Source organism: Streptomyces sp. TRM68367, from assembly GCF_014495685.1.
Classification (GTDB): Bacteria; Actinomycetota; Actinomycetes; order Streptomycetales; family Streptomycetaceae; genus Streptomyces.
Genome location: NZ_JACTVI010000044.1, coordinates 20,507 through 66,661, shown reverse-complemented (window position 1 = coordinate 66,661; position 46,155 = coordinate 20,507). Strand labels below are relative to the sequence as shown.

The window sequence follows — 46,155 nt, the reverse complement described above, 5'->3', positions numbered from 1 at the left end:
CCCCGCCATCCACCAGGCCAACAGCAAGATCAACGCGCCCGCCGACACGCCCCAGGCGGCATAGAGGTTGACTCAGGAAACTCACGCAGCCCGCTACCGACAACACGAGCCACGAGCACGCGACCGACTTCCCCCAGGACCGGCCCCGCGCCGTCGCGCTCCTCATCGCCTCGGGAACCGTCACTTACAAGACGATCGCCCGTGTCTTCGGCATCCGCCCAGAGCAGGCGTACGGCCTCGCCCAAGCAGGCGCCGCCCGTCTCCTCGCCGACGAGCACCAGGACCAGGAGCTCACCGACGAGATACGCGCCGCCCTCGCCAACCTGCCGCCCCTCGACGAGCAGCCCGCCCCCGCCCCACGTCGACGCCACCACGGCCCCCGACCCGGCCGACGCCGACTACTGCGCACCCCTACAAAAGGCTGGCGGAACAGTGACACGAACCACGCCCGGCCGTTTGGTATCGCTACACATCAGCGCAGGCCAGGACGGCCGCGCCCGTATACATCCCGCCACGGATGCGGCCCCTCCCTGCGAACGCCCTGGAGGCCCCTGAGATGCCGTCCAAGCCCTTGACAACCCGCGTCGCTCCGATCGTCCATGACCGGCTGGTGGCGATGGCCGAACGGCGGGGGGCGTCCCTCGCGGCGACGGCCGCCGCGCTGCTGAGCGCCGCCGTCGCGGACGGAGACGAGGGCAGTGCACCGCAGCCGGACGGCTCTCTCGTCGCCGCCGTTCACGCGTTGCTGAGCGACGTGACCGCGCCGAAAGCCGTGATGCACCGGGAGGTGGCCGTCCGCCTGGCGCGCAGCGTGGAGCGCGGCGAGCGGGGAGCGATCGCGGCTGCCGAGCTGCTGATGACCACAGCGGACAAGGCGCTCTCGGCGCAGCGCGAGGCGGACAACCCCGGCGGCGATGTGCTCGGCCTCGATGGCGACCTGAACGGGCTCCTCGGCCGTCTCGGCTTCTAGGCACCGGCCGTACTGCACGCCAGAGACGCGAGCACCGTACAACCGGTCCCCGTAAGGAACGTGTCCCCCATGAGCGCCCCGGACGGAAGGGTGCGGACGCTATCCGCACCCTTCCCAGACCCACCGCCTCGACGTGTCCCCACGGCGGACACCAGGGGCCAATGTCCTCTGCCACCGAACCTTGGTCTTTGCCATCGGAAGGTTGAGCGGCACGAATTGCTGGGCGTCGCAAACGGCGGGGCGCCGTCCGACTACCGTGGCTCCGCATGACCCATACCGAGATCGAGATCACCGCGGACTTGGTCCGGGATCTGCTGCGCGACCAGCACCCCGACCTGGCCGATCGTTCCTTGAGGCTCGGCGCGCGTGGCTGGGACAACCAACTGTGGCGGCTCGGCGACCACCTCGCTGTCCGGGTGCCTTGGGCGACACAGTCCGCGGACGTGCTGCTGCGCAAGGAGCACGCCTGGCTGCCCGCCCTCGCCCCGCACCTGCCCCTGCCAGTCCCGGTCCCGCAGCGCCTCGGCGAGCCCACCGAGCGGTTTCCGCGGCCCTGGATCGTCACCACCTGGGTGCCAGGCACGCCCGCCGACCACGCTCCCGCCACACGCGCTGCGGAGGCCGCCGACGCCTTGGCCGCCTTCCTGACGGCTCTTCACCGACCTGCCCCCGACGGGGCGCCCGCTGGTCGTGGCAGCGGGGGGCCGCTGGCCGACCGTGCCGAGCAGTTCGCCGAGCATCTCGCCTCGGCCATCGAGCTGGGGCTGCTCCCCGATCCGGATGCCGTCCGAGCGATCTGGGAGGACGCCGTTGCCGCGCCCGAGTGGGCGGGCCCGGCACTGTGGCTTCACGGCGACCTGCATCCGGCCAACGTCCTCACCGCGGACGGCACCTTCTGCGGCGTGATCGACTTCGGCGACCTCTGCGCCGGCGATCCGGCCTGCGACCTCGCCGCCCCTTGGCTGCTGCTGCCGGACGGCGCCGCCGACCGCTTCTATGACGCCTACCGATTGGCCGCGGACGCCGCGACCCTGCGCCGCGCCCGCGGCTGGGCGGTGCTGCGCGCCCTCAGCGGCATCTGCATCGGAGAGGCTGGAGTCCGCGGCCGTCCCGGCGGCAAGCCCACCTGGGGCCCACCCGCCCACACCGCGCTCCGGCGCCTTATCGCAGCGGCACACCACTGATCAATCGACGTTACCCACGCTTACGGGCCTTCGTGCAGGCCGGCGTCGGCCTGGCCGAAGGTGAAGCGGGTGAAGCGGACCTGCAGGCCCGCGCGCTGGGGGGAGCAGCAGAACGGCCCCGCGGTCGTAGTCGCGTCCGGGGGAAGATGCGCGAGGCGGACCATCCGCCAGGGGCCGTCGCCGCTGCGGGCGCGGATGGTCAGCGCATCGCCGGAACGGCTGGCGCGCACGGTGACCGGCTTGTCGGCCCAGTCGGGGACGGGGGCCAGCGACCAGTCCGAGGCGTCGTGGGTGACCACGGCCCCCAGATGCGGGGTGCCGTCCGTGGCCTCGACGCCCGCCTTCACCCAGGTGCGCTCATCGACGCGGACCATCACGCCGGCCTGGTCGTACAGGGCGGTGAAGTCGGCTTCGAAGGTGACTTCGACCGCGGTGCCCACCTGAAAGTCGGCAAGCAGAGCGTGACCGTTGTCGCGTATGAACCCGTAGCTGGTGCGACGCCAGAAATCGCTGCCGCCCGCGGTGGTCACCACCAGCTCATTGCCGTCGCGTTCCACCGCCGGCGGTCGGTTGAGCCACACGGCCTCGTCCCACGGTGCTATCCCACTGGAGCCCACTGCTCTGCCTTTCTCGCAACCAGCGCGCGGCGTACCCGCATCGCGTGCCCTCACGCCGACACCCTGCCGCCCGTGGCCTGTTCCGGCCATGGAGTTTCACCCTTTGTTACCGGCCATTGAGCGGCCACTCCAACTCGGCGGCCTCCTGCTCCAGCCCGGCAGCTTGCGCCGGCCAGCCGGTCCGCCTGATCGACGCTGCTGACCTGCCGTCAGGGCCCTCGTGGCTGCCCGTCCCGAGCGACGGTGCCGGTGGTCGTAGAGCTCCGCCACCAGCACTAATGACCGGCGGTACGTGTGGTGAGGTCCTCTGCCGTGATGGGGCGGACCACCCGGCAAGGGGTTCCGACCGCGACGGTCATCGGGGGAATGCTGCGGCTGACGACGCTGCCGGCGCCGATGACCGACCCGTATCCGATGCGAACGCCGGGCAGGACCACCGCGTTGCTGCCGATCCACACCTTGTCCTCGATCACGATCGGTTCCGAGAACCGCCCGAAGTCAGCGCGTCGCGAGGGATGCACCGGGTGTCCCGTCGTGGTCAGTGTCACGCTGGGCGCGATCATGACGCCGTTGCCTATGCGGATGTCCACGTCGTCGACGAACGTGAGGTTCACGTTCCCGAAGAAGTCGTCGCCGATGTGGACGTTGCTGCCGAACCCGGCGTGGAACGGCGGCAGCAGCACCGTGCGTTCACCGACTGAGCCGAAGATCGCGACGAGCAGCGATCGACGCTTCTCCGTTTCGCTCGGTGGTGTGTGGTTGTACTCGAAGATCTGCTCTGTGCGGCGCCGAGGGGCCTGGAAGGCCGCTTCCGACTCGGTGTAGACGAGCCCCTTGGCGATCCGGGCCAGGACTTCTTCCTCGTGAGCATGCGTCACAGCGGAACGATCCCTTCGTTCAGGATGATCAGTTAGAGCATTGCGGGGCGCCGCCACTCCTGTTCGAGGACATGGTGGTCGAGGAAGTTCAGCACCGTCTCGTACAGGATGCGAATGTGGTTCGGCGCCCCGATGGCGTGGCCCTCGTCCGGGAAGTGCAGGAAGCTGACGGGTGTCCCGAGCCGCTGGAGATCGCTGTGCAGGCTCAGTGCCTGGCCCATCGGGACGCGGTGGTCCTTGCCGCCGTGCACGATCAGCATCGGCGTGGTCACCTTCGCCGCGTGGAAGTGGGGTGAGTTGGTTTCGTACCGTTCGCGCTGCGTCCGCGGGTCGCCGAAGACCTTCCGGAAGTACGCGTGCATGTCCGTGTCGATCTGGAACGCTTCCAGGTTCCACATCCCGGCATGGGTGACGATCGCCTTGAAGCGGTCGGTAAGGGGCGCGGCCCGGTTGGCCAGGTAGCCTCCGTAGGACCAGCCGGCGAGGCCGGTCCTGGTCGCGTCGAGGTCGTCGCGTGCCAGTGCCGCGTCCGTCAGCGCGATGAGATCACGGTAGGGCTGACCGCCGTACTGGCCCCGGCCGCGCTCCTGCATGCGCTGCCCGTAGCCGGTGGACAGCGCCGGATCCGGTAGCAGCACCGCGTAGCCGCGGGCCGCGAACGGCCAGGGGTTCCACAACCACGTCCAGGCGCTCCAGGACATCTGCGGGCCACCGTGCGCGGCGATCATCAGCGGCGCCGGGCGCTCGGCCGAGACACCCTCGGGCAGCGCGAGCCAGGCGCGCAACGGGAAACCGTCGTCCGCCTCGACGTGCACCTCGGTCAGCGTGCCGGGAAGCGAGTCGAGGTCGCCGGGGGCCCGGAGGAAGGCGGGTTGTTGATCGGATGTGACGGCGTCCAGCCGGACCACTCGAGGCGGGCTGTCGATCGTGCTGCGCAGTGCGTACAGGGTGGTCCCGTCGGGCGACACGCAGAGCGAGGCGTAGGCGGCGGAGGCGGTCAGGCGGGTGATCGTGCCGTCCGCGTCGCGGCGGAAGATCGGGCAGTGGCCCCGCTCGTCACCGGTGAACCACAGCGTGGCGTCCCCACGGATCGGCGAGAGGACCGCCCGTCCCGGCCACGGCCAGTTGTCGAACCCAGGCAGGAGGTCGGTCTCTTCACCCGAGGCCAGGTCGAACGAGACAAGCGTGACTCGCCACTCCGTGTCATAGGTCTCCTCTCGCTGACGCTGGCAGACCAACGCTGAGCCATCGGCCGTGAACGCCAGGCGGTAGTACTGCTGACCAGGGCGCGAGAACGTGTGGCACTCGACGCCAGTGGCCGCGTCGGCGACCACCACGACATTCGTGTCGGGAGTGCGGCCCGTCGCGGCGCGCGTGTAGGCCACCATCGATCCGTCCGGAGAGAGCGCCATATCTCCTGTGCCCGGCAGACCTTGGCTGCCGGCGTTCACCGGAGCCCCGTCGGAGTGCAGGACGAAGGTGTGGGGTCCGTCGGGGCCGAGGCCTGCGCCAAAGGCATACGTCGTCGTCTCGTACAGAACTGCGTTGACCATGGCGCTCTCGCGCTCACGGCGAAGTTCGGCGTATGCCTCGGCATTTACCGCGCCAGGCAGCAGATCAGCGGTGTAGGCGACCGTGCGGGCGTCCTTGGCGACGGCGAAGGCGGATATGTCTCCTGGGTGGTGGGCGATCTGCCGGGCCTCGCCCAGGTCCGGCAGTGCCCACAGCCCCACACCCCGGCTCTCGCTCTTCTCAGCGGCGGAATCCGTGTTCTCGCGGCCGGAGAGGAACAGCAGTGTGCCGTCGGCAGCGAAAGCGGGAGCGAAGTCACCTGGCACGGACCGGCCCACGGGGCGGCTCTCGCGCTCACCCGAGGGGTCCACCTCCCACAACCCCGAAACGAACCTGGTTCCCTCGTCGTCGATGATCTGCACGGACGCGATCAAGCGCGTTCCATCGGGCGCCAGGACCAGACCGGTCAGGCGGGGGTGTGTGGCAAACAGGTCGTGGAATGAGGCGGCATCATCCAAGGCGTGGATCACGACGATCATCCTGCCCGCCGCACCCGAACTGCGACAGGGGGCGCCCAATTGACCGAGTTGCGGCTCGGTGCGATGGCAGGGAAACGGCGATGGTGCTCGTTCAAGTGCTACCGCTGTCCCGCGGCTGGCATGAGCAGCCGAACACGCGCAATTCACCCGGAACCGATCGGCCTTCCGTCTCAGCGAACCTAGCGGCGCTGCTGAGGGGGCTGGGTGGCTGACCAGCGGGGTGGATCATGTAGGGCCGTGAGTCGAGTTGTCGCACGTGGATGTGGTGCACGGGCGTCGTCGGCATCCGCTGCGGGAGACTGTGCGACCCCGACGGGCTACTTGTCCGTTCGAACTGACTGCAACGCGCCTCTTACGGCAGGGAGCGGGTGAGCCACACCAGTTCGCCGCTGTCTTCGGTCGAGACGTGGTCGCGCTGGAACCCAAGCTTTTCGAGGACACGAAACGACGGCGCATTCCAGGGACGCACCGTCGACCAGAGCCGTTTCCGCCCGGTCGCGATCGCCGCGTCGAGCACCGCGGACGCCGCCTCCGTGGCATAGCCCTGTCCGTGCGCGTGCCGGAACAGCTCGTAGGCAATCTCTGGCTCGTCAACGGAAGCCCGACCGACAGTGAGCCCGCAATACCCGATGAAGTCACCCACATCGCGGCGGAGGACGGGCAGCAGAGCGATCCCTGTCAGTGCCGACGCAGCGCGCTGATCCTCGATCATCTGCCGGTTGTCCTCGATCGACGGCATGCCACCACCACGTTCGGCGACGAGCAGGCGATGGGCGTCGACGTCTGACTCGGTCCACGGCCGCAACGTCAGTCGAGAGGTTTCCAGTTGGAGCGACATCGGCGAATACGGCATGGCGACACCCTATCGACGCCGCTCCTCAGCCGGGGCAACTGAGATCACGTGAGGGCGGCTCCTCGCCGATGGTGGCCGAGCACTCCTCAAGCGGCCTGGACAGCCAAGGGTGTAACCGCATAAGAGATGCGGTTGTGAGCCTTTGACCTGCCACTTTATTGAGCGTTGGCACCGTGATGGCACATGTGGGTGGCCGCAGGGTGAGCCCCCTTCGCAGGTGCGAGGCGGCGCAATCTCGGCTCCTCGTGCGGTCAGGTTTCCTCGTCATCGGATAGCGGCTGCGCGGACCTTGCCCGGGGGCCGAGGCGTACCCAGAATCCGGCGGGTGCGCGGACCGCGTTGCAATGCGGATTCGTGCACTACCAGTGATCCGTCTCACGCTGCTCGGCGAGCGTGTCCCGTCTCGCTGGAGCTGAGGCACGGCGGCCGTCTGACCTGGTGTGTCTCAGGCTGAGTGAGATGCCGAGTGTCCGTCTGTCTCGCCCAACTGACTTCTGACTGGCGTCTCGTCGAGCACCTGCGTCCGGACCCAGGCTTGCTGGAAGGACTGAGCCGCACGGCCATCGATACCTGGAAAATCCTTCGTCCGTGCCGCCGTCCGGATGATGAGGTGGCACGGTGATGAACCACGATGAGGCCGCGACCGTCCGACCGTTGACGCTGGCTTGGGTGGGTCGGCACCTAGTAGTGCTTCGTTAGGTTCTGCCCTGTCTGTGGCGGCTTCGTTGGGTGGGTAGAGGTCGTCCGCAGGTGGTGCATGCACCGGCCCAGCACCTCAGCAGGTCCTGGAGGAGATCGAGGACCTGGTAGAGGGTCAGGCCGGTGTGCGGGCTTTTGGGTCGAGCCGCCGGAGGGTGAGGAATGCCTGGGCGGCGTGCACGGCCCGGCTTGGGGTCTGCGGTTCGCCGAGGCGTACGAGGAGGCCGGCGGTGTGCTGGCTGCGAGCGTGAGCGAGCGGCTGTACTGGCGGGTGCGGGACGCGCTGGCCGCCTCGGAAGAAGTGCAGTCGGTGTCGCAGCCGTGGCGTGAGGCCGGGAGGACAGAGCTGACGATGCGAGCTGTGGAGGAGCGGCTGGATGCCTATGTAACCGCCCTGATGGACGCGCCGGGCTGACACGCGAGAAACAGCGGCAGTTGCCCGAGATTGAGCGAGACGTACGGCCCGATGCCTCACATCGACCGAGATTGCCTCGGCTTCAGCGAGACAGGACAGAGCGCTCCGCAGAAGCGGCAACTCGGCGTCACCGGGGACACGTCAAGCGCTTCACCATCAGCGGGCGCCGGTCTCCCGTCATCGTGCGCGGTGCCTCTCCCAGCGCTGGGCGGCGCTCAGCATGTCCAGCGTCCACGGTTCCGCGGCGTCGGCGGTGATCTCCTCCCACACGCTGACGGTGGCCGACGCGAAGGCGTCCAGCCCTCGCGCCGGCGCCGTGGTCCATGCCGGGAAGCGGGCGGCCCACTGCTCGGCCTGAGCGGGGGTGTGGCCGGAGTTGATGAGCCAGACCACCCACAGCGCGGGGTCGATCCATCCGGCACCCCGGGAGGCCCATGCCCAGTCGACGACCACCGCGCGGCCGGTGATCAGGACGTTGGTGGGGAACCAGTCGGTGTGACAGAGCGCGTCGCCGGCGAAGAGCTCCGGGGCCTCGGTGTGGGCCTTCATGCGGTCCGGCATGGTGCGCAGGACGGTGTCCGGCGCCTGAATGGTGGAGAGGCGACCGATCACGTCTGCCACGAGCGTCAGGTCGGGTGAGCCGGGCGTGTAGTCGGCGTGGCGGCCGTGGACGTCCTCGAAGGCGAGGAGGTCCCAGCCGCCTGTCTGGAGGCGCCAGAGCAGGGCCGGGGCGATGCCCCGCACGTGCGCGTTGACGTCCGCCTCGCGCTGCTGTGTCCACACCCGGCGATGCCCCTCCCGCAGGCCCTTGAGGAAGATCGTCGTTTCTGCGGTGTGGATGCGGGCGGCGATCTCGCTGTTGAGGCCGGCGCTCAGGCTCTCCGTCTTGACCACGGGGCCGGTCTGGTTCTCGATCAGGGCCAGGACGTCGGCGGGGAGCTCGGTCAGACGCACGGTGGGCATGAGGAACACCCTTCCACAGGGAGGGCGGGGCCCCTGACGCGTGATGCGCCAAGGGCCCCGGATCGGATGGGTTCAGTTGTAGGGGTTGTCGTCGCCGCAGCCCGGGATGGTCCCGGCGGCGGCGGTGTATGCGTCCACGTCGTCGATGACGACGATGTCCTCAGCGTCCTCGGTCCGGGTGGGGCCGAGATCGATCATGACGGCGCTCATGTTGCCTCCTTCGTTCCGTGCTGGCAGTAGGTGTGCAGTGGTGCCTTCGCAGCCTGGAAGACCTTCGCCATCGGCCTGCACACCCGGCAGGAGCCGGACAATGCGCAACCGGTGCAGCCTCCGGTGCGAAGCATGAGGGAATCGGCGATAGCGCCGAGTCGGGCGAGTCCTTCCACGCCTTCGGCGATGAGGTCGATGTTCGGTTCGCGGCCGACCTTGCAGATCGAGGCCCGGCCGAACGGGTCGGCGTGGAAGAACGTGTGACCGGCGGGGCAGCCGGTGAACGGCGCCCTGCTGGTGAGGTGTTCGGGCGACTGCGACGGCAGCGGCTCCGCAGTTCCGTGGATCGTCGGCGACATGTTCGCGTACTCGCTGAACGGCAGCCCGAGCCGCCGCGCCCACGCGCGCATCGCGTCGACCTCATGGGCGTTCTGGCGCGTGATGATCAGACTCAGGGTGAGGTTCAACCCCGCGTTGACGGCCCGCTCCAGGCCGGCGGAGAACCGGTCGAAAGCACCCCGGTTACGGGTCACTGTGTCGTAGGTGTCGGCGGTCGCGCCGTACACGCTGAGCGACATCTTCGACGGCGGCAGTCTGGCAAACAGCTCCAGGACGTGATCCTTGTGCAGCCGCGATCCGTTCGACAGCACCTCCAGCTGCATCCCGAGCTCATGCGCGTACTCGTACGCCTCCGGGAAGTCCGGGTCGATCAGCGGTTCGCCGCCCGTCATCTGGAGCCAGATCACCCCGGCCTCGGCCATGACGTCCAGCAGCCGCCGTTTACCGGCCATGTCCAGGCCCTCGAACCGCTTTTCGCCGAGGTAGCACATCACGCAGTCGTAGTCACAGCCGAGGTTGAGCTCCCACGTGGAGCGGCTGAACTCGTACGGGCCCCCAGCTCGGATCAGGACCGTACCGGCAGCCGTGCGGCCCGCGAGGTCGATGTCCCACGCACGGCTGACCGCATCGACCAGCCAATCGGGCATCACCTCACCGTCCGACACAGCGGCGCGTAGCCGATCGAACTTCTGCCTCGGGATCCTCAATGCCTTCGGGCTGCCAGGCCTCAGGATGAGGTGATGGTCCTGGAACGGAGTCGCGGTCAGAAGGTGCACAGTTCCTCCTGCGTCGATGCGTTTCCTGATCGTGCACGGAACAGGGGCCCCGGCCGGGGCCGGTGGAGCAACAGGGCTGCCCCGGCCGGGCGATCGTGGGGCCGCCCGCCAGGGGAGGGCGGGCGGCCGTGGGCACCTCTCGGAGAGGCGCCCGGTGTCCCGTGCGCGGCCGTCTTGCCGAGGCCACCCGCGCGCGGGAGTCGTGGCCATCCCTGACGGGCGGCCGGGAGTGGGAGAGGCCCGGCCCGGGACAGAACTGCGTCCGGCGGCAGGGGCAACGGCGGAGCGCCCCGGCGCCGGGGCTCAAAGGTCGCCCTCCGGGTACAGGAGGAGTGCGGCTATGAAGGCGGTGACGGTGGCGATGTAGAGCACCTGGGCGAGAATCTGCCGCCACCCCAACCGGCGCCCTCGCCGGCGCCTGCCCCGGCTCGGCGGCCGGGCAGCTTCCTTCAGTGCCTCGTCCAACCCGTCGAGGAGCATCACGGGGCGGCTTTCAGCTCTGCCCACACGCGTTTGCCCCAGGGCCGCAAGTGCGGTCCGAGCACGTCATAGCCCCACCGGTCCGCGGCGTCGTCGACCAGGAGCAGACCGCGGCCGGTGGCATCGTCCGGGCCGGGAGTGCGGAGTTGGGGCGTGCGCTGGGGTGCGCGGTCGACGACAGCGAGATACACCTTGTCGTCGGCCGGGCGCTCCACGATGACCCGGAGCGAGGGGCCCCACGCGTGGAGCACGGCATTGGTGACGAGTTCCGACATCACCAACTCGGCTGCTGCGGCGAGGCGGTCCATGCCCCATGTGGCTACGGCGGCGCGTGCCAGGCTGCGGGCCGTCTGGACGGTCTCCTCCGCGCGGGGAAGCGTCTCGGTGTAGCCGGGGGGTCCTGTCGGTCTGGGTCGCGCTGTGGTCGCCATGGTCATCGTCAACGCCTTGGTCGGGGCGGAGGGGGGAAGCCCCGCCCGCGTGCCTCGGGGAAGAAACCTGCGGGCGGGACGGCCGACGGGGGACGTTCACGGGTGCACCCCTCGTGGCTGGCAGTCAGTCAACGACGCGCGGGACGACCGGGGAGACTCCAGAAGGTGACTCCAACACGGAGTCACCGCACAGTCGTTGGACATAGCATCAAGTCACCGCTACTCGGGGGAGTCGTAGATGGGCCATCAGTCACCGGATCCGCGGTTGATCATTTCCGGCCTGCTCGGGGATGAGCGTCTCCTGTGCGCGCTGGCCGAGCGGGACATGGGCACCGTGTTCCGCATGCTCAATAGCCGGGGTGTGAGTACGCGGCGGCTCGCCGCGGCAGTCGACATCACACAGGGGCGGCTCTACGACTACATGAATGGCAAGAGCCGGGTAGAGAAGCTGGCCCTGTTCGAGCAGATTGCCGACGCCTTCCACATCCCGGGCCACTTACTTGGGCTGGCCCGCCGGTCATGGGAACCTGCCGCCGCCGCGCCGGAGCACCAGCGAACGGGCCATCCGCCGCCGGACAGTGACCATCTCGCGGCGATGGACCACTTCCGCAGCGCGGACCGGCAGACCGGCGGCGGCCGTCTGTACGGGGCCGTGGTCCGGCATCTATCGGACCGGGTGGCGCCCCGGCTCGTCGACACCGCGAGCGGGCCGCAGGTCTTCGCGGCGGCGGCGGCCTTGACGGAGATGGCCGGCTGGATGGCCCACGACTCCGGACAGGATGACCTTGCCGGGCTGCACTTCGCGCGCGCTCTACCCCTGGCCCGCACCTCCGGTGACCTCCCACTGGCCGCCCATGTCGCCGCGAGCAGCAGCCATCTCGCGCTTCAGACCGGTGACCCGGCGGCGGCCGTGGAATGGGCGCGCACCGGGCTTGATCTCGCGGCGCAGGGGCCGCGGATTCCGGCGCTGACCGCGCGGTTGCGCACGATGCAGGCCCGCGCCCTGGCCGCCGCCGAGCAGCACACGCCGGCCGCCCGTGCGCTCGAAGCGGCACAGCGGGACCTGGAGGGTGGCGCGGATGCTGAGCACGCGTGGCTGAGCCCCTTCGACGCCGCCGCCCTGGCGAGCGAGTCCGCGCTGATCCTTCGTGACCTGGAACGGCTCGACGAGGCCCTACACCATGCCGAACAGGCCGTCGCCCTACGGGAGACCGGGCGTGCGCGGTCACTGGCGCTGAGCCGGATCAGCCTTGTGGACATCCAGGTGCGCCGCAGGGAGCTGGACGCCGCGGTGCACGCCGCTCACGCGCTGTTGAGCACGAGCCCGACCCTGGGGTCTGTCCGCGTCATGCGGCAGCTCGACGAGTTGCGCCGACTGCTGGAGCAGCACAAGGCGTACCGGCCGGTGCGTGAGTACCTGGTGCGCTTCGACGACGCACGCAGGGCCAGACTGCTTCTCCTGGCCGACCTGATCCCGCCATCACCGGGAGGCACCCCCGCATGAGGCCCACCGCACCCGACCCCGGCGACACAGACGCCTGGAACGCCTACCTGGCCGAAGGCAACGCCAAGCAGGCCCGTAAGCGCGTTGCGGCTGATGTCCTGTTGCGTGATCCGGCCGGGCGCGTACTCCTCGTGAATCCCACCTACAAACCGGACTGGGACCTGCCCGGGGGCATGGCGGAGGCGAACGAGCCGCCCGAGGAGACGGTAGGCCGCGAGCTTCTCGAAGAGCTGGGGCTGAAGATCACGGTGAGTGGGCTGCTGGTGGTGGACTGGGTGGCACCGCACGGTCCATGGGATGACCAGATCGCATTCATTTTCGACGGCGGCACGCTGCCCCAGGACCAGGCCGACCGGCTACACCCACGGGACGAAGAGCTTGCCGAGGTGGCGTTCGTCGAGCCGGAAGAGGCCGGCGCCCGGCTCGGCGAACGTGTCCGACGCCGATTCACCGCCGCTATGACCGCCCTTACGGCGGGACGCCCCCTCTACCTCCACGACGGCGTACCAACACCCTGAATGGACCGCAGGCCGGCGCGTAAGGTGCCCGGGTGATCGAGATACCAGAGGCGTTCGCGCAAAGCACCATTGAGCGCGAAGGAGAGCCCGGAGCGGCGTGGCTCGGTGAACTGGCCCTGATCGTGGAAGAGCTGCTGGGGCGCTGGGATTGCGTGCCGGACGGGAAGGTCATGCACGGGGGCGTCGGGGCCATCATCCCCGTGCGGCAGCGGGCCGAGCGTACTGCTGTGCTGAAGGTGTCATTTCCGCACCCCGGCAACGTCCACGAGCCGGACGCTTTCGCGGCGTGGGGCGGGCGTGGAGCTGTTCTGCTGCACGAGCGCGACGATGAGCGGTTCGCGATGCTGCTTGAGCGGGTCCAGACGTCACCCCTGGCCGAAGTCGAAGACGGCGACGAGGTTGTGACGGTCTCAGGGCGAATCAGTCGTCGGCTGGCCATCCCCGCGCCGCCGGGCCTGCCCCGCCTGAGGGAGCAGGCTGATGTCTGGGAGGAGCAGCTACTCAAGGACGCTGAGGAGCTGACGCATGCACTGTCGCGCTACGTCGTGGACGCCGCCGTGGCGACCGTCCGCGAGCTGGGCCGCGTCCAGCCGGACACCCTCATCCACGGTGATCTCCACGCCAGGAACATCCTGCGGGCCGACCGTGAGCCATGGCTGGCCGTCGACCCGAAGGGATATGCAGGAGATCCCGCTTACGACGGCGGCACGCTGCTCAAGTCGCGCGCGCTGACGCTCCTCGAGGCGGACGACCTGCACAAGGCTGTCCACCGCACTCTGGACGTCTTCGCCGAGGCCGCGGAAGTCGATCGCGAACGCGCCCAGCGTTGGGCCCAGTTCCATGCCGTCCAGGCTGCGTTCTGGGGCCGCCGCCACGGATTCCGCATCGCCCGTAGCGGACCACAGTTGGACTGGCTCACCGAATTCGCTGACCGCTTGGCGGAGTTGCTCACCGGACATCCGTAGGTCGTGATCTTGCTGGTCGGGGTGGGTGCTAAGTGGTCGGCTCCGGAAGTCCTTCGGGGGTTGACCCCTGGGCCTGGACGGCGTGTTCGCGGTCGGGCATCGAAGACGGTGCGGATGGAGCTCGACCACGGCGAGACAGACCAGATCCGAGCCGCTGAGCAGTGGCGGTCTGCCGGAGCATCGTGTTCGCCCGACCTTGTTATCGATCTTCACGTACAGTGCGGCCAAAGGGTGTTCGGATCCGTGTTCACAAACGGGTCCTGGATGCCCTCCCGCGCCAGGGGGACGAACCGCAGGGCTACGCGTCGCGTGTGCGCGCCCTTTGGACGGGCCCAGGTGTTTCAGAGAGGTTGGTGCCCTGGTGGAGGTAGCCGGCGAGAGCTTCGACGCGTCGCGTGGTGCGCGTTTGGCGGCCTACAGTGCCGTCTCCACATCGCTGGCGCTGTGCAGTGATCGCGAACTGCGCGACCTTGTGGATACGGCTACGCCGATGGGTTCTGGCATCGGCGGGACCTCAGCGTTGCTGGAGGTCGACGGAACCCCAGTCTTCGTTAAGCGGCTACCGCTGACCGATCTGGAAAGGCAGCCGGAGAACGTCCAATCCACGGCGAACCTCTTCGGGCTACCGACCTTCTGCCATCCCGGCCTCGGGGTTCCCGGAAGCCCGGGATGGGGGGCCTGGCGGGAGTTGGCCGTGCACACCATGACGACGAACTGGGTGCTCGCACAGGACCATGAGGGCTTTCCATTGATGTACCACTGGCGGGTGCTGCCGCACCCCGGGCAGGTGCTGCCCGAGCAACTGGCCGACGTGGAGAAAGCTGTCTCCTACTGGGGAGGCGGACCGCAGGTGCGCCACCGGATCGAGGCGCTGCGGGACTCCTCGGCGAGCGTCGCACTGTTCCTTGAGTACATCCCGCAGAACCTGCACGACTGGCTGGACGTTCAGGTCAAAGCCGACGATGAGACGGCCGAGCAGGCATGCACCATGGTGGAAAAGGAACTTGAGGCCGGAACCTCTTTCATGAACGCCCGCGGGCTCCTGCATCTCGATGGCCACTTCCAGAACATCCTCACCGACGGCCAGCGCCTGTTCTTCACGGACTACGGCCTCGCGATCTCCTCCCGGTTCGACCTGTCGAAGGAGGAGGCCGACTTCTTCGCCGAACACCAGACCTATGACCACTGCTACACCGTCACCCACCTGGTGCAGTGGCTCACCACCGCCCTGTACGGGTATGAGCGGGACGAGCGCAGCGCGTTCGTGCACGTCTGCGCCCGAGGGGAACCTCCGACGGGAATTCCGTCGCAGGTCGCGGCGATCCTCATCCGCCACGCCCCGATCGCCGCAGTGATGACGGACTACTACCGCGAGTTCCGTTTTGAGAGCAGGCAGACCCCGTATCCTCTGGAGGCGATCCGCCGGATCGGCGGGCCGGACAGCTTGTTCATCATCTGATGGACCTGGGCGGCCAACAGTCAGGCTGGATGCGGGAGGCTCCGGGTGCCCTGATCCGCTTCTGCTGAACGGCCTGCTGCCTTGCCCGTAGCCACCGCGCGCCCGATCGTCCTGACCGCCGCCGAACGGCACCGGCTGAAGAAAGCGGCCTACGGCCACAGCACCCCGCACCGTGACCGCCTGCGGGCGCAGATCGTGCTGCAGGTTGCTCGGGGGCTGGGCAACGCAGCGATCGCCCGCGCAACGGGAGTGCACCTGGACACCGTGAGCACCTGGCGGGTCCGCTTCGCCGACGGCGGCCTGGCTGCCCTGGCCGACCGCAGGCGCTGCGGCCGTCCACGACGCTTCACCCCGGTGCAGGTCGCCGAGGTCAAGGCCCTGGCCTGCCAACTGCCCGCCGAGACCGGCACCCCGCTGTCGCGCTGGTCGTGCCCGGAACTGGCACGTGAGGTCGTCGTCCGCCGCATCGCCGGCTCGATCTCCGCCTCCACCGTCCGTCGCTGGCTACGCGAGGACACACTCAAGCCCTGGCGGTACCGATCCTGGATCTTCATCCGCGATCCGAAGTTCCGGCCCAAGACCGCCCGCATTATGGACCTGTATGCCGGCACCTTCGACGGCGTCCCGCTGGGCGCGGACGAGTACGTGGTCTCCAGCGACGAGAAGACCTCGATCCAGGCCCGCTGCCGCTGCCACCCCACCCTCGCCCCCGGACGGGCCCGGGCCATGCGGGTCAACCACGAGTACCGACGCGGTGGCGCCCTGGCCTACCTCGCCGCCTACGACGTCCACCACGCCCGCGTCCTCGGGCGCTGCAAGCCCACCACCGGCATCGTGCCCTGCATGAACCTGGTCACCCAGGTCATGACCAGCGAGCCCTACGCCAGCGCGAAACGCGTCTTCTGGATCGTCGACAACGGGCGGGCGCATGTCGGTGAGCTTTGACGCCGCCTCGGGTGCTGGCTTCCTCGATTGGTGTCGAAGATTCTTGGTTCGTCGACACGGGTCAAAAGTGTGTGGCGATCCCGAAGGTGCGGCGGAGTTGTGCCATGTCGTGCCGATCGCGTTGCGATGGTTCGTATCCCTGGGGGAAGTAGATCTGCTGTTCGGCGGACAAGCACGGGACAGGCGTCCCCTGGATGGTCCCCGTCACGAAGCACGCGGAGGGATAGGTGAAAGGACGCTGCGGTTCGGGTGACGCCTGCACTGCTGAGCCGTCATCGGAGAAGACCAACGGATGAAGGTCGATCTCTCGGCCGTCCGGAGCCGTCAGGACGAATCGGATGGGCCTCCAGTTCAGGCTCTCCACGAATCTTTCCGCCGAGAGGGCTGCCAGCACAGCGGCTTCCTGGTCTTGCCGGTGCATCAAGTCCAGATCGCGGTGGTCTCGGGTCTGCTCGCCGATCAGAGCGTCGATCCCCCATCCTCCGCCGATCCAGACATCCACCTTCGCGCGCCGCAGCAGGGCCAGGACGAACAACACGTCATCGGCTGTCATCACCCGATGCAGGATAGAAGCGCCCGCCTCGGGCAGCGAACGATTTCCTTTGGATGCGACAGGACGGGTGTCGCTGTCGAGGATGGTCGGAGCGACGGTCATCTCGACGTCGACCAGGGCGGGTGCCCGTCATGGTCGACGGCGCCCGCCGCGCCGACCGTAGAGGCCGGCGCGGCGGGCTCGGTCCCGCTCAGCATGACGACGCCTCGTCCTCGGCCGCCGCGTACCGGCCGCCCTCGACCTCTGCCACCTTCCCCGCCTTGACGAGCCGGGCGAGCGCCCGCGCGGTCGTCGCCTTGGCAACACCGCTCGCCTTGGCGAGGCCGGTCTGTGTGCGTGGGCCACCCGCGCGCAGTTCGGCGAGAAGGACCGTGTCCGCATCGTCGCGCGCCTCGGTCTCCTGCTTGGGCACCGGCACGGGCGCGGACGAGTCTGCCGCGAGCGGCTCGACGAGCACCAACACGGGACGGCCACCAGACGGCGGGGTCGACGGCGGAGGAGTCGGAGCGCCCCCGCCCGGGGACGAGCGCGACCAAGGCGCCCGCGGCGGGAAGGAACGAATCTGCTCGTCCGAGACGAACCACGATCGGGCCTGCGTCGCCCCGCGGCTGCCGTCCGGCAGCATCGCCAGGAACCATCCCCGCTTCGGCAGCCGATCGGCCGGCCACCCGGGCACGCCGAACACCGTCTGTGCCTCAGTCGGCGTCGCCACGGACAGACCTACCCGCACGTCGCAGCACGCGGCCAAGGGCGCGGCCGAGCCTGGCGAGCGTGGACAGGTTTGGCATGGCGCCCTTGACCGACGCGAGCACTTCGGCGCCCTCGTCGACGAGCAGGATGATCCGGGGCCGCTCCGGCGTCGGCGTCCACGTGGCGCGGCCCGACTCCTCGAGCAGTGCCGTCCGCTCGTACATCTCGGCGACCAGCTCGGCGGCAACCGCCTCGATCTCGTCCGGCATGACGGCGACGCGCGCGCAGTGCCGCCACAGCGCGCCCTCGATCCGCTTCATGTCGACCATGACCAGCGCCGACAACGGGTCAATGACGAGACGTGCAAGGTCCGGCCGCAGCAGCACCGACTTACCGGAGCCGCGCGCGCCCGCCACTAGGCGCCCCTCGGCGACCGGCAGAACGACGGGCGCACCCGTAACCGTGTCGACGCCCACGCCGACCTTGTCCGGCGTCCAGTTCAGGTCAACGCCGTCGGCCGCCGTCCTCGTCCGCAGCGTCAGCCGCGCCCAACCGCCGGTCTTGCCGGGCCGGACCTCAAGCCGCGTCGCCTCGCGCATCCGCAGCAGCGCCCGAACCTGCTGCTCGGCCGCGCGCAGCTTGTCCGGCGTCCATGTGCCGTCGAGCCGCACCTTCACCTGAAGCCCGGACGGCGTCAGCCTCGGCGGCGTCGTCAGTGTGTCCTTGAGCCCGCGCGCCTCGCAGTGCGCAGCCCAGTGCGCCGGGTCGAGCCGCTCCATGAGCGCGACCTCTTCGGCGTTCGGGACCAGATCCCCGGTGCCGTGCTCGGGCGGCAGGTCACGCGAGCCGAGCCACAGCGCGCCGTACATCGCGGCGGCGGCCGTCGCCGAGCCGGGCACCGGCCACGGCGAGTGGAGCGCGAGCGAGGCGAGGCCGGTCGCCGCGGTGTGGGCGACGTGCACGCGCGCGACCACCTTGTGCAGCAGCTCGGGAAACTCTCGGCGGGCTTCCCGGGCTTCCTTCGCAGCAGCACGGCGAGCAGACCGAGCAGCCGACACGCTGCGGCGGACCGACAGCGACCCGAAGAAGCCGCTGTTCTCCCGCGCGGCGGCGAGCTGCGCCCTGGCGGTCTTCTCGTCTCGGCGTGCCTTGTTCAGACCCTTCACGGCGTTGCTGAGCCGCTCGGCGGACTGCGGGGTGCGCTTGTTCCGGCGCTCCGTGGCGATCTCCCGCCAGGTCTCGGCGAACAGCTTGAAGTGCGGCGTAGAGGCGTCGAGGGCGACCGTCGTCGTCTCGTGAATCTTGGCCAGAGAGGCACTCACCCGCTCGACGAGCGAGGCGGTACCGTCCTCGGTGCCGGCGTCCTGCTGGGTGCTGGTCGAGGCGGCGCGGTCATCGTTTCCTAGGCGGGGCCGCGCCGTCGACGTGTACGAAGAGTGATCGGGGTCCGGGGTCCGCTCCCACGAAGGAGGACCTTCCCCCGGGGTGCTTCGCCCGGGGTCAGATGGGTTCGTGACGGTCCATATAGTTCCGGTCGGGTTCATGGTCATTTGCTCCGATTCTTGCTTACAGGGCGTGACCAACGCGGGTAGGTGGGGTGTGGCTCGGTCCCGGCGGGCGCGGCAGACGCCAGCGGATGGCCGGGGGCGATCCGGAGCGCGGTACCGCCCCGCTTCCTTCGGGGCGGCGCCCTATCGCTTCCGCACTCGGGTCAGTCCTCGGTGCCCGCCGCGCTCAGCTCCGCCTCGGCCGCCTCGATCAGCGCCCATAGAGGGCGGATGCGGTTCTCGGCGCCCTTGAACCCGGCCTTTCGATACGCCTCGCGCGCCTGGTTGAAGGACCGGGGCGGCTCCATGTCGTACCGGAGCCACCGCAGCACCACCGTGATCTGTTCGTCGGTCAGGGTGATGCCGGGCTCGGGGACGTCGACCCCGGCGACGGCGGCAAGCTCTTCCAACGTCATCGGGTTGTCGATGGGCGCCGGGTCGCGGGCTGCCTCGGCGTCGTGAGCGTCCGTCTCGTCGGCCAGGTCGTCCGCCTCGTGACCGGCCGTCTGAGGGCCGCCGTCGACCGGCTCGGGGCCGCCATCGTCAACCGTGACGACAGGGGCGCACGGGAGCGCAGAAGAGGCAGTGACCTGCGTGACGACCTCGGCATGGGCCGTGACGGCACCGCCCGTCACAGCGGCCCGTGACGGCTCCGCAGACAGACCACGGTCGAGGTACAGCCGCGCAGCCTGGCCGTGCTTCTGGTCGGCGTCGGTGAGCCGCTTCTGAGCCTTGGCGCGCGCTTTGGCGACCTGCGCGTCAGCCTCGGTCAGCACCTCGGCCCGCACGATGTCCCGACGCATGAGCGCGAGGTGCTCGGCCGTCTCGGTGATGACGCCGGTCTCGATGTCGACCCGCAGGTGACGCGCCCGCGCGCGGGCCAGGGCGCGCGCGTTGCGGTCCGCGGCGGACTGCGCGGCGATCAGGGCCGTCGTCTCGGCGTCGGCGAGGACGTTCTCAGCGAAAAGCCGCAGCACCATGAACACGAGGGCGACGACCGGCGTGAACGCGTACACCGCGGCATGCCCGAGGACGAGCAGCGTCCCTGTGGAAACGGCCACGGCCGCCACGGACACGGCGAGCATCACGACCGTGCCCCGTGTCGAGCGCTGCCGTATCGCGGTCTCGGACAGTTTCAGGGCGCCGATCCACAGCGCATCGAAGACGAGTGCGGCGGACCAGCCTACGACCGTCCCGGCTGGCCCGTGCAGCCCCATGAGGGGGCCGAGGTGCCCGCCGACGGTGGCAGCGACCAGGCCGAGAGAGACGAGGGTCAGCAGCCGCTCGACGGCGGCGAACGGGTTCACCGCCCGGACGGCGGCGAGGGCCTTACTGGTGCGGTTCATGCTCAGCGGTACTCCTTCGGCGGCCCCGGGCGGTAGGCCCGGGGCCGGTGTGGGGGTGTGGTCAGTCGCTCGGGTACAGCGCGCGGCGGATGAACGCGGCGCGCTCGGCCGGGCTGACTTCCTCGGCGAACACGATCAGCAGGCGCCCGTCGAGCTGGGCGACGCGGGCCGGGGCGTGCCGGGGGAGCGTCCGGTCGTTCAGGACGATGGCGCCGGCCTCGACGGCGAGCCGCTCCACGTCGAGGGTGGTCGCCCGGAGCTGCGCGCCAATCTCGGCGGCTGCCGCCCCGTACAGGGGCTCATCGACGGCGGTCACCGGGTCACCTCCGCGCGGAGGGTGCCGGTTACGCCTGCCTCGGTCACGGTCATGCGCAGGGTCCTGCGGGGGCCGCGAAGGATGAGCCCGGCGGCGACCAGGCGCCGCGCAGGCGCCTGGTGCTGGGTGTTGGTGCGGGTCACGCGGCGGCCACCAGACCGGCGCGCACGAGGTTGGCGGCCAGGACCTTGTAAGCGGGCTTCCGCGAGCGGTAAGCGGTGGCGATGACGGCGACCTCGGCCGGGGTGTAGCGGCGGCAGTCGCGTGCCTTGGCGCGGCCGCTGTGGGACCGGCCCGGGGTGCCTTCCACCGCGAGGCGGGCGGCCACCTTACGCATGGTGCCGACGGCGGAGCGCGCCTCTCGGATGGTCAGGCCAGCGGCCACGGCGTGACCGGCGAGGGTGGCGACACCACGGCGGGCCAGTCGGGCGGCGGCGCGGTGGGTGCGGGGTGCGGTTTCGTAGGACGGCGCGCAGCTTGGCGCGGTGGGTACGGGCGGTACGGTTCTGCACAGCGGGTCTCCTGGTTGAGTCAGGTGGTCCGTCAGGCCCCGGCCGGTGTTGGAGCACCGCGCCGGGGCCGTCCCTGTTTCCGGGACCGGATTAACCGTGTGGGTACACAGTAATGAGAAACTGTGTACCCACGCAATAAGGCGTGCCACAATCCGCGTGGGAACACGAGAGGGAGAGGCGATGGCAGTCGAGAGCGACGACCACACGTTCAGCACGCGGTTCCGCATCCCGCGCGTCATGTGGGATGCGTACGGTCGCGTCGCAACCCGGTTGAACACCGACCGGACGGCGCTCCTGGTGGAGCACGTGCGGGCCGACATCCGCGCCCACGGCGACGCCGAGGACATTGCCGCCCTGGAAGCCGCCGAGCGGGAACTCTCCGAACGCCGCGCCCGCAAGGGAGGTCGGCCATCCAAGAACCCCAAGGTCAAGGCCCCTCAGGCGGGCCTGAGTTGACGGCACGCAGATGGCACACGGATGGCACCAAGAGCGCGGACCGCGTTCGGACGCCGTCCGTCCAGGTCCGACGGACACCCATGCTGAGCTGGGGAAACGGGTCACCGTCGGACGCCGTGGATCATGCTCGGACGAGACCCAGCACACTGCTAATGCGGTTTGGGTCTTAAAGCCCATCGAGGGTTCAAATCCCTCCGCCTCCGCACTTGGTCACCGAAGCCCCGGTCCACCCGACCGGGGCTTCGCGGTTCCCCGGCAGACACCCGCCCGCACACCCGTTTCCGCAGGTCACAAGGGGTATGGCAAACGGATTTCACATGGCGGCGGCAGTCATGTAATGTTCTTCCTGTCGCCGCGAGCGGGCCGGAAGGGACGGAAGCGGCGCAGAAACAAAGAGAAACAAGCACTCGTAGCTTAACGGATAGAGCATCTGACTACGGATCAGAAGGTTGCAGGTTCGAATCCTGCCGAGTGCGCACAGATCAGGGCCCCGGAGAGATCCGGGGCCCTGGCGTTTCGAGGGTGTACGCACAGTAGGCATCCGAGCAGCCATGGGCAGCCGCAGCGAACGGGATACGCGTAGGCGCATACTGGGCGCAATGACAAAGCCCATTGCATCGAAGCGCCACTTGCCCACCAGCCCCTTCAAGGCCCCGGTCCCGCCGGCTCCCAAGCACTTCGCCGTGGGCGACCAGGTCACACACGACATGTACGGCCTCGGCCGAGTGGTCGGCATCGAGGACGGAATCGCAGCGCTCGTCGATTTCGGCTCGGCACAAATGCGGATCTTGAGCCCGTACACCAAGATGACCAAGTTGTAGGACCGCTGTGCCCGGTCACGGCACGCCAGGCCCCATCAGGGACCTGCAACGAAAGGGAGACCTCTCATCGATCCGACCTCGCTGTTCTCCGCTCTGGAAGGGCACGCCCGCTGTTCCACCGCAGTGTTGCCGCCTCCGACGACGAACCCCTTCCAGGCCCCGGACTTCGGGGAGGACGAGACCTTCCTGCCTGAGGATGCGCAGGGACCCGCCTCAGGCATGCGTGCGGTGCGGCGGCCCTAGAAACGGTCCCGCAGAGCTCTCGAAGCGACGGCTATGACCTCCGCTGACCGATCCGCATAGAGCTACGGATCAGAAGGTTGCAGGTTCGAACCCTGCCGAGTGCGCACAGATCAGGGGCCCCGGAGAGATCCGGGGCCCCTGGCGTTGTCGCTGGTCAGCTCGGGTGGCTCAGGCGGTGGCCGCGGCCTTCGGCGATGCGGAGGGCGTCTCGCAGTGCCTCGGTCAGACGCTCGGCGAGGTAGCGGTGGCCGCCGGGCTGGGTGTCGCTCGCCACACCTTGTCGTCCTGGAGGAAAAAGGATTGCCCGGGAGGGCGCTCGTGCGGCGGGCACGCACCGATGCGAGACAGGTGGACGTCCTCGGTCCAGGAGGACGGCGAGCGACCCGCTCGGTGATGCGCTTCGTGGACCACACCATCCGGCACGCCCCGCAGGGCGGTGTCAAACTCTCAAGCGGCGTGCCATCGTCATTCCGGCCGTCGCTTCCGCCGTCCTCGCGGGTGGCCTCGTCGCTGCCCCGGCGGCGCTGGCCAGCGGTTCGGACGGATGTGCCGGGGGATACGCGAAGTACACGTCCAAGGGCGACTATCTCTAGGTCAAGGACCGCAAGGCCGACGGTCGCACCGTCTTCGTCAACCTCGAAGCGGCCAGCGGCAAGCCCTACCCGGCGGGGCCGGCTCGCTGTGTGTCAGCGGGTGCGGCGCCGGAGCAAGGTGTACGCCGTGACGAACGCCGTCAGCAGCAGGGCCGTGCCGACGGTGAAGGCGAGGTGGTGGCCGGAGGTGAGGGCCTCGGCCCGGGTGCTGCCCTCGGCGAGCAGGGTGTCGGTGCGGGCGGCGGCCAGCGTGGACAGGACCGCCACGCCCAGGGCCATGCCGATCTGCTGGGTGGTGTTGAACAGGCCGGACGCGAGCCCGGCGTCGTGCTCGCCGGCGCCCGACATGCCGAGGGACGTCAGCGCGGGCAAAGCGAGGCCGAAGCCGGCGGCGAGCAGCATGACAGGGAGCAGGTCGGTGACGTAGTCCGCCTCGACGGGGAGGCGGGTCAGCAGGGCGAGGAGGGCGGTCAGCAGGACGAGCCCGGCGAGCAGCACGCGGCGTTCGCCGAAGCGGGCGTTGAGGCGTGCCGAGACGCCGAGCGAGACGGCGCCGACGACGACGGCCGCGGGCAGCATGGCCAGGCCGGTGCGGGCGGCGCCGTAGCCGAGCACCTGTTGCAGGTGCAGGGCGAGCAGGAACTGGAAGGCGAACAACGCCGCCACCATCAGCATCTGTACGACGTTCGCGCCGACGACCGCACGGGAGCGCAGGATCCGCAGCGGCATCAGCGGGGTGCGGGCGGTGGCCTGTCGTACGACGAACCCGGCGAGCAGGAGCAGGGACAGGGCGCCGAGGCCGAGGGTGGGCGCGGAGATCCAGCCGTTGTGCTCGATCTGGACCACGGCGTAGATGCCCGTCATCAGGCCGGCGGTCACCAGCAGGGCGCCGACGACGTCCGCGCCGGCGGCCAGGCCGAGCCCTCGGTTCCGGGGCAGGACGGCGGTGCCGACCGCGAGCGCGGCGAGGCCGATGGGCAGGTTGATGAAGAAGATCCAGTGCCAGCTCAGGGCGTCGGTGAGCACGCCGCCGAGCACCTGGCCGAGCGACGCCCCGGCGGCGCCGGTGAAGCTGAACACCGCGATCGCGCGGGCGCGTTCCCGTGCCCCCGGGAACAGGGTCACGAGGATGCCGAGTCCCACGGCGGAGGCCATCGCGCTGCCGATGCCCTGGAGGAAGCGGGCGGCGATCAGGACGGCGGGTGCGTTGGCCGCGCCCGCCAGCAGCGAGGCGGCGGTGAAGACCGCGGTGCCCGCGAGGAACATGCGCCTGCGTCCGACTAGGTCGCCGAGCCGGCCGGCCAGCAGCAGGAGGCTGCCGAAGGCGATCAGGTAGGAGTTCACGACCCAGCTCAGGCCGGCCGGCGAGAACCCGAGGTCCTGCTGCATGGCCGGCATGGCCACGGTCACGATGCTGCCGTCCAGGATGATCATCAGCATCCCGGTGGCGATCACGCCGAGGGCGAGGCGACGGGCCCGGGCGGTGGGCGGGGTGTCGCCGACAGCGGCTGTGTCGACGGGTGTGGGTGAGGTGGTTGGTACGGCAGACATGCGGTCTCCCCTGTCCGTGTCCGGTGACATGAGAGACCGTAGCAGATGGTTTTGTTGCAGACTATTTTTTACGGACCTGTATATCGTTCCGCGCTAGGCGCCTACCTGTTGCCCTGTCGTGCCCGGCGTGCTCCCTGAGGGCTCTCGGAAGGGGTGGCGAGATAGCCGCTGACCAGGCGGTTCATCGCCCGCAGGAAAATCTCGCGCTCCTCCTCCGGCAGCTCTCCGAGCGCGTCCCGGTGCACCTGGTCGACGATCTCCTGACTGCGTTCCGCCAGCCGCGCACCCTCCGCGGTCACCGCGATGATCCGCGCCCGGCGGTCCGTGCTGGACGGCCGCCGCTCGGCCAGCCCGGCCTGCTCCAGGGCGTCCACGGTCGTGACCATCGTCGTCTTGTCCATGTCGCCGATCTCGGCGAGCTGGATCTGAGTGCGCTCCTCCTCCAGGGCGTGCACCAGCACGCAGTGCATCCGAGGCGTCAGCTCGATCTCCGCCAGCGCGGCGGCCATCCGGGTCCGCAGCACATGGCTCGTGTGGTCGAGGAGGAAGGAGAGGTCGGGTTCGGTGCGGGCGGGGGCCATGGCAGTCATACCGTCAGGATAGAGGGACCGGTTCGGTTGTGGATTATCCGGAAGTTACCTACTTTGCGAGGGGTGTGCGGTCCCGGAGTTCGTCGATGTACGCGTGGGCGAGGCCGGTCGTGCGGGTGAACCAGTCGGTGAGGACAGCGACCTCGTCGGGAGAGTAGTCGGCGAACAGGGTGTTCAGACGGTCGTGGTACGGCCCGTACAGCTCCTGGACGCGGGCGACCGCGGACGGGACGGCGGCCACGCGGACCCGGCGGCGGTCGGCCGGGTCGGGCATGCGGGTGACGAACCCCGCGCGTTCCAGGCGGTTGAGGATCCCGGTCACCGCGCCGGTCGTGACGTTGGCGTGCTGGGCGAGGTCGCCCGCCGTGAGCAGGTTCTCGCCGGACTTCAGCACGCACCCGAAACACAGCAGGTCGGTGATGTTCAGGCCCAGCCGCTGGGCCATCTCCTGCTGTCCGAGCAGGTGGGCCGCGATGAGGGAGTCCATCGCCGACAGCGCCTCGGCGGGGGTGGCGGCGGGTCGCGGCTTGGCGTGCATCCACATTTCCTTAGTACGCGAGAGATTTACAAGATAAATTGCTTAGGAAGTGAGAGATTGGGAGAGGGGCGGGTACGTGAGCGCACATCAGTATGACGAGGGGCACACGGTCGCGGGGTGGACCGGATTCGGGATCGCGACCGTCGGGGCCGGCGTGCTGGGCCTGGGGGTCTGCCTGGTGTCCGCGGCCCTGCTGGCGGGCGGTCTCGCGATCGCGGTCGTGAGCCTGCTCGTCACCTGGCTGCTGCACCTCACCGGCTGGGGCAAGCCGCCTGGGCGGCGGCCCAGGGAGCAGTGGGGGTGGCGGGTGCGGGACCTGAGTGCGCGGGCGGGGCATCCCGGCTGCCTCGGGTGCCGGCTGGCGGGACGGGGGCGGCGTACGGCGGTGCCGACGGCGGCCGTCGTGCGCGCGGGCGGCGAGCCCGAACCGGCCCCCGCCGTCGACTCCGCGGGCTGAGACGGTCCCTGCGCCGGGAGGGTATCAGCGCAGGTCAGAGGCATCCGTAGGGCCGTTGTCAGTGGTGCCCCCTACTCTCGGTCCCGATGGCACAGGCGTGGAGGTGCTCGGGGCTGCGGTGGTCCGCCGACGGTCCCGTGCTGGCGTGGGACGGCGGGCGGCGCAGCGCGCTGGCCCGGGGGAAACGGGTGGCCTTCGGGGTCGCGGAAGGGGGAGTGCGGACATGTGTGGGGGCGAGGGGTCACGCCTGTCCGGTGCGGGCCGTCGTACCGGGGCGGAGTACGGGGGCCCGGTGCGAGCAGTGCGCGCGGCTGGACCGGGCGCACTCGGTGGCCGCCGACACGTTCGCGGACGATCCGCGGCCGTACCACGTATATCTGGCGTGGTTCGGGCCCGGCATGGCCAAGGTCGGGATCACGGCGCTGGAGCGGGGGTCGGCGCGGCTGCTGGAGCAGGGGGCGGTCTGCTTCAGCTGGCTGGGGACGGGACCGCTGATGGCCGCGCGCCGCACCGAGGAACTGCTGCGGGCCGCGCTGCGGGTGCCGGACCGGATCCCGTACGCCGAGAAGCGGGCGGTGCGGTCCGAGCTGCCCGGCGCGGCGGCGGAACGAGCGGCCGAGATCGCGGAGTTGCACGCGCGAGCCGGCGCGCTCGGCGGCTGGCCGGAGTCGCTGGTCCGGGAGCCCTTCCGGGCCGTTGACCACGTCGACGTGTTCGGGCTGACGAGGCTGCCGCCCGCCGCCGGGGAAGTGGCCGAGCTCGTCGCCGGGGGTGCGGTCAGCGGGGAGTTGGCGGCGGCGGCTGGGCCGGACCTGCATGTGGCGACAGACGGGGGGCGGGTCGTGGTGCTGGACACGCGGTTGATGACCGGGTGGGAGCTGATTCCTTCGGGGGGTGGTGAAGTCACGGTGCCGGTGCGGGAGATGAGGAAGGCGGCGGGGGTGGGCGAGCAGGACGGGCTGTTCTGAATCCGCCAGTCGATCGGCCGGTCGGTCCGCCGGTCGCGCAGCCGCCGCGCGACGGAATGCCGCAGCCGCCGCGCGACGGAATGCCGCACGGGGTGTGGACGCGGCGCACCGGCACGGCCGATCGTGGGCGGCATGAGCGATCACCGCATGGAGGACGGACCGACGGGGGCGCCAGCCGACGCTGCCGGCCCGGCCCACGCCGTCGACTCCACAGGCGTCGCCGAGCCCGCCGCCGTCCGGCAGTTCTGGGAGCGGCTCGGGCTCCCCGGACTCGTCGACGTGCACACGCACTTCATGCCCGAGCGCGTCCTGCACAAGGTCTGGGGTTACTTCGACGCGCTCGGCCCGCTGACCGGAGGCGTCGAGTGGCCGATCACCTACCGGAAGGAGGAGGACGAACGCACCGCGCTGCTGCGGCGGTTCGGGGTGCGTGCCTTCACGGCGATGCTGTACCCGCACAAGCCGGGCATGGCCGCGTGGCTGAACGGCTGGGCGTCCGGCTTCGCCCGCCGTACCCCCGACTGCCTGCACACCTCGACGCTGTTCCCGGAGCCGGGAGCCGAGGCCTACGTGCGGGAGGCGGTCGAGGCGGGGGCGCGGGTGTTCAAGGCGCATGTGCAGGTGGGGGCGTACGATCCGGCCGACGAACTCCTCGACCCGGTGTGGGGGTTGCTCGCCGAGGCCGGGATACCCATCGTGATCCACTGCGGCTCCGGACCGGCTCCCGGCAAGCACACCGGGCCCCAGCCGGTCGCCCGCGTGCTGGCCCGGCACCCCCGGCTGAGGCTGGTCGTCGCGCACATGGGGATGCCGGAGTACGAGGACTTCTTCGACCTGGCCGAGCGGTACGGCGAGGTGCGGCTGGACACGACGATGGCGTTCACCGACTTCGGCGAGCGGTTCGCGCCGTTCCCTCGGCGTGCCCGGCCCCGGCTGGCCGGTCTCGGCGACCGGATCCTGCTCGGGACGGACTTCCCCAACATCCCGTATCCGTACCTCCACCAGCTGCACGCCCTGGAGCGGCTGGACCTCGGGACCGCCTGGCTGCGGGCGGTGTGCCACGACAACGGGGCCCGGCTGTTCGGCCTCCCGACGCCCCCGACGGAGCAGCCCGCACGCCACACCGAGTAGCCGTCACTGCACTCCCAGCCGCCCCCTGAGAAACACCTGTGCGTTTCTCAGAGAAATCACAGCTTCTGGAAAGAGGTCTCTCAGAGCGCCCGGACATCGTGAGGAGCATGACCACGACCTCGCCCCAGGGGCGCACCGAACTGCTGAGGCCGGACGGGAGCCCCGTCCGAGTGCTTGTGGTGGACGACGAGATGTCGATCACCGAGCTGCTGTCCATGGCCCTGCGCTATGAGGGATGGCAGATCCGGAGCGCGGGGGATGGCCAGGGCGCCATCCAGACCGCGCGGGAGTTCCGGCCCGACGCCATCGTCCTGGACATGATGCTGCCGGACATGGACGGGCTGTCCGTGCTCGGGCGGCTGCGCCGCGAGCTGCCCGACGTGCCCGTCCTCTTCCTCACCGCGAAGGACGCCGTCGAGGACCGGATCGCCGGGCTCACCGCCGGTGGCGACGACTATGTCACCAAGCCCTTCTCCCTCGAAGAAGTCGTCGCCCGGCTGCGCGGTCTGATCCGCCGCTCCGGCGCCGCCGACCGCCGCTCCGACTCCGTGCTGGTCGTCGGCGACCTCACCCTCGACGAGGACAGCCACGAGGTCACCCGCGATGGGCAGTCCATCCACCTGACCGCCACCGAGTTCGAGCTGCTGCGCTTCCTGATGCGCAATCCGCGGCGCGTGCTCAGCAAGGCGCAGATCCTCGACCGGGTGTGGTCGTACGACTTCGGCGGGCAGGCCAACGTCGTCGAGCTGTACATCTCGTATCTGCGGCGGAAGATAGACGCGGGCCGCGAGCCGATGATCCACACCCGGCGCGGCGCCGGCTATCTGATCAAGCCCGCCGCGTAATGAGCTCGCGCTGCGCGAGCACCTGTACGAGCAGCTGAACGAGCAGGTGCGCGAGGTGGCGATGCGGGTCTCGGGCGGCCCGGCGGACGGTCGGCCGCCCCCGGGTCGGCGCAGCGCTCAACCGGATGCTGGACCACGTCCACGGCGCGCTGCACGCCCGCCAGGAGAGGGAGACGCGGGTGCGGCAGTTCGTCGCGGACGCCAGCCACGAGCTCAGGACCCCGCTCGCCTCCATCCGCGGGTACGCCGAACTCACCAGACGGGGAAGGGAACAGGTCGGCCCCGACGCCCGGCACGCGCTCGGGCGGATCGAGTCCGAGGCCGGACGCATGACCCTGCTCGTGGAGGACCTGCTGCTGCTCGCGCCTGGACGCAGGGCGGCCGCTGCAGTTCGAGCAGAACGACCTCGTCCCCCTCGTCGTGGACACCGTCAGCGACGCCCGCGCGGCCGGCATGGACCACAACTGGCGGCTCGACCTGCCCGACGAACCCGCCCTGGTCGAGGCGGACGCGGCCCGCCTCCAGCAGGTCCTGGTCAACCTGCTCGGCAACGCCCGCAACCACACCCCGCCCGGTACGACCGTCACCGCCCGGGTCCGGCGCAGCGGGCCGTGGCTGTGCGTGGACGTCGAGGACAGCGGGCCCGGCGTCGCGCCCGAGTTGCTCCCGAACGTCTTCGAACGGTTCGCGCGCGGCGACTCCGCGCGCACCCGCGCCACCGGATCCACCGGCCTGGGCCTGGCCATCGTGCAGGCCGTGGCGACCGCGCACGGCGGCGCCGTGACCGTCGACAGCGTGCCCGGACGGACCGTGTTCACGATCAGCCTGCCCGTGTCCGCGCCAAGGTGAACGCCGAAACGAACCGGCAACCGGACTCACAGGCACAGCACAGCGTCACCACACGGATACAACAGGGCACTTGAGAAGAGTCGGTTCCATGCGAACCGACTCTTCTCCCGTTCCCTGCCGGCGTGGGAGCACCTCCCGGCCGTGGGAGCCGGTACGCCTGTCCTGGACGTAGTGATCCCCGTCTACAACGAGGAGAGGGACCTCCGACACGGCGCACGCGATCATGAGCTCGATACCGCGGGAGAAGGCGGGCGTTGGTGCCGGGGTCAACGTGTTGGGGGCCGTGCTCAATGCGCGGTTCGCTGCGGGGGTTTCTGTGGCGGCGAGTTCATTGCCGGCGGCGTTGGCGTCTGCCGGGAGTGAGGCCGAGAAGGGGCGGATTGTGGGGGCGTTCTCTGATGGGCTGGAGTCGAGTCAGTTGGTGGGGGCGGTGGCTGTGCTGCTCGGGGGGGTTCGTGGCGGCGGGCTTGCTGTGGAGGGCGGAGCGGGGAGACTCGGAGGTTGGAGGTGCCTAAGAGCTCGGGGGCGCGGTGGAATTGCGGCTGCGCGTTTGTTGTGGTTGATCGCGCAGTTCCCCGCGCCCCTTGCGGGGCGCTCAGCATCCCTGCGTTGGAAAGTTGAGGTAGTGCCATGGTGAAACCGGCCCAGCGGGGTGCTCGGACCAGTGTGTGGGTGCAAGGGAAAGCGCGGCGGGGTGGGCGTGGTGGCGGGGGGCAGCCGTCGGGGCTGGACCGGGAGCGGATCATCGCGGTGACCGTGCGGTTGCTGGATGCCGAGGGGCTGGCGAGGTTCTCCATGCGGCGGCTGGCCGCCGAGTTGAACGTCACGGCGATGTCCGTCTACTGGTACGTCGACACCAAGGACGACCTGCTGGAACTGGCGCTGGACGCGGTGATGGGCGACATCCGGCTGCCCGACCCGGACGCGGACGAGAACTGGCGGGACCAGTTGCGCATGCTGGCCCGGGAGTACCGCGGTGTGCTGGTGCGGCACCCCTGGGTGTCGCCGCTCGCCGGCACGTACCTCAACATCGGCCCGAACTACCTCGCCTACTCGCGCACCGTACAGCGCGTCATCCGCAGGACCGGGCTGCCCGAGCACGCCCTGACGGGTGCCATCTCCGCCGTGTTCCAGTTCGTGTACGGCTACGGCACGCTGGAGGGCCTGCTCCAGGTACGGGCCGCCAACTCCGGGACGGCCCTGGACGAGTACTTCCAACACGCCATGAGCGCGGTGGCCGAGGTACCGCAGGCCGCCGACGTCATCCAGGAGTCCCAGGAGATCATGGCGGCCCGCGGCGGCGACACGGTCGGGGAGATGCTGGAACGGGACTTCACGTTCGCCCTGGACCTGCTGGTGGCGGGTATCGAGGCCATGGTCGCCCGGAGCTGACCTACGCGCCCTCGGCCAGCCGCGCCGGGAACCCGCCCGTCGCCACCGGCCCCCACTTCTCCGGCGTGACCCGAATAATCGACTTGCCCTGCTTCATCATGGCCGCCCGATACTCGTCCCAGTCCGGATGCTCACCGGCGATGTTCCGGTAGTACTCGACAAGCGGCTCCACAGCGTCCGGCATGTCGATGACCTCGGCCGTGCCGTCGATCTGGACCCACGGCCCGTTCCAGTCGTCGCTCAGCACGATCAGGCTGACCCGCGGATCCCGCTTGGCGTTGCGCGTCTTGGCCCGCTCCGGGTAGGTGGAGACCACGATCCGCCCCGAATCGTCGACCCCACAGGTCAACGGCGACCCCTGCGGGCTGCCGTCGGCACGGCGCGTGAGCAGGATCGCGCGGTGGCGGGGGCGTACGAAGTCGAGCAGGTTGTCGAGGGAGACGCGGGTGTTGGTCGCAATGTTCGGTGCCATGGGGGCAGCCTAGAGCCCCGGGTTCCGCTTCAGCCTGACCCTGGTGTGCTCAGGCAGCCGGGCCTACCAATCGTGCAGGGTGGGCTCACCGGGATCCTCCCGACTCGTTGTCCTCGACGCCTGTGTCCGGTGCGGAAAGACGCAGGCCGCGCGACTCGGCGACGCGCAGTGCGTCGCTGGGCACTCGGCGAGCCGAATCCGGGGTAGCGCACTTCGGCGTGGGCAAGGTTTCCTTCCTCGACGGAGAAGCTCCGTCCGGGCGCGTTCAACGCGAGATGCGCATACTCCAGGCGGACGCGGCGACGTTCATGGGACAGCTCGTCTGGGATGCCTCTCAGCGGCGGGACCACGCGACAGCCCGCTCGTACTACGCGCAGGGGGCCGAAGTGGCTCGTCATCTGGGCGACCCGAACGCGGAGGGCACGCCGGTCGAACCTGTCCGAGACCGCGAGCTGTTGCGCGTGGGACTCGCCGTGTTGGGCATTGCCGGTGCGGCACTCGCAGTGTCGCTGTCGGGCGTCTCGGACTTGACCGCTGGCGTACTGGTTGCCGCCGCCGCGGTGCTGTCCCTTCTGCTGACGTTCGGACGTCGGTGGCACCACTACCTGCCGGTGGCGGAGTTCTTCAAGCCCGGCCCCTGGCCTGCTGCCCGCTCGTCCCAAACCTTAAGGGGGGCGGGGAACGCCGCACGCCAGTGCAGCCACACGAGAACGAGCAGCACATGTTCCCGTGACTTCATGCCTGCGGGAGTACTTCCCCTAGCACCGCCTGGACGTCCAGCTCCACCTTCAGCGTCGTGCCGACGGCCGCGATGCCCGCCTGGACGACCTGGTTGTAGTTCATCGCGAAGTCCTCGCGCCGCAGTTCCGTGGTCGCGCGGAAGGCGGCGCGGGTGCCGCCCCACGGGTCGGTGCCGGTGCCGAGGTAGGACAGGTCCAGGTCGACCGGGCGTACGACGCCGTGCAGGCCCAGTTCGCCGTGGACCGTCCAGCGGTCGGGGCCGGACCGGGTCAGGCCCGTCGAACGGTAGGTGATCTCGGGGTGGTTCGCGACGTCCAGGAAGTCCGGCGACCGGAGGTGGTCGTCGCGCATGCCGTTGCCCGTGTCGATCGACGCGGCCTTGATGACCGCCTCCACGCGGGACTCGGTGACATCGTCCGGAGCGATCTCGACGGCGCCCGAGAACTCCGTGAAGCGGCCGTGCACGCTGGAGATGCCCAGGTGCTGGGCCACCGCGGCGACGGAGGAGTGGACCGGGTCGATGGTCCACGGCCCCGGTGGCGGCAGCTCGGTGCCGCCCTGGCGGGCCAGCGTCACCGTGCCGGCTTCGGCTCGCCCGCTCGCGGTGACGATCGCGCTGGACGCGGCGGGCGCGTAGCCGACGGCGGTGACGATGACGGTGTACGCCCCCGGCTGCAGCGGCGTGGTGTCCCGCACGGCGCCCTCGGCGTCCGCCTCGGCCCGCAGCACCTGCGTGCCGGTCATGTCGGTCACCGTGACGACCGCGTGCGACACGGCCCATCCGTCCCGGGTTCGGATCCTCGCGGTCAGTCCCATCTCAGAACTCCTTGACAGGGACCGGCCCGTGGCAGGCAGGCGCACCTCCGCTCAGAGCGCGCGTGCCGCCACGGGCCGGGGTCTTCGGGGGGTTGAGCGGCCTCACTCGCCGGGGTGGGCGAGGTCGATGTCGTGGTCGTCGACGCCGCCGCCGGTGACGGTCCGGGCGGTGGCCCGCGGCGGGTAGCCCGTGGCGATGACGGTGTACTCGCCGGTGTCCAGGTCGGTGAAGGCGTACGCCCCGTCCGCCCCGGTCGTCGCCGTGCCGACCACGTTGCCCGCCGCGTCGACCAGCGTCACGCGGGCGTCGGCCAGCGGCCCGTGCGGGGCCCGTACGACACCCTGAAGGCGGGCGCCGGCGTCCAGGTCGACATCGATCCGGGTGACGCCGGTGCCGCCGATCTCGACGGGCAGGGCGCGCGGCCGGAACCCGGCGGCGTTGACGGCGACGGTCACCGCGCCCGGCACCAGGTCGGTGAGCGCGAACTCGCCCTGCTCCCCGGTGGCGGCGTGCGCCAGCAGGTCGCCGCGCACATCCGTGACGACCACCATGGCGTCCTTGACCGGCACCCCGGTCCCGGCGGTGCGCACGTGCCCGGTCAGGCCGCTGGTGCCGGACAGCAGGATGTCGTACTCGACCGGCTCGTCGCCCACAACGACCGTGGACGCCTGCGGCTGGAACCCGTCCGCGGAGGCGATCAGCACGTACGACCCCGCACTCGGCGCGTCCAGCGCGTAGGAGCCGTCGGCCCGCGTGACCGACCGGCCCAGCTGGCGCCCGGCCAGCGAGATCAGCGTGACCGCGGCCTGCGCAACGGGCGCGCTCTCGGCGCCGCGGACGAAACCGCGCACCGGGGTCCCGCCGCCGGACGAACCGCCGGAGGCTCCCGTGGGGCGGGCCACCGTGGCGACGGCGGCGAGCCGCTGGGTGCCGTCGGGACCGGCACCGGTGTCGGAGGTGACGGCCCAGCTGGGCGCGTGCTCCGGGGCGGCCGACGCGGCCGGCGCGGGAGCGTCGGCGGCCTCCGGTGTGGCCGGCGCGGTCTCGGCGGCCTGGTCCAGGGCGCCCTTGGTCTTCAACGGGACCTCCTTGATGAACAGGGCGAACAGCAGGGCGAGCAGAGCGACGGGCGCGGTGTAGAGGAAGACGTCCGCGATGCCGTGGCCGTAGGCGCTCTCGATGACGTTCCGGACCGGCGCGGGCATCGCGGCCAGGTCGGGGATCTCCCCGTGGCCCGACGAGCCCTGCACGCCGAGCTTGGTGAGGCCGTCTGCGGCGTAGTGCGTGATCCGGTGGCTGAGGACCGCACCCAGGGCCGAGACGCCGACGGCACCGCCGAGGGACCGGAAGAAGGTCACCACCGAGCTGGCGGCGCCCAGGTCGGTCGGGTCGACCTGGTTCTGCGTGGCCAGCACCAGGTTCTGCATCATCATGCCGACGCCGAGGCCGAGCAGGGCCATGAAGACGGCGACGTGCCAGTACTCGGTGTCGTACCGGATCGTGCCCAGCAGGCCGAGCCCCGCGGTGACCAGGACACCGCCCGCGACCAGCCACGCCTTCCAGCGTCCGGTGCGGGTGATGACCTGCCCGGAGACGGTGGACGAGACGAACAGGCCGAGGATCATCGGGATGGTCATGACGCCGGACATGGTCGGCGACTTGTCCCGGGCCAGCTGGAAGTACTGGCTGAAGAAGATGGTGCCCGCGAACATCGCGACGCCGACGAAGAGCGAGGCCAGCGAGGCCAGGGTGATGGTGCGGTTGCGGAACAGCCGCAGCGGGATGATCGGCTCGCTCGCCTTCGACTCGACGAGCACGAAGATCAGCAGCAGCGCGAGCGCGCCGCCGGTCATCGCGTACGTCTGCCAGGACACCCAGTCGTACTTGTCACCGGCGAAGGTCACCCAGACCAGCAGCAGGCAGACCGCGGCGGTGATGAAGAAGGCGCCCGCCCAGTCGACCTTGACCTTCCGCTTGACCACGGGCAGGTGCAGGGTGCGCTGGAGCACGATCAGGGCGATCACGGCGAAGGGCACGCCGACGTAGAAGCACCAGCGCCAGCCGAGCCAGTCGGCGTCGGTGATGACACCGCCGATCAGCGGGCCGCCGACCATGGCGGTGGCGAAGGTGGCGCCGAGGTAGCCGTTGTACCGGCCGCGCTCGCGCGGGGAGATCATCGCGGCCAGGATGATCTGGGCCAGCGCGGACAGGCCGCCCATGCCGATGCCCTGCACCGCGCGGAAGCCGATGAGCATCCCGGCGTTCTGCGACAGGCCGGCCAGCGCCGAGCCGGCCACGAAGATGATGAGGGCCAGCTGTATCAGCAGCTTCTTGGAGAACAGGTCGGCGAGCTTGCCCCACAGCGGGGTGGACGCGGTCATCGCCAGCAGCGACGCGGTCACGACCCAGGTGTAGGCGCTCTGGCCGCCGCCGAGGTCCTTGATGATGTCGGGCAGGGCGTTGGAGACGATCGTCGACGACAGGATCGCGACGAACATGCCGAGCAGCAGCCCGGTGAGGGCTTCCATGATCTGCCGGTGCGTCATCGGAGCGTGGTCGCCGGAGGAGCCTCCCCCGTGCTTGGCATGAGCCCGCACACCGGCTGGTGTGGTCGTTGCCATGGGCTTCCTTCTCTTATGTGCTTGCGGGCGTACGGGTGGTCTTCGCGGCCGGGGGCGGCGCTGCGGGCGGCCGGGGCGGTGGGACCGGCGGGGGCGCGGTCCGGCAGTCGTCGAAACTCGCCCTGAGCCGGGCCATCAGCCGGGTGAGCTGGCCGACCTCCTCGTCGGACCAGTCGCCGAGGCGCTCGGCGAGCAGCTGGGTGGTGCGGCGGGTGAGTTCGCCGACCTGTGCGTGACCCGCGGGGGTGAGGCGCAGGATGCGGGAGCGCTTGTCCGCCGGGTCGGGGGAGCGCTCGATCCAGCCGCGCTCGGCCAGCTGGGCGACCTGGCGGCTGGTGACCGACATGTCGACGGAGAGCAGCTCGGAGAGCTTGCTCATGCGTATGTCTCCGTGGCGGTCGAGCAGGGTCAGTACGGTGGCGGAGCCGCTGGGGCAGTCGGCCGGCATGATGCGGCCCAGCTCCCGCTTCACGGCACCGAAGGCGCCGAACTGACGGACCAGCTCCTCGTACTGCGCGTTCCCGGCCATCGCACCTCCCCTTGTTTGTTGCTTAGGGCAACCATATGGGCTGTTGGTTGCTACAGGCAAATAAATCCGGAGGGCTCGCGGACAAAAACTTGGTAAAGGCAAGTATTGCGGCCGTAAACGCCGTGATCGTGGAGCCTCCGGTTTGTACCGGCTTGCGGCGGAGCCCCCACTTGGGCCGCACCCGTGGATTCGCTAGGGTCTCGGGCCATGGCTAACAACCAGGGCCCCCAGGGCAACCACGACCCCGCTGGCAGCACTCAGATGTTCCGCGCGTTCGTCGACGAGGGCGGCCCGCAGTCCCGCCAGGCCGTCGCCTCCTCCTCCTCCTCCTCCTCCTCGGGGCCGCGCATCGGCCTGATCATCGGTGTGGTCGCCGCCGTGGCGATCGTGGCGGCTGTGGCCTGGCTGGCGCTGAAGTAGGCCACCGCGGCCGGCGGGGTTCACCCAGGTCGGCCGAGTCGCCGGAGTCTGCCGAGTCGCCGGAGAGTCGCTACCGCCACTCGACGGAGACGTCCCGCGTCTCGACGTGCATGCCCAGCGGTACGCGCCACTCCTCGACGCACACCGTCCAGGTCTGCTTCTTCCGTGCCCCGGGCGCGATCGGCGCCGGAAGCCTCTCGGTCGACTCGACGGTCGCCCAGTCGATCCCGAGCGCGCCGATGACGTGCGTCTCGAAGGTCACGGTGCCCGAACCCACGGCGGTACCGCCGGTGTTGCGGAAGACCAGCGTCACCTTCTCGCACCAGCGCTTGTCGGCAGCCTTCCGCTCGGGCTCACCCACGCGCAGCGCGGCGAGCTCCTGAGGGGCGGTACGGCTGGGCCCCGGGCGCGGAGAGTTCGTCTCGTCATCGTCGGTACGAGGGGACTCGCCACCACCGCCCGGCGCCCCGCGTCCACCACCGTCGCCCGCACGCCGCTCCGCCCCGGGCGCGGACTCGGCGCCCCCGGCCCCCGGATCCCTCTCGCTCTCCACCGAGTTACTGCCGCTGCCGCTGCCGCTGCCGCTGCCGTCGCCCGACCGGTTGCCGTTCTCCGCCTCGTCGAGTGGTGCGAACGTCACCCCGCCTGTCGGCTCCGCCGTACCGGACGCCTGCGGTGGGCCACCCGCCACGCCGACGGCGACGTACGGATCGCTCCCGCCCCCGCTTCCGCACGCGGCCAGAACCCCGCCCAGACACACCACGGCCACCGACGCACCCACCACGACACCCCGGCGACCACGCGTCCACGTCCCTCGAAGCATCGCCACATGGTGTCTGACGCTCCGTCAAATAGTAACCCCCGCGATCCCCTTCAGTCTCCAGGGACCCACGGCAGGGACCTCGCGCGAAATCCCCTGGCTCTCGCCGTAGCCGACGTCGCGCGAGTGCTCCCGTCCCGTCAGTCCGAGATCAGGCCTTCCCTCAGCTGGGACAGCGTGCGGGTCAGGAGGCGGGAGACGTGCATCTGGGAGATGCCGACCTCCTCGCCGATCTGGGACTGGGTCATGTTGGCGAAGAAGCGCAGCATGATGATGCGGCGCTCGCGGGGCGGGAGCTTGGCCAGGAGGGGCTTCAGGGACTCGCGGTACTCCACGCCCTCCAGCGCGCTGTCCTCGTAGCCGAGGCGGTCCGCGAGGGAGCCCTCGCCGCCGTCGTCCTCGGGTGCCGGGGAGTCGAGGGAGGACGCCGTGTACGCGTTGCCGACCGCCAGGCCGTCGACCACGTCCTCCTCGGACACGCCCAGCACGGCGGCGAGTTCGGCGACCGTCGGGGAGCGGTCGAGCTTCTGGGAGAGCTCGTCGCTGGCCTTGGTGAGGGCCAGGCGCAGTTCCTGGAGGCGGCGCGGGACGCGCACCGACCAGGACGTGTCACGGAAGAACCGCTTGATCTCGCCGACCACCGTCGGCATCGCGAAGGTCGGGAACTCCACGCCCCGTTCGCAGTCGAAGCGGTCGATCGCCTTGATCAGCCCGATGGTGCCGACCTGGACGATGTCCTCCATCGGCTCGTTCCGGGAGCGGAAGCGCGCCGCCGCGTACCGCACCAGCGGGAGGTTGAGCTCGATCAGGGTGTCCCGGACGTAGGCGCGCTCCGGGCTGTCCTCGTCGAGCGCGGCGAGCCGCAGGAACAGGGAACGGGACAGGGTGCGGGTGTCGATGTCCGCCGAGGCCGGCAGGGCCGGGGTATCGGCGGCCGGGAGCGTGGAGGTGGGCGCGGCTTCCAGCGCCGCCACGTCATCGATGGGGCCGAGTGCGTCGAGCGCATTGGGCGCTGTCTCGCTCTCCGCGAGCGTGAGCACCTTCGAGCTGCCCTGTTCTGCGGACATGCCACCCCCTTTGGGTCGCGGGACGGTCGCGGCGAACGCTCCCGTCCGAGGAACGCAGCCTTCACCTGAATACCGGCGCCGAGGCCCCGGCAAACGCTCTTCCCGCAGAATGTCACATGTCGGCAACACGCTGTAGTGACATGTCGACATGCGAGACGCGAAAGAGCCCTGGAAACAGGGGGTCTGACGGCGTTTCGGTGCAGAACTTCCAGGATCAGCCCAGGTGAGCGATTCGCTCGTGTCGGTTACGCCTCGATCGTGTTTGCGGATCGCAGCCGCTGGAAGCTACGCGCGAGTAGCCGCGACACATGCATCTGGGAGACGCCGAGTTCCGCACTGATCTGCGACTGGGTGAGATTGTTGTAGTAGCGCAGAAGGAGAATTCGCTGTTCCCGTTCGGGGAGTTGGACGAGGAGATGGCGGACGAGATCGCGGTGTTCCACGCCGTCCAGCGCGGGGTCCTCGTAGCCGAGCCGGTCCAGTAGCCCGGGCAGCCCGTCGCCCTCCTGCGCGGCCTCCAGCGAGGTGGCGTGGTACGACCGCCCGGCCTCGATGCAGGACAGCACCTCCTCCTCGGTGATGCGCAGCCGCTCGGCGATCTCGGCGGTGGTCGGGGTGCGCCCGTAGGCGGTGGTGAGGTCCTCGGTGGCGCTGTTGACCTGCACCCACAGCTCGTGCAGCCGGCGCGGTACGTGGACCGTACGGACGTTGTCCCGGAAGTACCGCTTGATCTCGCCGACCACCGTCGGCATCGCGAAGGTCGGGAACTGCACGCCCCGGTCCGGGTCGAAGCGGTCGATGGCGTTGATCAGGCCGATGGTGCCGACCTGGACGACGTCCTCCATCGGCTCGTTGCGGGAGCGGAAGCGCGCGGCGGCGTAGCGCACGAGCGGGAGGTTGGCCTCGATGAGCGCCCCGCGCACCCGGCCGTGCTCCGGTGTGCCCGGCTGAAGCTCCTTGAGCTGGGCGAAGAGCACCTGGGTGAGCGCCCGGGTGTCGGCGCCCCGGCTGCGCGGCGGCGCCGGGGTGGGTTCCTGGGGTGGTGCTTGAGGCGCAGTACTGGCCGGCACGGTCAACTCCACCTCGTGATCCATCAACTCATCCGTCAAAAGCGGTCATAGCATCACAAGACAGTTCATTGTGTTCAAGTACCTCATAACTACGTGTTGGGTATGAAATGGTGCGTAATACGCAGCAAAGCCCCCCGCCGGAGAGGCGGAGGGCTGCGGTGGGCTCCCGCGGAGCGGGCTCAGAACTCGTAGTCGGCGATCACCCACGTGGCGAACTCGCGCCACAGCGCGACGCCCGCCTGGTGGTCCGGGTGCTCGACGTACCGGCGCAGGGCGGTCGCGTCCTCGAAGGCGGAGTTGATCGCGAAGTCGTAGGCGATGGGACGGTCGCTGAGGTTCCAGCCGAGCTCCCAGAAGCGGATCCCGGGGACCCGGCCGTCGAGGGCGCGGAAGGCCTTCTCGCCCGCGACGACCCGCGGGTCGTCGCGGGCGACGCCCTCGTTGAGCTTGAACAGGACCAGATGGCGGATCATGACTTTCCTCCGTTGGCGACCCAGGTCATGAAGTCGCCTATGGCCTTGGCGGCGTCCGATATGCCCTCGAACCCTATCTGGACGTAGTCGGCGGCCTTGGACGGATCCGTGATGATCACGTACAGCGCGAAGACCACGAGCACGAACACGGCGACCTTCTTGGCGTTCAGCGCCATGGTGTGGCCTCCCCTGTCACTGATGTCAACGAGCGGCCACATGATCGCACGAAGGGCCCCGTCTGACGACGGGGCCCTTCTTCAAGCGGTAGCGGAGGGATTTGAACCCTCGGTGCTGAGGGAGGTGCGGCATGGCTAGAGCCATGCCCTCATCTCGTGCGCCCACCCGGGCACGCCGATCAGCCCTCTTCGTCTTCGGATAGGCGATCCCAGACCTCGCCCTCACACCGCAGTTTGAAGCCTTCCTGGGCAGCGACGCTCCTGGCATGCTTCTTGCTGCGGATTTCGACGTCCCAGTATGTCTTCGGGCCTGTGTAGGTGTCGAAACGGTCGTCCTGCACAGTGCGCCAGACCCGGTAGCCGACGCGCCCACGCCTGTCCGCGACAAGAACCATGATCTGATCAACGTTGGGATGAATCTCATCCATAACAAGACGATATGTCCCATTCTTTATCACCGGCAACCGTAACGGTCCTGGGCCACGGTGCCCACCGCGGCCGTCGCGCGCGACGAGTGGACGGATGAGGGCTGGCTCTTCGCGACCGAGACTGGCCGTGGCACGTCGCCCCGCACCGACTACGACGGTCTTGGCCCCTTCCCCGTCACCAACCGGCGATTGCCAGGACCTCGCAGTCTCGGACGCTCGTGCCTGCTGTGATCGGTACTGCTCCGGCAGCGGTCGAACGGCCAGACTTGTCGCACGCAGTGAGAGAGGAGCTCCGGTGCCGGCCAGCTACAAGGTCCACATAGGGGTGTCGTTGTTCCTGGCGGGGCTGACCGCGATCGCAGTGATCCTGACCCTGCTGCCAGGATCGCCAGTGGTACCCGCGGCCGCCGCTTTCACTCTGTTCGGACTGGCTTTTCCGGTGTTCGGGAGTGCGATGCTGCGGTGCTACCGCACAGGCATACTCACCCTCATCCAGGGCCCGCAGTTTCCCCTCCTGCTGTGGCACACGCCTCGATGGCTGCGAGCTGCGGCAGGGAGTCTCGCCGTTGGCGTAGTGCTGTGCGTCGTCGTCGGGGGAGTTCCCGCCAGCGGGCAGCCGGAGCGCACCGCGGGGGGCTACTACCTCAACAACCATGGGGACCTGCAGCCAGTGAGCCGCGCAACGTACGAGTCGGCTCTCAAGTCAAGGACGCGATGGTTCGACGCCGGGGCGACCTTGTTCTTCGCCGTGAGTGCTCTGATGGTCGCCGCCGCCCATCGGGCCGAGGAGGAGGCGTTGGACACGTGACGGAAGACGGTCACGGTGTGTAACTGATGTGCGGGTGAGACGGAGCAACGCGAAGGGGCGGCCCCAAACAGGGACCGCCCCTTCGTTTACCTGCGGTAGCGGAGGGATTTGAACCCTCGGTGACTTGCGCCACACTCGCTTTCGAGGCGAGCTCCTTCGGCCGCTCGGACACGCTACCGAGGGAGACCTTACAGCAAGGTGGGCCGCGGTCAGAAATCAGATTCAGCGGTCACGGAAGAAGTCCGTGAGCACGCCGGCGCACTCCTCGGCGAGCACGCCCTCGATCACCTCCGGGCGGTGGTTGAGCCGCCGGTCCCGTACGACGTCCCACAGGGAACCGGCCGCGCCGGCCTTCTCGTCGCGGGCGCCGTAGACGACGCGGTCGACGCGGGCGAGCACGAGGGCGCCCGCGCACATCGTGCACGGCTCCAGCGTGACCACCAGCGTGCAGCCGGCGAGCCGCCACGCACCGAGTTCGGCGGCGGCCCGCCTGAGGGCGAGGACCTCCGCGTGCGCCGTCGGGTCGCCGGTCGCCTCGCGTTCGTTGTGCCCGGCCGCGAGCACGGTCGTACCATCCGCGGACAGCACGACGGCGCCGACGGGGACGTCCCCGCCCCGGACGGCCCGCCGGGCCTCGTCCAGGGCGAGCCGCATCGCCGCCCGCCACCGGTCGCGCACCGGGTCCGGTGTCCTGCCTTCGGCCTGTGCGGCGGTCAGCGGACGGTCTCCAGCACCTCCGAGGCGCCCAGGGCCTCGGCGATCTCGGTGAGCGCGTCCTCGGTCAGGGTGCGCAGCTCCTTCTCGGTGACACCCAGATCCTCCAGGATCTGTGCGTCACCGACCGGGCCGTGCGGCACGGCCTCGGCGGACCCGGCGGCCGCGTCGCCGTCGTCGTCGGCTTCGTCCTCACCGTCCTCCGTGCCGTCGAGGTCGAGCGCGTCCAGGTCGGCGCCGTCGTCGCCGGGCTCCCGGCCGAGCAGCTCGTCGGTGAGCAGGATCTCGCCGTAGCTGCTGCGGGCAGCGGCGGCGGCGTCGGAGACGTAGATACGAGGGTCCTCCTCGCCGTCCACGCGGACGACGCCGAACCACCCGTCCTCCTGCTCGATCAGCACGAGCACCGTGTCCTCGTCGGGAGAGGCCTCCCGGGCCAGGTCGGCCAGATCCGACAGGGTTTCCACATCGTCGAGCTCCGTGTCGCTCGCTTCCCACCCGTCTTCGGTGCGCGCGAGCAGTGCGGCGAAGTACACCGTGACTCTCCCACTGGTCATAGGCGTGCCGGTTGGGGGTCCCCCCGGCGGAGGTTGCGGGCGGGGAGTTCAGCACTCCGAGCCCCACCCACTCGGAATCGTGGCAGAAACTAGGCGTTCAGGGGACGTCTTCGGCTCCCTGTGTCTGGCTGTTTCTCTCGCACGTCGTCGGGCGCGTCCGTACCGGACTCACCAGCGCACTCGTTGCCGCCACCTGCGGATCGTACGCGGCTCTTCCCACCGTCGGCGCACGGCCACCCGGGCAACATCCGCGCGCCGCGGGATCTTCCCGCTCGCGTTTCCCACCCGTTTCCTACCAGCGGAACGTGCGCATCCGCAGGGCGTGCCGCAACCGCGCGGTCCTGGCGCGGCGCGGCTGGACGCGGTCGCGCAGTTCGCGCGCCGCGGCCAGGTCGCGCAGGAACTGGGCGCGGCGCCTGCGGCGTTCGGCGCCCGTCTCGCCGGGCACGGGCGGCGCTCCGAGGTTCCGTAGTGGCGGCGCTTTGCGCGCCTCACGTATGGACGGATCCTGTTCGGATTCGCGGTCAGGCAGCTCAGGCATCGGCACATCACCCCGGTCCCGTCCCCCAAGGTCCGTCCCTCCCACTTTCCCCCGCACGGGCGCCTCCACACCAGCGTGCCGGCAGACTGCGTCGGCTGGCCCGCGTCTGCCGGGTGGCCGTCGGTTGGTGTGGGCCGGCGGCGGGTTGGGGGAGGCACGCACGCCCGCGGGTTACGGGCGCCTGCGCGCCGTCGTCGGGTGCGGCGCTGCGCGGGTGGGGCTTCGGTGCCGGGCGGGGCGGGCGTGGGTTCGTGGGTGCTGGGCGCGGTTACTGTTGTCGACATGCGTCTCCATGTCGTCGACCACCCCCTGGTCGCCCACAAGCTCACCACGCTGCGCGACCAGCGTACGGACTCCGCGACGTTCCGCCGGCTCGCGGACGAGCTGGTCACCCTGCTCGCCTACGAGGCCACGCGGGACGTGCGCACCGAAGCGGTCGACATCACGACCCCGGTCGCCTCCACCACCGGCGTCAAGCTCTCCCACCCGCGCCCGCTGGTGGTGCCGATCCTGCGGGCCGGCCTCGGCATGCTGGACGGCATGGTCCGGCTGCTGCCGACCGCCGAGGTGGGCTTCCTCGGCATGATCCGCAACGAGGAGACGCTCCAGGCCTCCACGTACGCCACGCGCATGCCGGAGGACCTCTCCGGGCGCCAGGTGTACGTCCTGGACCCGATGCTGGCCACCGGCGGCACGCTGGTCGCGGCGATCCAGGAGCTGATCAGGCGCGGCGCGGACGACGTGACGGCCGTGGTGCTGCTGGCCGCCCCCGAGGGCGTCGAAGTCATGGAGCGCGAACTGGCGGGCACGCCGGTGACGGTCGTGACGGCCTCGGTCGACGAGCGCCTCAACGAGCACGGGTACATCGTGCCGGGGCTGGGGGACGCGGGGGATCGGTTGTACGGGGCGGCCGAGTAGGCCCCGGCTGCGGGGGTCGTACAGCAGCCGTTCGTGCGCCGGCTCGCGTCGTACGGACGCTCCCGCACGGCCGCCGCTGCCGTACGCCGGCTCAGCAGCTCTTGTTGCCGGAGGAGGGTGCCGGCTTCGGCTTGTTCAGCGTGGCCAGGGCCCGGTCCGCCTGTGCCTTCGGGGTGAGCGCCTTGAAGGCGTTGCCGAGGACGAGGTCGACGGCGTCGCCCTTGCGGGCGCCGTCGGTGCGGCGCTCGGCGTCCGCGAGCTGAGTGCCGAGCACCCGCAGTGAGGTGTTCAGGGACGAGGCGGGGCCGAGCAGCACGCCGGTGCCGTCGACCTTCTTGTCGTACTCCTTGGTCGCGTTGCCCACCTCGCCGATCCTGAAGCCACGTTTCTTCAGCTCGTCGGCGGTCTGCTTGGCCAGGCCGCTGCGGGTCGTGGCGTTGAGCACGTTGACGGTGATCCGGCCGGGTTCGGGCAGCGCGGCCGGCCGGGTGCCGGGCGAGGGACTCGCCTTGGCCGGGCAGTCCGGCTTGGGGCCGGCCGCCGAGGCCTCGTCGCCGCCCGTGAAGACGTCGACGAGCTGGAGCGTGCCCCAGCCGATCACGCCGACCGCGGCGGCGGAGGCGACGACGGCGAGTACGAGCCTGCCGCGCCGCCGGTGGGGACGCATCCGCGGATACTTGTCCCCCTTGATCCGGTACTGGCCGCCCATGCCCGGAGGAGTCAGCATGCTCATGGGCGCAGCGTAGTGCGCCTGCGCGACGATGCCTACTAGATGATCATTGCACGTCGCACAGTCCAACCCGAAAGGGCCAAGACGCCGTGCGCGCGACCGGTCAGTCCAGCTCCAGGACTCTCGCGTGCAGGACCTGGCGCTGCTGCAGCGCCGCCCGCACCGCGCGGTGGAGGCCGTCCTCCAGGTACAGGTCGCCCTGCCACTTCACGACGTGCGCGAAGAGGTCGCCGTAGAAGGTCGAGTCCTCGGCGAGGAGGGTCTCCAGGTCGAGCTGCTGCTTGGTCGTCACGAGCTGATCGAGGCGGACCGGGCGCGGCGCGACGTCCGCCCACTGCCGGGTGCTCTCCCGGCCGTGGTCGGGGTACGGCCGGCCGTTTCCGATGCGCTTGAAGATCACACGGAAAGCCTACCGGTCGACACGTTCCGGGCGCAGCCATGAACGCCGAGTGCGACGCTGAAAAAAACGTGAAAAACCGGGGCAAAACCGGAAGAGATCCGGGACTGGCCGAGAACCGTCAGGAGAACAGTCCGAGAACAGGCGCCCGGATCACCGGCCCCGCGCTGGATCTGGGCGCCCTGCTCCGGGACGGCCAGTGCC

Annotated in this window: 51 protein-coding genes, 2 tRNA genes and 3 pseudogenes; 21 read left to right on the top strand and 35 right to left on the bottom strand. The window is 70.0% G+C overall.

Annotated features, from left to right (window positions below; translation table 11 throughout):
* Positions 1–556: 556 nt before the first annotated feature.
* On the top strand, positions 557–970 hold the full coding sequence (locus H8R17_RS25805) for a hypothetical protein (RefSeq protein WP_187825585.1): 414 nt from the start codon (positions 557–559) through the stop codon (positions 968–970).
* Between the two features lie 266 nt (positions 971–1,236).
* Complete coding sequence (locus H8R17_RS25800) at positions 1,237–2,154, top strand: aminoglycoside phosphotransferase family protein (RefSeq protein ID WP_187825584.1); 918 nt, start codon at positions 1,237–1,239, stop codon at positions 2,152–2,154.
* A gap of 20 nt (positions 2,155–2,174) precedes the next feature.
* On the opposite strand, the gene H8R17_RS25795 is transcribed toward H8R17_RS25800, so the two are convergent.
* The 4 genes from H8R17_RS25795 to H8R17_RS25780 all read right to left on the bottom strand — a co-directional run bounded on the left by H8R17_RS25795 (position 2,175) and on the right by H8R17_RS25780 (position 6,553).
* Positions 2,175–2,735 carry a DUF1349 domain-containing protein gene (locus tag H8R17_RS25795; protein WP_316959533.1) on the bottom strand — a complete coding sequence of 187 codons (561 nt, stop codon included), beginning with the start codon at positions 2,733–2,735 and terminating at the stop codon, positions 2,175–2,177.
* Positions 2,736–3,046: 311 nt separating this feature from the next.
* Positions 3,047–3,649 carry a sugar O-acetyltransferase gene (locus H8R17_RS25790; RefSeq protein ID WP_187825582.1) on the bottom strand — a complete coding sequence of 201 codons (603 nt, stop codon included), beginning with the start codon at positions 3,647–3,649 and terminating at the stop codon, positions 3,047–3,049.
* A 32-nt stretch (positions 3,650–3,681) separates the two neighbouring features.
* Positions 3,682–5,595 carry a S9 family peptidase gene (locus H8R17_RS25785; protein WP_262505504.1) on the bottom strand — a complete coding sequence of 638 codons (1,914 nt, stop codon included), beginning with the start codon at positions 5,593–5,595 and terminating at the stop codon, positions 3,682–3,684.
* Between the two features lie 457 nt (positions 5,596–6,052).
* Positions 6,053–6,553 (bottom strand): GNAT family N-acetyltransferase, encoded by a 501-nt coding sequence (locus tag H8R17_RS25780; protein ID WP_187825580.1) that lies wholly within the window; start codon positions 6,551–6,553, stop codon positions 6,053–6,055.
* A gap of 874 nt (positions 6,554–7,427) precedes the next feature.
* On the opposite strand from H8R17_RS25780, the pseudogene H8R17_RS25775 reads away from it, so the two are divergent.
* Positions 7,428–7,667 (top strand): annotated as a pseudogene (locus H8R17_RS25775) (aminoglycoside phosphotransferase family protein); the annotation flags it as partial.
* Positions 7,668–7,844: 177 nt separating this feature from the next.
* On the opposite strand, the gene H8R17_RS25770 reads toward H8R17_RS25775, so the two are convergent.
* The 5 genes from H8R17_RS25770 to H8R17_RS25750 form a co-directional block, all read right to left on the bottom strand.
* Positions 7,845–8,630, bottom strand: a complete 786-nt coding sequence (locus H8R17_RS25770) for an aminoglycoside phosphotransferase (RefSeq protein WP_187825579.1) — start codon at positions 8,628–8,630, stop codon at positions 7,845–7,847.
* A gap of 72 nt (positions 8,631–8,702) precedes the next feature.
* On the bottom strand, positions 8,703–8,840 hold the full coding sequence (locus H8R17_RS25765; RefSeq protein ID WP_187825578.1) for a hypothetical protein: 138 nt from the start codon (positions 8,838–8,840) through the stop codon (positions 8,703–8,705).
* On the bottom strand, positions 8,837–9,955 hold the full coding sequence (locus H8R17_RS25760; RefSeq protein WP_187825577.1) for a radical SAM protein: 1,119 nt from the start codon (positions 9,953–9,955) through the stop codon (positions 8,837–8,839). Before H8R17_RS25760 ends, H8R17_RS25765 begins: the two co-directional genes overlap by 4 nt.
* A gap of 303 nt (positions 9,956–10,258) precedes the next feature.
* Entirely contained in the window at positions 10,259–10,438 is a 180-nt protein-coding gene (locus H8R17_RS25755) for a hypothetical protein (protein WP_187825576.1), read from the bottom strand.
* Positions 10,435–10,872, bottom strand: a complete 438-nt coding sequence (locus tag H8R17_RS25750; protein ID WP_187825575.1) for an ATP-binding protein — start codon at positions 10,870–10,872, stop codon at positions 10,435–10,437. Before H8R17_RS25750 ends, H8R17_RS25755 begins: the two co-directional genes overlap by 4 nt.
* Positions 10,873–11,104: 232 nt before the next feature.
* Between H8R17_RS25750 and H8R17_RS25745 the strand changes: the two genes are divergently transcribed.
* The 5 genes from H8R17_RS25745 to H8R17_RS25725 all read left to right on the top strand — a co-directional run bounded on the left by H8R17_RS25745 (position 11,105) and on the right by H8R17_RS25725 (position 16,257).
* Positions 11,105–12,370, top strand: a complete 1,266-nt coding sequence (locus H8R17_RS25745; RefSeq protein ID WP_187825574.1) for a helix-turn-helix transcriptional regulator — start codon at positions 11,105–11,107, stop codon at positions 12,368–12,370.
* Positions 12,367–12,888, top strand: coding sequence for an NUDIX hydrolase (locus H8R17_RS25740; RefSeq protein WP_187825573.1), 522 nt, complete (start codon positions 12,367–12,369; stop codon positions 12,886–12,888). Before H8R17_RS25745 ends, H8R17_RS25740 begins: the two co-directional genes overlap by 4 nt.
* Positions 12,889–12,920: 32 nt before the next feature.
* A complete protein-coding gene (locus tag H8R17_RS25735; RefSeq protein WP_187825572.1) occupies positions 12,921–13,853 on the top strand; it encodes an aminoglycoside phosphotransferase family protein in 933 nt (310 codons plus the stop codon).
* Between the two features lie 361 nt (positions 13,854–14,214).
* A complete protein-coding gene (locus H8R17_RS25730) occupies positions 14,215–15,312 on the top strand; it encodes a protein kinase family protein (protein WP_187825571.1) in 1,098 nt (365 codons plus the stop codon).
* Between the two features lie 81 nt (positions 15,313–15,393).
* Positions 15,394–16,257 (top strand): IS630 family transposase, encoded by an 864-nt coding sequence (locus tag H8R17_RS25725; protein ID WP_262505502.1) that lies wholly within the window; start codon positions 15,394–15,396, stop codon positions 16,255–16,257.
* A gap of 61 nt (positions 16,258–16,318) precedes the next feature.
* Here the strand turns inward: H8R17_RS25725 and H8R17_RS25720 are convergent, their stop codons facing one another.
* The 7 genes from H8R17_RS25720 to H8R17_RS25690 form a co-directional block, all read right to left on the bottom strand.
* Positions 16,319–16,810 (bottom strand): nucleotidyltransferase domain-containing protein, encoded by a 492-nt coding sequence (locus tag H8R17_RS25720; protein ID WP_187825595.1) that lies wholly within the window; start codon positions 16,808–16,810, stop codon positions 16,319–16,321.
* A 190-nt stretch (positions 16,811–17,000) separates the two neighbouring features.
* The gene (locus H8R17_RS25715) at positions 17,001–17,273 is read right to left on the bottom strand and encodes a MarR family transcriptional regulator (RefSeq protein WP_187825570.1); all 273 of its coding nucleotides are present in this window, start codon (positions 17,271–17,273) and stop codon (positions 17,001–17,003) included.
* 232 nt (positions 17,274–17,505) lie between these two features.
* Entirely contained in the window at positions 17,506–19,050 is a 1,545-nt protein-coding gene (locus tag H8R17_RS25710; protein WP_187825569.1) for an FtsK/SpoIIIE domain-containing protein, read from the bottom strand.
* A 161-nt stretch (positions 19,051–19,211) separates the two neighbouring features.
* Positions 19,212–20,393, bottom strand: a complete 1,182-nt coding sequence (locus H8R17_RS25705) for a hypothetical protein (protein WP_187825568.1) — start codon at positions 20,391–20,393, stop codon at positions 19,212–19,214.
* Between the two features lie 61 nt (positions 20,394–20,454).
* Positions 20,455–20,709, bottom strand: coding sequence for a hypothetical protein (locus H8R17_RS25700; RefSeq protein ID WP_187825567.1), 255 nt, complete (start codon positions 20,707–20,709; stop codon positions 20,455–20,457).
* Positions 20,706–20,852, bottom strand: a complete 147-nt coding sequence (locus tag H8R17_RS25695) for a hypothetical protein (protein WP_187825566.1) — start codon at positions 20,850–20,852, stop codon at positions 20,706–20,708. Before H8R17_RS25695 ends, H8R17_RS25700 begins: the two co-directional genes overlap by 4 nt.
* Complete coding sequence (locus H8R17_RS25690; protein WP_187825565.1) at positions 20,849–21,094, bottom strand: hypothetical protein; 246 nt, start codon at positions 21,092–21,094, stop codon at positions 20,849–20,851. The genes H8R17_RS25695 and H8R17_RS25690 overlap by 4 nt, the downstream gene beginning before the upstream one ends.
* Before the next feature lie 307 nt (positions 21,095–21,401).
* On the opposite strand from H8R17_RS25690, the gene H8R17_RS25685 reads away from it, so the two are divergent.
* The 3 genes from H8R17_RS25685 to H8R17_RS25675 all read left to right on the top strand — a co-directional run bounded on the left by H8R17_RS25685 (position 21,402) and on the right by H8R17_RS25675 (position 22,498).
* The gene (locus tag H8R17_RS25685; RefSeq protein ID WP_187825564.1) at positions 21,402–21,677 is read left to right on the top strand and encodes a hypothetical protein; all 276 of its coding nucleotides are present in this window, start codon (positions 21,402–21,404) and stop codon (positions 21,675–21,677) included.
* A gap of 403 nt (positions 21,678–22,080) precedes the next feature.
* Positions 22,081–22,153 (top strand) — tRNA-Arg (locus H8R17_RS25680).
* Positions 22,154–22,276: 123 nt separating this feature from the next.
* The gene (locus H8R17_RS25675) at positions 22,277–22,498 is read left to right on the top strand and encodes a hypothetical protein (protein WP_187825563.1); all 222 of its coding nucleotides are present in this window, start codon (positions 22,277–22,279) and stop codon (positions 22,496–22,498) included.
* Between the two features lie 929 nt (positions 22,499–23,427).
* On the opposite strand, the gene H8R17_RS25670 is transcribed toward H8R17_RS25675, so the two are convergent.
* The 3 genes from H8R17_RS25670 to H8R17_RS25660 all read right to left on the bottom strand — a co-directional run bounded on the left by H8R17_RS25670 (position 23,428) and on the right by H8R17_RS25660 (position 26,013).
* The gene (locus H8R17_RS25670; RefSeq protein WP_187825562.1) at positions 23,428–24,885 is read right to left on the bottom strand and encodes an MFS transporter; all 1,458 of its coding nucleotides are present in this window, start codon (positions 24,883–24,885) and stop codon (positions 23,428–23,430) included.
* Between the two features lie 101 nt (positions 24,886–24,986).
* On the bottom strand, positions 24,987–25,475 hold the full coding sequence (locus tag H8R17_RS25665) for a MarR family winged helix-turn-helix transcriptional regulator (protein WP_187825561.1): 489 nt from the start codon (positions 25,473–25,475) through the stop codon (positions 24,987–24,989).
* A 49-nt stretch (positions 25,476–25,524) separates the two neighbouring features.
* On the bottom strand, positions 25,525–26,013 hold the full coding sequence (locus H8R17_RS25660; RefSeq protein WP_187825560.1) for a MarR family winged helix-turn-helix transcriptional regulator: 489 nt from the start codon (positions 26,011–26,013) through the stop codon (positions 25,525–25,527).
* A 76-nt stretch (positions 26,014–26,089) separates the two neighbouring features.
* Between H8R17_RS25660 and H8R17_RS25655 the strand changes: the two genes are divergently transcribed.
* The 7 genes and pseudogenes from H8R17_RS25655 to H8R17_RS25630 all read left to right on the top strand — a co-directional run bounded on the left by H8R17_RS25655 (position 26,090) and on the right by H8R17_RS25630 (position 31,655).
* On the top strand, positions 26,090–26,470 hold the full coding sequence (locus tag H8R17_RS25655; RefSeq protein ID WP_187825559.1) for an HGxxPAAW family protein: 381 nt from the start codon (positions 26,090–26,092) through the stop codon (positions 26,468–26,470).
* An 86-nt stretch (positions 26,471–26,556) separates the two neighbouring features.
* Positions 26,557–27,438, top strand: a complete 882-nt coding sequence (locus tag H8R17_RS25650) for a DUF2797 domain-containing protein (protein WP_187825558.1) — start codon at positions 26,557–26,559, stop codon at positions 27,436–27,438.
* A 132-nt stretch (positions 27,439–27,570) separates the two neighbouring features.
* Positions 27,571–28,569: an amidohydrolase family protein gene (locus H8R17_RS25645; protein ID WP_187825557.1), complete on the top strand. Its 999-nt coding sequence runs from the start codon at positions 27,571–27,573 to the stop codon at positions 28,567–28,569.
* Positions 28,570–28,676: 107 nt separating this feature from the next.
* Positions 28,677–29,414, top strand: coding sequence for a response regulator transcription factor (locus H8R17_RS25640; protein WP_187825556.1), 738 nt, complete (start codon positions 28,677–28,679; stop codon positions 29,412–29,414).
* 101 nt (positions 29,415–29,515) lie between these two features.
* Positions 29,516–30,337: pseudogene (locus tag H8R17_RS25635) on the top strand (sensor histidine kinase); the annotation flags it as partial.
* A 137-nt stretch (positions 30,338–30,474) separates the two neighbouring features.
* Positions 30,475–30,778: pseudogene (locus tag H8R17_RS47395) on the top strand (MFS transporter); the annotation flags it as partial.
* Between the two features lie 115 nt (positions 30,779–30,893).
* Positions 30,894–31,655: a TetR/AcrR family transcriptional regulator gene (locus H8R17_RS25630; RefSeq protein ID WP_187825555.1), complete on the top strand. Its 762-nt coding sequence runs from the start codon at positions 30,894–30,896 to the stop codon at positions 31,653–31,655.
* 1 nt (position 31,656) lies between these two features.
* Here the strand turns inward: H8R17_RS25630 and H8R17_RS25625 are convergent, their stop codons facing one another.
* From H8R17_RS25625 to H8R17_RS25610, 4 genes are all read right to left on the bottom strand, one after another.
* Positions 31,657–32,127: a PPOX class F420-dependent oxidoreductase gene (locus H8R17_RS25625; RefSeq protein WP_187825554.1), complete on the bottom strand. Its 471-nt coding sequence runs from the start codon at positions 32,125–32,127 to the stop codon at positions 31,657–31,659.
* Between the two features lie 735 nt (positions 32,128–32,862).
* Positions 32,863–33,684 (bottom strand): YceI family protein, encoded by an 822-nt coding sequence (locus H8R17_RS25620; RefSeq protein WP_187825553.1) that lies wholly within the window; start codon positions 33,682–33,684, stop codon positions 32,863–32,865.
* A 102-nt stretch (positions 33,685–33,786) separates the two neighbouring features.
* Positions 33,787–36,306, bottom strand: coding sequence for an MFS transporter (locus tag H8R17_RS25615; RefSeq protein ID WP_187825552.1), 2,520 nt, complete (start codon positions 36,304–36,306; stop codon positions 33,787–33,789).
* Between the two features lie 13 nt (positions 36,307–36,319).
* Positions 36,320–36,835: a MarR family winged helix-turn-helix transcriptional regulator gene (locus H8R17_RS25610; RefSeq protein ID WP_187825551.1), complete on the bottom strand. Its 516-nt coding sequence runs from the start codon at positions 36,833–36,835 to the stop codon at positions 36,320–36,322.
* A 207-nt stretch (positions 36,836–37,042) separates the two neighbouring features.
* Here H8R17_RS25610 and H8R17_RS25605 point away from each other — a divergent pair, with 207 nt between their 5' ends.
* A complete protein-coding gene (locus tag H8R17_RS25605; protein ID WP_187825550.1) occupies positions 37,043–37,255 on the top strand; it encodes a hypothetical protein in 213 nt (70 codons plus the stop codon).
* 70 nt (positions 37,256–37,325) lie between these two features.
* Here H8R17_RS25605 and H8R17_RS25600 read toward each other — a convergent pair whose 3' ends face one another.
* The 6 genes from H8R17_RS25600 to H8R17_RS25575 all read right to left on the bottom strand — a co-directional run bounded on the left by H8R17_RS25600 (position 37,326) and on the right by H8R17_RS25575 (position 41,289).
* Positions 37,326–38,078, bottom strand: a complete 753-nt coding sequence (locus H8R17_RS25600; RefSeq protein ID WP_187825549.1) for a hypothetical protein — start codon at positions 38,076–38,078, stop codon at positions 37,326–37,328.
* A 137-nt stretch (positions 38,079–38,215) separates the two neighbouring features.
* The gene (locus tag H8R17_RS25595; RefSeq protein WP_187825548.1) at positions 38,216–39,142 is read right to left on the bottom strand and encodes an RNA polymerase sigma factor SigF; all 927 of its coding nucleotides are present in this window, start codon (positions 39,140–39,142) and stop codon (positions 38,216–38,218) included.
* A gap of 245 nt (positions 39,143–39,387) precedes the next feature.
* Positions 39,388–40,236 carry an RNA polymerase sigma factor SigF gene (locus H8R17_RS25590; RefSeq protein WP_187825547.1) on the bottom strand — a complete coding sequence of 283 codons (849 nt, stop codon included), beginning with the start codon at positions 40,234–40,236 and terminating at the stop codon, positions 39,388–39,390.
* A gap of 155 nt (positions 40,237–40,391) precedes the next feature.
* Positions 40,392–40,685, bottom strand: a complete 294-nt coding sequence (locus tag H8R17_RS25585) for a Dabb family protein (protein WP_187825546.1) — start codon at positions 40,683–40,685, stop codon at positions 40,392–40,394.
* Positions 40,682–40,861, bottom strand: coding sequence for a hypothetical protein (locus H8R17_RS25580; protein WP_187825545.1), 180 nt, complete (start codon positions 40,859–40,861; stop codon positions 40,682–40,684). Before H8R17_RS25580 ends, H8R17_RS25585 begins: the two co-directional genes overlap by 4 nt.
* 179 nt (positions 40,862–41,040) lie before the next feature.
* On the bottom strand, positions 41,041–41,289 hold the full coding sequence (locus tag H8R17_RS25575) for a hypothetical protein (protein ID WP_187825544.1): 249 nt from the start codon (positions 41,287–41,289) through the stop codon (positions 41,041–41,043).
* Between the two features lie 295 nt (positions 41,290–41,584).
* Between H8R17_RS25575 and H8R17_RS25570 the strand changes: the two genes are divergently transcribed.
* Positions 41,585–42,097 carry a hypothetical protein gene (locus H8R17_RS25570; protein WP_316959532.1) on the top strand — a complete coding sequence of 171 codons (513 nt, stop codon included), beginning with the start codon at positions 41,585–41,587 and terminating at the stop codon, positions 42,095–42,097.
* 93 nt (positions 42,098–42,190) lie between these two features.
* Here the strand turns inward: H8R17_RS25570 and H8R17_RS25565 are convergent.
* The 4 genes from H8R17_RS25565 to H8R17_RS25550 form a co-directional block, all read right to left on the bottom strand.
* Positions 42,191–42,275, bottom strand: a tRNA-Ser gene (locus tag H8R17_RS25565).
* A gap of 44 nt (positions 42,276–42,319) precedes the next feature.
* Complete coding sequence (gene tadA / locus H8R17_RS25560; RefSeq protein ID WP_187825592.1) at positions 42,320–42,751, bottom strand: tRNA adenosine(34) deaminase TadA; 432 nt, start codon at positions 42,749–42,751, stop codon at positions 42,320–42,322.
* A 59-nt stretch (positions 42,752–42,810) separates the two neighbouring features.
* Complete coding sequence (locus H8R17_RS25555; RefSeq protein ID WP_187825593.1) at positions 42,811–43,344, bottom strand: hypothetical protein; 534 nt, start codon at positions 43,342–43,344, stop codon at positions 42,811–42,813.
* Between the two features lie 313 nt (positions 43,345–43,657).
* Positions 43,658–43,906 (bottom strand): hypothetical protein, encoded by a 249-nt coding sequence (locus H8R17_RS25550; RefSeq protein ID WP_187825597.1) that lies wholly within the window; start codon positions 43,904–43,906, stop codon positions 43,658–43,660.
* Between the two features lie 282 nt (positions 43,907–44,188).
* Here H8R17_RS25550 and upp point away from each other — a divergent pair, with 282 nt between their 5' ends.
* Positions 44,189–44,824, top strand: a complete 636-nt coding sequence (upp, locus tag H8R17_RS25545; protein ID WP_187825543.1) for a uracil phosphoribosyltransferase — start codon at positions 44,189–44,191, stop codon at positions 44,822–44,824.
* Positions 44,825–44,915: 91 nt separating this feature from the next.
* On the opposite strand, the gene H8R17_RS25540 is transcribed toward upp, so the two are convergent.
* Entirely contained in the window at positions 44,916–45,557 is a 642-nt protein-coding gene (locus H8R17_RS25540) for a LytR C-terminal domain-containing protein (RefSeq protein ID WP_262505501.1), read from the bottom strand.
* 100 nt (positions 45,558–45,657) lie between these two features.
* The gene (locus H8R17_RS25535; RefSeq protein WP_004943146.1) at positions 45,658–45,954 is read right to left on the bottom strand and encodes a type II toxin-antitoxin system VapB family antitoxin; all 297 of its coding nucleotides are present in this window, start codon (positions 45,952–45,954) and stop codon (positions 45,658–45,660) included.
* Positions 45,955–46,155 lie beyond the last annotated feature (201 nt).

Excerpts from the sequence above, each read along its gene's own strand:
- H8R17_RS25705 (WP_187825568.1), bottom strand. The coding sequence starts at position 20,393 with ATGAACCGCACCAGTAAGGCCCTCGCCGCCGTCCGGGCGGTGAACCCG.
- H8R17_RS25620 (WP_187825553.1), bottom strand. The coding sequence starts at position 33,684 with ATGGGACTGACCGCGAGGATCCGAACCCGGGACGGATGGGCCGTGTCG.
- H8R17_RS25770 (WP_187825579.1), bottom strand. The coding sequence starts at position 8,630 with ATGCCCACCGTGCGTCTGACCGAGCTCCCCGCCGACGTCCTGGCCCTG.
- H8R17_RS25665 (WP_187825561.1), bottom strand. The coding sequence starts at position 25,475 with ATGACTGCCATGGCCCCCGCCCGCACCGAACCCGACCTCTCCTTCCTC.
- H8R17_RS25540 (WP_262505501.1), bottom strand. The coding sequence starts at position 45,557 with ATGAGCATGCTGACTCCTCCGGGCATGGGCGGCCAGTACCGGATCAAG.
- H8R17_RS25625 (WP_187825554.1), bottom strand. The coding sequence starts at position 32,127 with ATGGCACCGAACATTGCGACCAACACCCGCGTCTCCCTCGACAACCTG.
- H8R17_RS25710 (WP_187825569.1), bottom strand. The coding sequence starts at position 19,050 with ATGACCATGAACCCGACCGGAACTATATGGACCGTCACGAACCCATCT.
- H8R17_RS25585 (WP_187825546.1), bottom strand. The coding sequence starts at position 40,685 with ATGATCCGCCATCTGGTCCTGTTCAAGCTCAACGAGGGCGTCGCCCGC.
- H8R17_RS25615 (WP_187825552.1), bottom strand. The coding sequence starts at position 36,306 with ATGGCAACGACCACACCAGCCGGTGTGCGGGCTCATGCCAAGCACGGG.
- H8R17_RS25605 (WP_187825550.1), top strand. The coding sequence starts at position 37,043 with ATGGCTAACAACCAGGGCCCCCAGGGCAACCACGACCCCGCTGGCAGC.
- H8R17_RS25675 (WP_187825563.1), top strand. The coding sequence starts at position 22,277 with ATGACAAAGCCCATTGCATCGAAGCGCCACTTGCCCACCAGCCCCTTC.
- H8R17_RS25805 (WP_187825585.1), top strand. The coding sequence starts at position 557 with ATGCCGTCCAAGCCCTTGACAACCCGCGTCGCTCCGATCGTCCATGAC.
- H8R17_RS25645 (WP_187825557.1), top strand. The coding sequence starts at position 27,571 with ATGAGCGATCACCGCATGGAGGACGGACCGACGGGGGCGCCAGCCGAC.
- H8R17_RS25670 (WP_187825562.1), bottom strand. The coding sequence starts at position 24,885 with ATGTCTGCCGTACCAACCACCTCACCCACACCCGTCGACACAGCCGCT.
- H8R17_RS25765 (WP_187825578.1), bottom strand. The coding sequence starts at position 8,840 with ATGAGCGCCGTCATGATCGATCTCGGCCCCACCCGGACCGAGGACGCT.
- upp (WP_187825543.1), top strand. The coding sequence starts at position 44,189 with ATGCGTCTCCATGTCGTCGACCACCCCCTGGTCGCCCACAAGCTCACC.
- H8R17_RS25610 (WP_187825551.1), bottom strand. The coding sequence starts at position 36,835 with ATGGCCGGGAACGCGCAGTACGAGGAGCTGGTCCGTCAGTTCGGCGCC.
- H8R17_RS25740 (WP_187825573.1), top strand. The coding sequence starts at position 12,367 with ATGAGGCCCACCGCACCCGACCCCGGCGACACAGACGCCTGGAACGCC.
- H8R17_RS25595 (WP_187825548.1), bottom strand. The coding sequence starts at position 39,142 with ATGTCCGCAGAACAGGGCAGCTCGAAGGTGCTCACGCTCGCGGAGAGC.
- H8R17_RS25780 (WP_187825580.1), bottom strand. The coding sequence starts at position 6,553 with ATGCCGTATTCGCCGATGTCGCTCCAACTGGAAACCTCTCGACTGACG.
- H8R17_RS25745 (WP_187825574.1), top strand. The coding sequence starts at position 11,105 with ATGGGCCATCAGTCACCGGATCCGCGGTTGATCATTTCCGGCCTGCTC.
- H8R17_RS25600 (WP_187825549.1), bottom strand. The coding sequence starts at position 38,078 with ATGCTTCGAGGGACGTGGACGCGTGGTCGCCGGGGTGTCGTGGTGGGT.
- H8R17_RS25750 (WP_187825575.1), bottom strand. The coding sequence starts at position 10,872 with ATGACCATGGCGACCACAGCGCGACCCAGACCGACAGGACCCCCCGGC.
- H8R17_RS25800 (WP_187825584.1), top strand. The coding sequence starts at position 1,237 with ATGACCCATACCGAGATCGAGATCACCGCGGACTTGGTCCGGGATCTG.
- tadA (WP_187825592.1), bottom strand. The coding sequence starts at position 42,751 with ATGCGGCTCGCCCTGGACGAGGCCCGGCGGGCCGTCCGGGGCGGGGAC.
- H8R17_RS25685 (WP_187825564.1), top strand. The coding sequence starts at position 21,402 with ATGGCAGTCGAGAGCGACGACCACACGTTCAGCACGCGGTTCCGCATC.
- H8R17_RS25575 (WP_187825544.1), bottom strand. The coding sequence starts at position 41,289 with ATGGATGAGATTCATCCCAACGTTGATCAGATCATGGTTCTTGTCGCG.
- H8R17_RS25590 (WP_187825547.1), bottom strand. The coding sequence starts at position 40,236 with ATGGATCACGAGGTGGAGTTGACCGTGCCGGCCAGTACTGCGCCTCAA.
- H8R17_RS25640 (WP_187825556.1), top strand. The coding sequence starts at position 28,677 with ATGACCACGACCTCGCCCCAGGGGCGCACCGAACTGCTGAGGCCGGAC.
- H8R17_RS25550 (WP_187825597.1), bottom strand. The coding sequence starts at position 43,906 with ATGCCTGAGCTGCCTGACCGCGAATCCGAACAGGATCCGTCCATACGT.
- H8R17_RS25580 (WP_187825545.1), bottom strand. The coding sequence starts at position 40,861 with ATGGCGCTGAACGCCAAGAAGGTCGCCGTGTTCGTGCTCGTGGTCTTC.
- H8R17_RS25630 (WP_187825555.1), top strand. The coding sequence starts at position 30,894 with ATGGTGAAACCGGCCCAGCGGGGTGCTCGGACCAGTGTGTGGGTGCAA.
- H8R17_RS25650 (WP_187825558.1), top strand. The coding sequence starts at position 26,557 with ATGGCACAGGCGTGGAGGTGCTCGGGGCTGCGGTGGTCCGCCGACGGT.
- H8R17_RS25660 (WP_187825560.1), bottom strand. The coding sequence starts at position 26,013 with ATGCACGCCAAGCCGCGACCCGCCGCCACCCCCGCCGAGGCGCTGTCG.
- H8R17_RS25720 (WP_187825595.1), bottom strand. The coding sequence starts at position 16,810 with ATGACAGCCGATGACGTGTTGTTCGTCCTGGCCCTGCTGCGGCGCGCG.